At 41.8% G+C, this 57671-nt stretch carries 42 protein-coding genes, 3 rRNA genes, 2 pseudogenes and 1 other annotated feature (1 of these 48 running past the window's edge); of the genes and pseudogenes, 22 read left to right on the top strand and 25 right to left on the bottom strand.

What is annotated here, in order from left to right; all coding sequences use genetic code 11:
* The 4 genes in view from AAC852_RS09415 to AAC852_RS09400 are tightly spaced (at most 51 nt apart) and all read left to right on the top strand, a layout consistent with a single transcriptional unit that may run on beyond the window.
* Window positions 1–148 carry the 3' portion of a phosphopantetheine-binding protein gene (locus tag AAC852_RS09415; protein WP_340620809.1) on the top strand. 140 nt of this gene lie to the left of the window's left edge, so 148 of the gene's 288 nt are visible here — the last part of the coding sequence; the start codon falls outside the window, past its left edge; the stop codon is at window positions 146–148.
* A 51-nt stretch (window positions 149–199) separates the two neighbouring features.
* Window positions 200–604, top strand: coding sequence for an AvrD family protein (locus AAC852_RS09410; RefSeq protein WP_340620808.1), 405 nt, complete (start codon window positions 200–202; stop codon window positions 602–604).
* Window positions 605–611: 7 nt separating this feature from the next.
* Window positions 612–1199, top strand: coding sequence for an AvrD family protein (locus AAC852_RS09405; RefSeq protein WP_340620807.1), 588 nt, complete (start codon window positions 612–614; stop codon window positions 1197–1199).
* 10 nt (window positions 1200–1209) lie between these two features.
* Window positions 1210–1935, top strand: coding sequence for an AAA family ATPase (locus AAC852_RS09400; protein WP_340620806.1), 726 nt, complete (start codon window positions 1210–1212; stop codon window positions 1933–1935).
* A 104-nt stretch (window positions 1936–2039) separates the two neighbouring features.
* On the opposite strand, the gene AAC852_RS09395 is transcribed toward AAC852_RS09400, so the two are convergent.
* The gene (locus tag AAC852_RS09395; RefSeq protein ID WP_340620805.1) at window positions 2040–2693 is read right to left on the bottom strand and encodes a GntR family transcriptional regulator; all 654 of its coding nucleotides are present in this window, start codon (window positions 2691–2693) and stop codon (window positions 2040–2042) included.
* Window positions 2694–4950: 2257 nt separating this feature from the next.
* On the opposite strand from AAC852_RS09395, the gene AAC852_RS09390 reads away from it, so the two are divergent.
* Window positions 4951–5253: a helix-turn-helix domain-containing protein gene (locus AAC852_RS09390; protein WP_340620804.1), complete on the top strand. Its 303-nt coding sequence runs from the start codon at window positions 4951–4953 to the stop codon at window positions 5251–5253.
* 101 nt (window positions 5254–5354) lie between these two features.
* Here AAC852_RS09390 and AAC852_RS09385 read toward each other — a convergent pair whose 3' ends face one another.
* From AAC852_RS09385 to ftsY, 5 genes are all read right to left on the bottom strand, one after another.
* The gene (locus AAC852_RS09385; protein ID WP_340620803.1) at window positions 5355–6512 is read right to left on the bottom strand and encodes a glycerate kinase; all 1158 of its coding nucleotides are present in this window, start codon (window positions 6510–6512) and stop codon (window positions 5355–5357) included.
* Window positions 6513–6751: 239 nt separating this feature from the next.
* Window positions 6752–7606 (bottom strand): RNA polymerase sigma factor RpoH, encoded by an 855-nt coding sequence (gene rpoH / locus AAC852_RS09380; protein WP_099137134.1) that lies wholly within the window; start codon window positions 7604–7606, stop codon window positions 6752–6754.
* Window positions 7607–7819: 213 nt separating this feature from the next.
* A complete protein-coding gene (ftsX, locus tag AAC852_RS09375) occupies window positions 7820–8800 on the bottom strand; it encodes a permease-like cell division protein FtsX (RefSeq protein ID WP_340620802.1) in 981 nt (326 codons plus the stop codon).
* Window positions 8793–9458 (bottom strand): cell division ATP-binding protein FtsE, encoded by a 666-nt coding sequence (ftsE, locus tag AAC852_RS09370; RefSeq protein ID WP_038267344.1) that lies wholly within the window; start codon window positions 9456–9458, stop codon window positions 8793–8795. The genes ftsX and ftsE overlap by 8 nt, the downstream gene beginning before the upstream one ends.
* A 6-nt stretch (window positions 9459–9464) precedes the next feature.
* Window positions 9465–10730 (bottom strand): signal recognition particle-docking protein FtsY, encoded by a 1266-nt coding sequence (ftsY, locus tag AAC852_RS09365; RefSeq protein ID WP_340620801.1) that lies wholly within the window; start codon window positions 10728–10730, stop codon window positions 9465–9467.
* A gap of 341 nt (window positions 10731–11071) precedes the next feature.
* Between ftsY and rsmD the strand changes: the two genes are divergently transcribed.
* Together rsmD and AAC852_RS09355 are read left to right on the top strand one after the other, a co-directional pair.
* A complete protein-coding gene (rsmD, locus tag AAC852_RS09360; RefSeq protein WP_340620800.1) occupies window positions 11072–11650 on the top strand; it encodes a 16S rRNA (guanine(966)-N(2))-methyltransferase in 579 nt (192 codons plus the stop codon).
* 40 nt (window positions 11651–11690) lie between these two features.
* Entirely contained in the window at window positions 11691–11960 is a 270-nt protein-coding gene (locus tag AAC852_RS09355) for a DUF1145 family protein (protein ID WP_047679210.1), read from the top strand.
* A gap of 11 nt (window positions 11961–11971) precedes the next feature.
* Here the strand turns inward: AAC852_RS09355 and AAC852_RS09350 are convergent, their stop codons facing one another.
* Window positions 11972–12100, bottom strand: coding sequence for a hypothetical protein (locus AAC852_RS09350; protein ID WP_340620799.1), 129 nt, complete (start codon window positions 12098–12100; stop codon window positions 11972–11974).
* A 135-nt stretch (window positions 12101–12235) separates the two neighbouring features.
* Here AAC852_RS09350 and AAC852_RS09345 point away from each other — a divergent pair, with 135 nt between their 5' ends.
* Both AAC852_RS09345 and AAC852_RS09340 read left to right on the top strand, forming a co-directional pair.
* Window positions 12236–12862 (top strand): lysoplasmalogenase, encoded by a 627-nt coding sequence (locus tag AAC852_RS09345; protein ID WP_340620798.1) that lies wholly within the window; start codon window positions 12236–12238, stop codon window positions 12860–12862.
* A gap of 234 nt (window positions 12863–13096) precedes the next feature.
* A complete protein-coding gene (locus AAC852_RS09340) occupies window positions 13097–15265 on the top strand; it encodes a zinc/cadmium/mercury/lead-transporting ATPase (protein WP_340620797.1) in 2169 nt (722 codons plus the stop codon).
* A gap of 469 nt (window positions 15266–15734) precedes the next feature.
* Here the strand turns inward: AAC852_RS09340 and tusA are convergent, their stop codons facing one another.
* Window positions 15735–15989: a sulfurtransferase TusA gene (gene tusA / locus AAC852_RS09335; RefSeq protein WP_340620796.1), complete on the bottom strand. Its 255-nt coding sequence runs from the start codon at window positions 15987–15989 to the stop codon at window positions 15735–15737.
* Window positions 15990–16157: 168 nt separating this feature from the next.
* Between tusA and AAC852_RS09330 the strand changes: the two genes are divergently transcribed.
* Entirely contained in the window at window positions 16158–16841 is a 684-nt protein-coding gene (locus AAC852_RS09330; RefSeq protein ID WP_340620795.1) for a 7-cyano-7-deazaguanine/7-aminomethyl-7-deazaguanine transporter, read from the top strand.
* 222 nt (window positions 16842–17063) lie between these two features.
* On the top strand, window positions 17064–18164 hold the full coding sequence (locus AAC852_RS09325) for a glycerol dehydrogenase (RefSeq protein ID WP_340620794.1): 1101 nt from the start codon (window positions 17064–17066) through the stop codon (window positions 18162–18164).
* A gap of 280 nt (window positions 18165–18444) precedes the next feature.
* Here the strand turns inward: AAC852_RS09325 and AAC852_RS09320 are convergent, their stop codons facing one another.
* Entirely contained in the window at window positions 18445–18645 is a 201-nt protein-coding gene (locus tag AAC852_RS09320; protein WP_047679202.1) for an MbtH family NRPS accessory protein, read from the bottom strand.
* Entirely contained in the window at window positions 18633–21794 is a 3162-nt protein-coding gene (locus AAC852_RS09315; protein ID WP_340620793.1) for a thioester reductase domain-containing protein, read from the bottom strand. The genes AAC852_RS09320 and AAC852_RS09315 overlap by 13 nt, the downstream gene beginning before the upstream one ends.
* 956 nt (window positions 21795–22750) lie before the next feature.
* Between AAC852_RS09315 and glpT the strand changes: the two genes are divergently transcribed.
* Together glpT and glpQ are read left to right on the top strand one after the other, a co-directional pair.
* Window positions 22751–24100, top strand: a complete 1350-nt coding sequence (gene glpT, locus AAC852_RS09310; RefSeq protein WP_340620792.1) for a glycerol-3-phosphate transporter — start codon at window positions 22751–22753, stop codon at window positions 24098–24100.
* A gap of 549 nt (window positions 24101–24649) precedes the next feature.
* Complete coding sequence (gene glpQ, locus AAC852_RS09305) at window positions 24650–25729, top strand: glycerophosphodiester phosphodiesterase (protein ID WP_340620791.1); 1080 nt, start codon at window positions 24650–24652, stop codon at window positions 25727–25729.
* A 62-nt stretch (window positions 25730–25791) separates the two neighbouring features.
* Here glpQ and epmA read toward each other — a convergent pair whose 3' ends face one another.
* Both epmA and AAC852_RS09295 read right to left on the bottom strand, forming a co-directional pair.
* Entirely contained in the window at window positions 25792–26769 is a 978-nt protein-coding gene (epmA, locus tag AAC852_RS09300) for an elongation factor P--(R)-beta-lysine ligase (RefSeq protein WP_340620790.1), read from the bottom strand.
* Between the two features lie 361 nt (window positions 26770–27130).
* Entirely contained in the window at window positions 27131–27418 is a 288-nt protein-coding gene (locus AAC852_RS09295) for a hypothetical protein (protein WP_340620789.1), read from the bottom strand.
* An 878-nt stretch (window positions 27419–28296) separates the two neighbouring features.
* On the opposite strand from AAC852_RS09295, the gene frdA reads away from it, so the two are divergent.
* Genes frdA through frdD form a run of 4 tightly spaced genes read left to right on the top strand, consistent with a single transcriptional unit; the run spans window position 28297 to window position 31597 of the window.
* On the top strand, window positions 28297–30093 hold the full coding sequence (gene frdA, locus AAC852_RS09290; protein ID WP_340620788.1) for a fumarate reductase (quinol) flavoprotein subunit: 1797 nt from the start codon (window positions 28297–28299) through the stop codon (window positions 30091–30093).
* Window positions 30086–30817, top strand: coding sequence for a succinate dehydrogenase/fumarate reductase iron-sulfur subunit (locus tag AAC852_RS09285; RefSeq protein WP_340620787.1), 732 nt, complete (start codon window positions 30086–30088; stop codon window positions 30815–30817). The genes frdA and AAC852_RS09285 overlap by 8 nt, the downstream gene beginning before the upstream one ends.
* 17 nt (window positions 30818–30834) lie before the next feature.
* Window positions 30835–31227, top strand: coding sequence for a fumarate reductase subunit FrdC (gene frdC, locus AAC852_RS09280; RefSeq protein WP_340620786.1), 393 nt, complete (start codon window positions 30835–30837; stop codon window positions 31225–31227).
* A 16-nt stretch (window positions 31228–31243) separates the two neighbouring features.
* Window positions 31244–31597 (top strand): fumarate reductase subunit FrdD, encoded by a 354-nt coding sequence (gene frdD, locus AAC852_RS09275; protein WP_340620785.1) that lies wholly within the window; start codon window positions 31244–31246, stop codon window positions 31595–31597.
* An 82-nt stretch (window positions 31598–31679) separates the two neighbouring features.
* Here the strand turns inward: frdD and AAC852_RS09270 are convergent, their stop codons facing one another.
* From AAC852_RS09270 to AAC852_RS09255, 4 genes and pseudogenes are all read right to left on the bottom strand, one after another.
* On the bottom strand, window positions 31680–33740 hold the full coding sequence (locus AAC852_RS09270) for a TonB-dependent receptor domain-containing protein (protein WP_340620784.1): 2061 nt from the start codon (window positions 33738–33740) through the stop codon (window positions 31680–31682).
* A gap of 443 nt (window positions 33741–34183) precedes the next feature.
* Window positions 34184–35965 carry an acetyl/propionyl/methylcrotonyl-CoA carboxylase subunit alpha gene (locus AAC852_RS09265; RefSeq protein WP_340620783.1) on the bottom strand — a complete coding sequence of 594 codons (1782 nt, stop codon included), beginning with the start codon at window positions 35963–35965 and terminating at the stop codon, window positions 34184–34186.
* A gap of 5 nt (window positions 35966–35970) precedes the next feature.
* A pseudogene (locus tag AAC852_RS09260) lies at window positions 35971–37574 on the bottom strand (5-oxoprolinase subunit B/C family protein).
* 31 nt (window positions 37575–37605) lie between these two features.
* Window positions 37606–38373, bottom strand: coding sequence for a LamB/YcsF family protein (locus tag AAC852_RS09255; RefSeq protein WP_340620782.1), 768 nt, complete (start codon window positions 38371–38373; stop codon window positions 37606–37608).
* Between the two features lie 309 nt (window positions 38374–38682).
* On the opposite strand from AAC852_RS09255, the gene AAC852_RS09250 reads away from it, so the two are divergent.
* Entirely contained in the window at window positions 38683–39342 is a 660-nt protein-coding gene (locus AAC852_RS09250; RefSeq protein ID WP_340620781.1) for a GntR family transcriptional regulator, read from the top strand.
* Window positions 39343–39417: 75 nt separating this feature from the next.
* Here the strand turns inward: AAC852_RS09250 and rrf are convergent.
* The 6 genes from rrf to rluD form a co-directional block, all read right to left on the bottom strand.
* A 5S ribosomal RNA gene (gene rrf / locus AAC852_RS09245) occupies window positions 39418–39533 on the bottom strand.
* Between the two features lie 111 nt (window positions 39534–39644).
* Window positions 39645–42397: ribosomal RNA gene (locus AAC852_RS09240) — 23S ribosomal RNA — on the bottom strand.
* Between the two features lie 403 nt (window positions 42398–42800).
* A 16S ribosomal RNA gene (locus tag AAC852_RS09235) occupies window positions 42801–44343 on the bottom strand.
* The 16S, 23S and 5S rRNA genes sit together here, the layout of an rRNA operon.
* 533 nt (window positions 44344–44876) lie before the next feature.
* Window positions 44877–47450 (bottom strand): ATP-dependent chaperone ClpB, encoded by a 2574-nt coding sequence (clpB, locus tag AAC852_RS09230; RefSeq protein WP_340620780.1) that lies wholly within the window; start codon window positions 47448–47450, stop codon window positions 44877–44879.
* A 129-nt stretch (window positions 47451–47579) separates the two neighbouring features.
* Window positions 47580–48311: a purine nucleoside phosphorylase YfiH gene (gene yfiH / locus AAC852_RS09225; protein WP_340620779.1), complete on the bottom strand. Its 732-nt coding sequence runs from the start codon at window positions 48309–48311 to the stop codon at window positions 47580–47582.
* Window positions 48312–48314: 3 nt separating this feature from the next.
* Window positions 48315–49292 carry a 23S rRNA pseudouridine(1911/1915/1917) synthase RluD gene (rluD, locus tag AAC852_RS09220; protein ID WP_340620778.1) on the bottom strand — a complete coding sequence of 326 codons (978 nt, stop codon included), beginning with the start codon at window positions 49290–49292 and terminating at the stop codon, window positions 48315–48317.
* 152 nt (window positions 49293–49444) lie between these two features.
* On the opposite strand from rluD, the gene bamD reads away from it, so the two are divergent.
* The 3 genes from bamD to pheA all read left to right on the top strand — a co-directional run bounded on the left by bamD (window position 49445) and on the right by pheA (window position 52383).
* Window positions 49445–50176, top strand: a complete 732-nt coding sequence (bamD, locus tag AAC852_RS09215) for an outer membrane protein assembly factor BamD (protein ID WP_340620957.1) — start codon at window positions 49445–49447, stop codon at window positions 50174–50176.
* 315 nt (window positions 50177–50491) lie between these two features.
* Window positions 50492–50824: a ribosome-associated translation inhibitor RaiA gene (gene raiA, locus AAC852_RS09210; protein WP_340620777.1), complete on the top strand. Its 333-nt coding sequence runs from the start codon at window positions 50492–50494 to the stop codon at window positions 50822–50824.
* Between the two features lie 192 nt (window positions 50825–51016).
* Window positions 51017–51138: a sequence feature (Phe leader region), on the top strand.
* Between the two features lie 90 nt (window positions 51139–51228).
* Complete coding sequence (gene pheA / locus AAC852_RS09205) at window positions 51229–52383, top strand: bifunctional chorismate mutase/prephenate dehydratase (protein ID WP_340620776.1); 1155 nt, start codon at window positions 51229–51231, stop codon at window positions 52381–52383.
* A gap of 51 nt (window positions 52384–52434) precedes the next feature.
* Here the strand turns inward: pheA and tyrA are convergent, their stop codons facing one another.
* Both tyrA and AAC852_RS09195 read right to left on the bottom strand, forming a co-directional pair.
* Entirely contained in the window at window positions 52435–53556 is a 1122-nt protein-coding gene (tyrA, locus tag AAC852_RS09200; RefSeq protein ID WP_340620775.1) for a bifunctional chorismate mutase/prephenate dehydrogenase, read from the bottom strand.
* A gap of 5 nt (window positions 53557–53561) precedes the next feature.
* Entirely contained in the window at window positions 53562–54656 is a 1095-nt protein-coding gene (locus AAC852_RS09195) for a 3-deoxy-7-phosphoheptulonate synthase (protein WP_340620774.1), read from the bottom strand.
* Between the two features lie 500 nt (window positions 54657–55156).
* On the opposite strand from AAC852_RS09195, the gene AAC852_RS09190 reads away from it, so the two are divergent.
* Window positions 55157–56500, top strand: coding sequence for an anaerobic C4-dicarboxylate transporter (locus AAC852_RS09190; protein WP_340620773.1), 1344 nt, complete (start codon window positions 55157–55159; stop codon window positions 56498–56500).
* A gap of 125 nt (window positions 56501–56625) precedes the next feature.
* On the opposite strand, the pseudogene AAC852_RS09185 reads toward AAC852_RS09190, so the two are convergent.
* Window positions 56626–57671, bottom strand: a pseudogene (locus AAC852_RS09185) (IS4 family transposase); the annotation flags it as partial.

Genomic DNA, 57671 nt, shown 5'->3' with positions numbered 1-57671 from the left:
ATCACTTATGATTGCCCGTTTAATTATGGAGTTAAATGAAAGATTAAAGGTTGAACCGTTTGGTAATGATTATTATTTTTCAGACATAAGAAATGTGCAAGATATTATTAATGCATATATAAATACTATAGAAAGCGATAATATCTAATTAAAATAATTAACTAAACCCACATCATTTATATTAAAAAGAGAAATAGCCATGAATTCAAAATTTCTATGTCATTCAATTGATGATTATTTAGGTGATAGTAAAACACGTTTTTTTGGCATGGGATACCGACGTGTTGTATATAATATCAAGAATATTGATATACAATTTAATCATTCAGAAGATGGCTATCCAAAATTAATTTCACTCTTATCAGTCGAATATCCATTAGACTGGTCTAAGAAAAAAAATACGAACTTACCTCCACATCTCAGTAGTATTGATACACTAATCTTAAGTACTCAATTCTGTGAAATTTTCTTGAAACATAGTTTTCAATTCGACTCCTTTAATTGTAAAAAAATGTGGTTGAAAAGTTTAAAGTTGAAATCAGGAACAACTCCACAAGAAGATCTTGATAATATTTCAGCTAAAATCACTTGGAACTCCACATGATGTTACCATGATTTCCATTTTTGATTGTCAAATAGGAAAAATGGAAGCACGTTGTGAGATAGAACATCCTGTAGCAGAGATTATTTGTAAAAATGGCTTCTATACATCTCCAGCAGATATTCTTGAGCCTAGTAATTCACGTTATTATGGGGATATTTTTAAATTCCGTGGACAATCTCTCCAAAATATAAGTTACGATAGTGAAAACCACATAGCTTCAGCAAAAGTGAAATTAAATATTCCTGAATTTTGTCATTCAGTAAATGGAATTGATGGTCACTACCAACCTTCTGCCACTTATGTTGACTGTTTTGTTGTTAATCTACAGTTAGCTCAAGTATTAATGTATGAACTTGATCATATTAATAGAAAAGATAGTGAAACACTGTGGATGTTGAGAACCAAAATCGAAGCTCCAACACCTACTAGAGATTTCCAATCCAATTATGATGCTACAACACGTATTACTTCTACTTATAAACTAAAAGTTAGAGGTGAATATTGGAGATATGTAGATATTGAAGGGAATTTTTCAGGAATAAAGTTAAAGTGTTCATTAGGACATAAATTACCAACTTCTTCTAATATAGAATAGGAAATATGGTATGAAATTAGCTATCTCAGGAACTTATTCATCCGGTAAAACAAGAACAGTTATGGCGTTAGCTCACTTAACTGGTTATCCTCGTACCCTAGCAAAAACAATCCGTGAAATAATGCCTTATGCTGTTCCCGGAAAACGATTGGCACAATGTACTCCTGCTGAATTTCTGCAATTAGCTATGAGAAGGCACACCAGTAGGGCAATACATGAAGCACTACTAAAAGATAATTTCGTCTCTGATGGTTCATCGTTACAAGAATGGATTTATGCTGCTGCCCGTGTTAAGTATGGGATGAATCCCAACCAAGAAGGACATCTGGATCCAGTTCCCAGATCAAGTCTTTCTCCAGAAATGATATTTTTTGAACAGGTTACTAATCAGTATGGACATGCTTTCAAACAACATGTGAAAAGTACATTCGATGTATTCATCCATTTAAAGAACGAGCTTCCATTAAAAAAAGATGGTCATCGTCCAATGAATAAAAACTTTAGAGATTATTGTGACAGTATGTTATTAAAAACTCTAGATGAATTAGAAATTCCCTATTATATTATTAGTGGAACAATAAAAGAACGTCTATTTAAAATAACAGAAATATTTAATCTGCCTCTTATTATGAGTGTTGAGAAAGCTATTCAATTAGCTGATAAAGAATATTCTCTACAGGATTTTAGGTTTGAAACGGAAAGAAACAGATCATCCGATATCTTCATACCTTTTTAGTTTACTATATAGGAAGAAAACCTGTTATTCATGTATAAAATAGGGTGAGACATTATTGTCTCATTCTCTCTATATATTTTTTATTATGTTTGATTGAAAAACATTTAATCACTAACCAAACACAACAACTCTATATGTTTACTATTCTTTAATTTATCAAAAATCTCCATTATAATTCCTTCGCTATTCGATAAATCCCGTTTTTTTATATAAAATAATAATTCCTTGTACATATCTAGGAAATATACTGCATTTTGTTTTATGAAAGTATGCCATAGATAACTACTTCTTTCTATACAATTAATATACAATCTACTTAGTTCATTATTATTTATAGCATTGAGTATTAAGATAGTAAATTCACTGTCAACATTTTTTATTTTTTCATCATTACAATTGGTTTCTTTGCTTATCAAAACCTCAATTTTTTTTGAAAAATCGTTTAAATTTTCTTGAGATGTTTTGTTTAAATATAATTTAATTATAGATAACAAGAATATTTCGCGTAAAGTAACCAATTCTAATTGCTCTTTATAGTCCAAGCTTCGTGTATAGAACCCTCTATTATTACCTTTAATGACAAATTGTTCATGCAAAAGTCTATTCAGCGCCTCTCTAATTGGAGTAGAACTAACATTTAATTGATCAGTTAATTTAGAAACATATAGTTGTTCATTTGGTTTAAACTCATTATTAGTAATTTTGTTTTTAATTTGGAGATAAACACGATCAACATACGAAGTTTTTCTAATTCTCATTTCTTTCCCTTAAATTAATTCATTAACTTAAATCTATTTTATAGATGACAAAAGTTTAGAGACAAAACCAATGACTGTTCGTATTAATAATATACTAAGTAATATTAATTCGTAATAATTACAATAGTTTTCTCTCTGTTTTATAGTATTCTAAAAAATACCGATATCGATACTAATTTTTTTGCTGCTGAAATGAAAAACTAATAGTCTAGATTAGACAGCATCAGAGTAAAAAATTGATCTTCCACGTTCAAAATTATCGTCCAATAGAAAAATAAATAATATTCCTAATCAACACCAAATTTTTGTCAAAAATGATATTATTAAAATAAATTTAATTATTATTACCAAATATATCTTTAAGCTTACTTAATATTGATTAATTTAAGATCAGACGACTAATATAACTAACTTAAATAATTAATATTTTTATCTTTTTACTGATTTTCGATTACCATAATATGATTTAATTAAATAATTTTTCTTTAAAAATATTCTATCCTCTGAAGATCTAATTATATTACTTATACTCCAATAAAAAATCTTGGGAAAGATATTTACACTCATAACAATCACAATATAACAAGGTTTTTTCGATATTATAATATACTCATTAAAAATGATGATGCAATATAATAATTTAAATATCAAGATATCAAGATATCAAGTAGTCTATTTTAAATAAAACTAGCATAAAACTTCAAAATTATGGAAATTTCCCCATAACACAATATATTATAGTGACAAATTCAGTTTCAAAATTGAGCACTATTTTTCTAGAAGATTTCTTATTTTTATTTCAACATTTTTTCAAAAAACCAGAGTAAAGTCATTCAATGAAGATATTAAATCTATTATTTAATATTGATAATTTTATTAATATAATGTCACAACTATAACAATTCTTCATGAAGTTGACGCACTGCATTTATATTCTTTGGTTTATCTGGCTATTACATTAACCAGACAAACCAGAGAGTTTGAAAAACACTAAACCTACCAAGAAAACCATAACTCCTTTATTATTAACTAATTACCGATAAAACTCCTCACTTTGTTATAACCTAATATTTCTGTTTTATGCTAAAGGGTGAACAGTTATAAACACTTTTTCAGTTTTTTAAATCATTGCAGATATGAAAGAAATTAAGAAACTCTATCTTTAGATAAAAAATTTAATTTATTATTACAAAATATTCCCTCAGACAATCATCATGTACTGCAAACTGAAAAAAACAAATGAAAATAGATAAGGATTATCTATTATCCAGAATAATATGCAAAAACTGATAATTATCACATAACTTCACAAAAAAACCTGTTTATAGCAATAACAAATTGTTAAATAAAGAGATTAAAATCAGGATATTTTGGTTTCCTTTAATCTGTCCAATAGCAAAATCGCTAAGTAAACGAATTTTCTGAAAATAGAGATCACAAAATAAACACGTAAAATTTGATAAAAGATATACTTTTTATGTAAAAATTAATATCTAATTGTTTTTATACTGAAAAATAAAAAACGCTATAGCATTCCAGGCAAAAAAACAAGCTACCTCTCAACATTCAAAAATGCGCGTGAGTTGTTACTTTCTTGAAAGACAAAAATTATTCAGTAGGAAAAGTTTCTATAAGTAATATTTTCTAATAGAAAATAGATTATATGGCAATAGTAATACCATGAAAGATTAAAATCTGTTTACTTAACCAAAATTAATAAAATTTAACTCAAAAACGAAACATTTTATATACAAAATAATGGTGATTTTCTATAAAAAAATAATTTATTGATAATTTTAGTAATTTAACTAAAAAAATTACTTTATATTCAATATATTAAATAAAAATAAATAACAATCTTAACGTTTAAAGACCTATTCATTATTCCTCATATGAAGAGAACAGCTTGCTGTTTTACTCAATTGCGGGGGGAAAGTAGTTGCAAGATGCAAGGTTACAACAAAATAGAGAATGAGGTTTGCATCATGGAAGAGTACACCTTGCCCCAGTAAAGGTTCTGTTTTTTACAAGACGTTAATAAGAAAGGTTATTTCATTAAAAAAAACAAGGCTTATGTCGGAAAACAAAACGGCGGATCAGGTGTAACAATAGGGCGTACCGTGAATGGTATTAAACCCGTCAAGGTATGGCCTATGTTACGCACAATGGCGAAGTAAATTTAAGCCATTTTGAAGCTCTAGGGCAATTATCCTTGATAACGCCATAACTTACTGATTTTAAAATAAAAGGATAAGATATGGAAGATGCAAACCTATTAATCGGACAACGTATTCAAACTAAAAGGAAAGAGTTGGGTATCACAGCAACGGCATTAGCTAAACAAATTGGCATTAGTCAGCAACAACTTTCACGTTATGAAAGGGGAACCAATCGAATTAATGTCACTCATTTGGTTGCCATTAGTAAGAAGTTGGAGACCCGTATTTCATGGTTCTTTGAAGACTGCTTTGAAGAGGAGAATAAGGAAGGTTCTGTTAATAAACTCGATACTCAATACATTCCCATGGCTGAAACAATTATAGGGAAAAATGGTTGTTAAATGGGTCAAAATAATCCCCCCTGTCAGAAGCCTGCCATTAAGCTTGAGCCAAACCCCAAAATATGGGGGCTTCTGACTCCTCTCAAGTATTTATCCATTCTTCAATGGCCATCTACTTTCTTATCTATACCAGCCATATTCCAAACCGTCGCAATGTTACGTGCCAATACCTGTAGATTATCAACACTATTAGTCAGAGCATCAGCAAGAGTACAAACTTCGGGGATAATAGAAAATACAGCATCCAAACCGTATTGATGTACTATATGGTAGTCTTTACTCATTCCTCCCACTAAAGCAATAACAGGAATACCGAACTTCTTGGCGATACGTGCAACGCCAATAGGCGTTTTGCCATATATGGTCTGGCTATCCATACGACCTTCACCAGTAATCACCAAATCTGCACCCTGAATCATCTTTTCCAACTTCAGAGTCTCGATCACAATCTCAACACCTGATTGTAATTTTGCGCCCAGACAACCCAGTAAAGAAGCGCCCATGCCTCCCGCAGCGCCTGCCCCTTCAGCATCGATCACATTTCTGCCTGTTGCCGCTTCAATTTTCATTCCGTAATGAAATAAGGCTGAATCCAGTATCTTAACCATTTCTGCTGTTGCTCCTTTTTGTGGGCCAAACACCGCAGATGCTCCAGACTCACCGCATAATGGATTATTTACATCACAAGCTACAGTAATTTTCAGTTGCTTGAGGCGGGGATCAAGACCCGAAAGATCGATGCTTTCCAACCGTGTTAATGCTGCTCCACCAAATGGCAGAATGCGGTTATCCCCATCCCATAAATTTGCCCCAAGTGCTTGCATCATTCCTGCACCACCATCATTGGTGGCACTGCCACCGATACCTAAAATTAGATTTTGTGCTCCGTGCGCCAACGCAGCCAAGATCAGCTCTCCAGTACCATATGTTGTCGTTATCAAAGGATTGCGTTGTTCCAACGGCACTAAGTGCAAACCTGAAGCGGCTGCCATTTCTATAACTGCGGTTTTTCCATCGCCCAGCAACCCCCAAAAAGCCTCAATAGTTCTCCCCAAAGGATCAGTAACGGCACATGTGATACGTTTCCCTCCTGTCGCAGCCACCAGCGATTCTACTGTACCTTCTCCGCCATCGGCCATCGGTAGCTTGATATAATCAGCCTGCGGAAGAATTTCTCTAAATCCCTGCTCTATCGCTTCTGCTACTTGTAAGGCACTTAAGCTTTCTTTAAATGAATCCGGTGCAATCACAATTTTCATAACAATTTTCTCTCTCCTATGTACCCGGATGACAAAAATTTAGCCAGTAAAACCAAATACACCAAAGATTAAGGTTGAGGCAAAAGCAATGGTGAGACCCGCCAGCGTTTCATAAAGCAGTAATTTCAAACATAAATAGTGTGCATAAAAAAAGCGATAAATAAATTATCGCCTTTTAATCTACTAGCGTATGTATTCAGCATGAAAAAACCTTCATGCTCAGCCAATTGTTAATTACATTAGGCTTCAATTGCCATTCGTAATTTTTTCATGGCATTCTTTTCTAATTGACGTACCCGTTCAGCGGATACACCGTATTTATCAGCCAGTTCTTGCAAAGTAGATTTATTGTCATCATCCAACCAACGGGAACGGATAATGTCCTGACTACGCTCATCCAGCTTTTCCATTGCTACAGAAAGTTTATCCGCAGCATGGTTTTCCCAATTATCTTCTTCAATACCATCCGCAAAATCAGAAGCCTTATCCTGTAAAAACAGCACTGGAGCGGGTTGGTTGTCATGACTGTCATCATCCGACGACATGTCAAATGCCATATCCTGCGCTGACATACGAGATTCCATCTCCAGAACGTCCTTACTAGTCACTCCTAATTCTTTGGCAACTAACTCAACTTCATCCTGATTGAACCAGCCCAAACGTTGTTTAGCCTTACGCAAATTGAAGAATAACTTACGCTGCGCTTTTGTTGTTGCGACTTTCACAATACGCCAATTACGCAATACATATTCATGGATTTCTGCCTTAATCCAATGAACAGCAAAAGACACCAGACGCACGCCCACTTCTGGATTAAATCGACGAACCGCTTTCATCAGGCCGATATTACCTTCCTGAATTAAATCCGCTTGCGGTAAACCATAACCAGCATAACTGCGAGCGACATGAACAACGAAGCGCAAATGAGACAGAATCAGCTGTTTTGCTGCATCCAGATCTCCCTGGTAATGCAGCCTTTCCGCCAGTTCCTTCTCTTCCTCTGCGGAGAGCATGGGATAAGCGTTGGAAGCACGGATGTATCCTTCCAAACTACCTTGTGGAACTAATGCTAAAGTTTGCATTTCTTTTGTCATTCAAATTCTCTCAAACTAAGAACCAAATTGATGTTTTTTTGAACTCACACGAAGCAATCAATAAGATTTATTCAAGCCAAAGATGTGTCTATTCTACCATCGTGGAAATCATATTCAAATTGCCCGCATTGTATGAAAACGCACACAAATCAGTAACAGTTTCTTCGACCTTAATTAAGCCTAAAAGTTCATCTAATGTCCAATAAAATAGCCCTATTCTGGCCTGAAACGACGTAAGTGCTGGATAGTCGCAAACCATGCAGCAATCCAACCAATCATACCTGAAATCAGTATCAGTAATAGTGATTCATCCCAGCTCAGTCCATGCAACCTGAAGGTTGTACCAAAAACACTGGCCACTTCTGTGACGATGCTGGAAAGTTTCCAAACCAGCAAATATGAAAGAAGTAATGAAGAAATTGCTCCCAGAACTCCCAACAATGCCCCACCATTGAGGAACGGACGCAAAATAAACCCATCGGTTGCCCCAATCAGTTTCATCACATTAATGGTTTCACGACGGCTAAAGATGCTTAAACGAACGCTATTACCAATGACCAATAGCAAGGCAACTACCATCAGAATACCTATCACCGCAGCAATTCGGCCAATGAGGTTAGCCAGAGCCGTAAGGCGGTCAAACCAACTATCATCCATTCTGACTTCTTCAATGCCTTTTAACTGTGCCACACGGTCACGCAGTGTTGTTAATGCTTGTGAGTTTTGAAAGTCCAGTTTAGGGGAGACAATCGCTACCGCGGGCAACGGATTTTCTTCCAGCATATCTAATGCGCCAGCAAATCCAGACCAGGCACGAAATTCATTCACAGCTTCTTCACGGGATAAATAATTTACCGATTTCACACCGTCCATGGCTTTCAGCTCGCCAATCAATTGATTGGAATTGACATCATTCAGCGATTTATCAAGATAAACCGTAAGCTGTGGCACGGGATACCATTGCTCTACAGCCTGATTAACATTTTTCCAGACAATGTAAAACACACTTGGCAATGTCAGGGAGATAGCAATAACCATGATGGTCAACAATGTTGCCAGTGGCTGGCGTAACATATCCGACAGGGTGCTTTTCCACGCATAACGTGATTGTACACGCCACCCCCCTTTTAATGACTTGGAACGGGCTTTGGAAGTCGTTGTTCTTTTCGCAGAATGACGGACAGGCTTAACCATAATGCCCCCCTTGCATACGTCCCTGATTCAGGGTCAGGATACGGTAATTTCTTCGCTCAATAAGAGCTGTATCATGCGTTGCCATAAGAACCGTCACACCGACTCGGTTAAACTCTTCAAACAGGCGCATAATGCCCTCAGATAGTTCACCATCCAGATTTCCCGTCGGTTCATCCGCCAGCAAGACAGTCGGTTTATTTACAACAGCGCGGGCAATGCCAACGCGCTGTTGTTCTCCTCCAGAGAGTTGAATGGGAAAGTTTTTCGCTTTGTCCAACAAGCCAACCTTATCCAGCGCCGCCGATACCCGCCGGCGAATATCTTCAGCACTGGCTCCAGAGATAATCAGTGGCATTGCAATATTTTCGTATACGGTACGATCCAATAACAGATGGTGATCCTGAAAAATCATACCGATCTGACGACGCAGGAATGGGATCTCACGGGATTTCAGTCGGCTGATATCATGCCCCCCAAACCAGATATAACCTGCACTTGGGCGCTCGATACCACAGATAAGTTTCAAAAGCGTACTCTTACCCGCTCCTGAATGACCGGTTAAAAATGCCATTTCTCCTGGAAGCAGGTGAAAATTCACCCCTTGCAGCGCCTGCCGCCCTCCCAGATAAGCTTTACTGACCTGTTCAAAGCGAATCATTGATAGTTAATCCTCCCGGCTAAAAAGAGCCTCTATAAAATCGTCAGCCTTAAATGGACGGAGATCTTCAATGCCTTCCCCAACACCGATATAACGGATCGGAATTTCAAATTGGTCAGCAATAGCGAAAATAACACCACCTTTTGCTGTACCATCCAATTTGGTTAGCGAAATACCGGTCAACCCAACCGCCTCATGGAATAGTTTAGCTTGGCTGACTGCATTTTGGCCTGTGCTGGCATCCAAAGTTAGCATAATTTCATGTGGTGCCTCTTCGTCCAGTTTTTTCATTACCCGTACGATTTTTTTCAGTTCTTCCATCAAGTGAGATTTGTTCTGTAGGCGTCCTGCGGTATCCGCAATCAGAACATCAACACCTTTGGCCTTAGCAGATTGAATGGCATCAAAAATAACAGACGCAGGATCCGCACCAGTATGTTGGGCAACCACCGGGATCTTGTTGCGTTCCCCCCAAACCTGCAATTGTTCTACCGCCGCAGCACGGAAAGTATCCCCCGCAGCCAGCATGACGGATTTCCCCTGAGATTGATATTGGCGCGCCAATTTACCAATTGTCGTCGTTTTACCAACGCCATTCACGCCAACCATCAAAATGACATAAGGCGATTTGCTTTCAATTTCCAGCGGCTTATCAACTTTTGCCAGAATACCGGACATTTCTTCTTTCAGTTTTGTATATAACGCTTCCGCATCTTTCAGTTCTTTACGGCTGGCATGACTAGTCAAACTGTTGATAATTTTACGAGTTGTTTCAACACCAACATCCGCAATCAATAACTGTTCTTCCAGTTCTTCAAACAGATCATCATCAATTTTTTTGCCACGGAATAATCCGAAAAATCCGGCTCCCAAATTCTGGCGAGTTTTTACCAGACTCCGTCTCAGACGGGCAAAGAAGCCTTCTTTGGTCGGGCGTTCTTGCTCTTTAAGTAAAGAAGCAGATTCTTCAACTTGATGGGGCGCTTCTTCTGCCAGACGCTGTTGCTCTGCCTCTTCCGCTGCCTGACGGGCTGCTTCTTCTGCCAGACGTTGTTGCTCTGCCTTTTCTGCTGCTTGACGGGCCGCTTCTTCTGCCAGACGCTGCTGTTCCGCCTCTTCCGCTGCCTGACGAGCTGCTTCTTCTGCCAGACGCTGCTGTTCCGCCTCTTCCGCTACTCGCTTTTCTTTTTCAATTTGTTCTTCTTGTTGTTTCTTTTCCTGACGACCAAGTCCGAACCAAGAGAAGAAACCTTTTTTTTGCTCTTTTGCCATCGGCCACTACACTCCTCGCGGTTAATTATGGCGTTGTAACAACCTATCCCATTAAGCTGATTACTTTACCTTTTATCAGATCATGAATTCATATAGGGATAAGCCAAGAACCCAGCCCAATAAACGCTTTATATTTTAACAATTACGCCTACTGAGATAGGTTCTAATGGTGATAAAATCCAGTCTAACATTTTCATCAGACCACAACACATATTCTATTGAGGATTTCGTGGTAAATTAATCAATGGGTTTCTTGATTTTCGTTTTTTGTATCTGCCGGCTATACCCAATAGCCGGGAAGTTGCTTCACGGCGATGATAAATATTTAATTTATGTAAACTATGACTAAAAAATCACAGCGCACACCTTTGGGACAAATCCGCATTATTGGCGGGAAATGGCGCGGAAGAAAATTACCTGTTCCAGACAGTGAGGGGTTACGTCCGACCACAGATCGTGTCCGCGAGACATTGTTTAACTGGTTGATGCCAGTCATTCAAGGAGCTCGCTGTTTGGATTGTTTTTCTGGCAGTGGGGCCCTTGGATTTGAAGCTTTATCGCGCTATGCAAACAACGCGACTTTAATTGAGTACGATCGCAACGTGGCAAAACAACTGTCAAACAATTTAGCTTTATTGAAAGCAGAAAACGGCAATGTTGTGCAAGGCAATACGCTGCAATATCTCAATCAATCTGGCACGCCCTTTGATGTCGTATTCCTTGATCCTCCCTTCCGCAAAGGAATGCTGACGGAAACCATCAAGTTACTGGAAACTAACGGATGGCTGGCTAAGGAAAGTTGGGTTTATGTCGAAGCAGAATCTGAATCTGCCGCGACAGAAGTTCCTACAAACTGGCGCTTACATCGGGAAAAGATTGCCGGGCAGGTTGCATACCGATTATATATCCGCCGTGAGTAAATTTCGGCTTGACCTATTTAATACGATTCTGGAGTCAATAATGTTTATTCAATTAGGAAGAGCAATTATGGTTTGTGTTTGGGGTATCATGATCCTCAATCTGATTCACCCTTTCCCTAAGCCGTTGAAATATTTTATGGATATCGCTATGGTTTTTACGGTGGTCATGCATGCTTTCCAACTGCTATTGTTAAAACATTCCCAGCCTAAAGACCAAAAACTTTCCGGCCTGTTACAAACTAAGATCTTCTTTTTTGGCGTATTTGAATTATTGGCCTGGCAGAAAAAAATGCGTCTGAAGAAAAAATAACAAATTATATTTTATGCCCTATAGATTTCAGGTGCATCGCTATCAATAAAGAGGCAGCTTGAAAGATAAAGGGCATCAATGCTGATATCAGTACCATCCTGCCTGTATTTTTCTGCTAACCACGCAAGACGATTATTCATTGACCTTCTGTATTTTTGATAATAAAACGTTATCTTATCGTTAATATCGAATTAAAATTGGGACTCTCTCTTCACCCCATCATAAACAGCAATGCCTGATAAAACAGGCATTGAACATTTAAGGAAAGGAAAAATATGAGTTGGCCATTTCTTGCGGTGTTTTTCTCTGGATGGTTATACATTGATGCAGCCTATCGGGGCGTCAGATGGCAACAATGGGTGTTTTACCCTGTTACGATGTTACTTCTACTATTATGGGCATTTCAGGCACCAAATCTCGAAGCAACAGGCTATTTCATTATTGCCGGTCTTATCGTTTCTTTACTTTCTGATTCACTCCGAATGCTCCCCAGTAAGTATTTACTATTCTCATTTGTCGCGCTGTTCCTGAGTTATTTGCTTTATACAATCAGCTTTGCCTTACATATGGAGTTCAGTTTCTTCTTTCCATTGCCATTGATCTTGCTGGTTGTCGGTATCGTGGTCATGCTTATTGTCTGGAAACGTCTCGATACCTTACGTTGGCGGGTGTTGGATACCTGGATCATGGTACTCATCATGGTTTGGGTTGCGGGAGAACAATATTTTGCACTCGGCAATGCAAGTCGTTTCTCCGCCGTGGCCGGAGCCATTTTACTTCTCTTTGCACATAGCATTAGTATTATTGACCAATATCGTTTCCCTTTTAAATTATCAAAAGCAATCGTGGCAACCTGTCGTTTTATTGGGCATTTTTTGATTATTCGTTCACTAATTGTTTAATTCTGTACTGAGATATTATTTACTTCGCTCACCTTTGGTGAGCGAAATGTTAGCCCCAACTGTTCACAGAAAAGGAGAGAATGGATAATTTTTTCCGGCTACTCCAACCATTCCTCTCAATGTCAGATAGCACAATTCATCAAAAAAATTTCTCTTTAGGTTTGACTCTGGAGTCAACTCCAAAGTGTAGAGTTAATGGTAATCAACCTGAATCAACATCATTGAGAGGCCATTATGTTCTCTATTTTAAAAAAGTATAAACAATTACAAAGTGGCTCTATCTCCACACCAAAGAGAGTCCTTCAAGGTTCTGCCAGCCAGCGTTTCAACTGGGTTATCCATGGCATGGACTGCCCAAGCTGCGCAGGAAAAATTGAAAATGCCGTGAAAAAAATTCCTGAAGCCAAACAGGTCAAGGTGCTGTTCACAACAGAAAAGCTGGTCGTCGATGCTGATTCCGATATTCGTGCTGCTGTTGTCCAAGCGGTTAAACAAGCCGGTTTCGCCATCAAAGAAACTGACTCAACTTCTAAGCTCCCACCAGCGACGAGCTTCTGGAAAACATTTTCCCCAATCCTCACTCTTGCTGCATTAATGATGATCAGCGCAGGCATTGCGAAAATCAGCGCACCCGCCGGGCAGATTGCTTTCATTATAACGGTGTTGATTGGGTTATACCCCATTGCAACCAAAGCCATCAAATTGTTTCGATCCGGAACCCCCTTTGCTATTGAATCATTGATGAGCGTGGCGGCTATTGGTGCACTATTCATTGATGCTACTTCAGAAGCTGCAATGGTAATCTTGCTGTTCAAGCTAGGAGAAATTCTAGAATCCTATGCCGCAGGTCGTGCCCGCCGTGGTGTCAGTGCCTTGATGGAATTAGTGCCTGAGCAGGCATTACTCGTAACAAATGGCGAAAAGAAAACTGTTCCTGCCGCCGCGTTACGTCCAGGCGATATCATCGAAATTGCTCCTGGCGCCCGTTTGCCCACTGATGCTGAGCTCCTGAACTCGTTCGCCAGTTTCGATGAGAGTGCTCTGACAGGTGAGTCTATTCCTGTTGAACGTAAGCAAGGAGAAAAAGTCGCAGCAGGGTCTCTTTCTGTTGATAGCGCGGTGCAAATGAAAGTCATGTCTGAACCCGGACACAATGCCATCGACCGTATTCTGCAACTGATTGAGGAGGCAGAAGAACGCCGGGCACCGATTGAACGTTTCATTGATAAATTCAGCCGTATTTATATGCCGTTGATTATTTTGCTCGCTGCGCTGGTCATGATAATACCTCCGATGTTTTTTGCTGAACCATGGGATATCTGGATTTATCGCGGTCTGACTCTGTTGTTGATTGGTTGCCCCTGTGCACTGGTTATCTCAACCCCCGCAGCCATTACTTCTGCACTCGCAGCCGCAACCCGACGTGGAGCACTCATTAAAGGCGGTGCTGCGTTAGAGCAACTCGGTAGAGTCACCACTATTGCACTGGATAAGACAGGCACGCTGACTGAGGGGAAACCTCAGGTCACAGATATTGAACCCGTAGAAAATATGAGTGTGGAAACATTACTGGCTATGGCAGGTGCCGTAGAAAGTGGTTCCCATCACCCATTAGCCAAAGCCATTCTTAACGAGGCAGAAAGTAAAAGCGTCATTGTTATTGAAGCAGAAAATCGTAAGGCACTGGCAGGTATCGGGGTTGCAGGACAATTATCAGGGCAAAAAATATTGGTCTCGGCACCAGAACGACTCCCTGAAAATACTTTATCCCCAAAATGGAAACAGCGAGTGATTGAACTGGAAGATAGCGGAAAAACAACAGTTGCCGTGGTAAAAGATGAGCAATTTATTGGTCTGATTGCTATGCAGGATACCTTACGTCAGGATGCTATTGAAGCTATTCAGTCTCTGAAGCAACAAGGTGTTAATGCTGTGATGTTGACCGGTGATAACCCTCGTGCGGCAGCGGCGATTGCGAGTCAATTAGGTATTGATTATCGTGCAGGACTACTGCCGGAAGACAAAGTCAGAGCGGTAATGCGACTCAATGAAAAGCACAACACAATGATGGTCGGTGATGGCATCAACGATGCTCCTGCTATGAAAGCATCCAGTATTGGGGTAGCGATGGGCAGTGGTACTGACGTTGCTCTGGAAACAGCCGATGCTGCACTGACACACAATCGGTTAACGGGTTTGACAGAAATTATCACTCTGTCGCGGGCAACACACTACAATATCCGTCAGAATATCACTATTGCATTAGGTTTGAAGGCGATATTCCTGGTCACCAGTCTATTAGGGATCACGGGATTATGGATGGCGGTATTAGCGGATTCAGGTGCTACAGCATTGGTGACAGCAAATGCTATTCGGTTGCTGCGAATTAAATCCCAGAGATGAATTAAATCCCATAACATCATTAAATCCCATCAATAGTAATAAGACTTAATTTAGAAAAAGAATCCCCCGCTCATAATATGAGCGGGGGATATAAATTGAAAATTCTGATGGTGTTATAAAGATCATCAACTTAGAAGGAAAGTTATTAATGTTGTTTCAACCGATTATTATATCTTTCAAGTATTGCTAGAGATATGGGAAATTAATTTCACTGATATCCTTTATGATTTTTTTAAATTCACTCCATGTTATTTAAAAGGTTGTAGTTTATAAAATAGTTAACAACTCATAAAAAATAGTGAAGAAAACAAACTGAAAAGGTGCGGAGGAAACACCTTTTCAAAATAACACTACAGTTACATCAAGATTGCTATTAAGACAAAAGGAAATATGGCACTTAGTGAGGTGATAAACATTCCCAAGTCCCACACTAATAAGCTTAGCACGGGTTTATTTTTCTACCAGTTCATCATGCAATATTTTCATTTTTTTTGATTAGATATCTATATGGTGTTTCCGCCGTCTCCTGAGCAATCAGCGTATGTTCCATAAAACGGCAGAAACCAGGAATATCGCGAGTAGTCGCCGGATCATCAGCAATGATTAATAACGTCTGCCCTGCATCCATATGACGGACAGTCTTTCGTACCATCATTACCGGCTCTGGGCAACGCAACCCCTGTGTATCAAGGGTTTTATCAGGGTTGGCAAAAAAATCGGACATAACAATCTCTGTGAATTCATTATCTATGGCGACGGATTATATTACATAATATCGCCAATCGCTGCATTTTGCTTTTGTTGTTCAGCCAGCGTATGATCTGTTCCTCCTGATTATTTAGGGAAAATTGGTTTCTGGGTTCCCTCACCCCATTCAGTAAAAAGGTACAATATGTTCCAATTAACTACGCAGCAGGTAGTCATTCAGCAGAAAACATCGGTGTTAATCTGGCTTTCTCTTTTTCATATTCTGATCATTACTTCCAGTAATTATCTAGTACAGTTGCCAGTCTCTATTTTCGGTTTTCATACCACTTGGGGAGCATTTACATTTCCCTTTATTTTTCTGGCAACAGATTTAACAGTGCGTATTTATGGTGCTCCCTTAGCACGCCGAATTATTATGACTGTCATGCTTCCGGCCTTGCTGATCTCCTACTTTATCTCCGCGCTGTTTTTTCAGGGGACATGGCAGGGATTTTCAGCTTTAGGAACGTTTAACCTGTTTGTTGCCCGTATCGCAGCAGCAAGTTTTATGGCTTATGTTCTTGGTCAGATATTGGATGTTGGGGTTTTCAACCGGCTGCGTCAAAAACAACAGTGGTGGATAGCACCGGCTGCCGCCATGTTTTTCGGTAATATGCTTGATACACTGGCATTTTTCTTTATTGCGTTCTATCGCAGCACCGATGCATTTATGGCAACACATTGGGTAGAGATTGCATTAATAGATTACGCATTTAAGTTGTTTATTTGCATGCTCTTTTTCCTGCCCGCTTATGGTATCTTGCTGAATCTTATTCTTAAGTTCTTTTTCTCATATTCAGCAGATAAAACACTGGCTAAAACCAGTTAAAATAGCATTGCGTCCTAAGTTAATCAGGGCGCAAATTTCCTTTCAGTTTTTTCTCACAGATCCCTCATTTCCTGCTATTACACATCACCTACCAATATATTTTGTCGTATAGTGGTGGCGGACAGGCAAACATATACTTTTATCCGAAGCCACTGATAACCTGCCACACACCAACGTTGTGACAGTCTGTATCGGGTTTCCAGTGAAGAAGGAATATTTCTTATGCTGAAAGTGATCCAGTCTCCATCCAAATATATCCAAGGACCAGATGCGATATCCCACATCGGTCAATATACTAAAATTCTTGCTGACCATGTTTTCGTGATTGCTGATAATTTTGTGATGAATCTCATTGGGGATACCGTCAGCAAAAGCCTGAAAAAACACCAGGTAACCAGCCACTTTGAAGTTTTCAACGGTGAATGCAGCCGTAGTGAAATACAACGCCTGTCAGCCATTTTATCCAATAATCAGTGTCAGGCAGTGATTGGAATTGGTGGTGGAAAAACGCTTGATACCGCCAAGGCAGTAGCACACGATGCGAAATTGCCGACTATTCTTTCTCCAACTCTTGCCTCAACAGATGCACCCACCAGTGCGCTTTCCGTTTTATACACAGAATTGGGAAAATTTGATGGTTATTTGCTCTACCCCAAAAACCCCGATATTGTGTTGGTAGACACCAATATTATTGCCAAATCCCCTGTCCGCCTATTTGTATCAGGTATGGGAGATGCTCTCTCGACTTATTTTGAAGCACGTGCCAGCAGTACAGCCCATAACCTGACCATGGCTGGTGGCGGAACTTCTCTGACTGGGCTGACCTTGGCAAAACTGTGCTACGACACTTTGCTGGCAGAGGGTTATAAAGCGAAACTGGCAGTAGAGGCCGGAGTTATGACACCCGCAGTTGAAAATATTATTGAAGCCAACACCTACCATAGTGGAATTGGTTTTGAGAGCGCAGGGCTTGCCGCTGCCCATGCCATTCACAATGGTTTTACCACACTGGAAGAGTGCCACCATCTGTATCACGGTGAAAAAGTGGCATTCGGTACGTTGACACAACTGATATTGGAAAATAGCCCAAGTGAAGAGTTAGAAACAGTGCTCGACTTCTGTGTACAAGTCGGCCTCCCGGTCACACTGGAGCAACTTGGCCTACGGGAGAATGAGAATCTACACAAAAAAATAATGCAGGTTGCTATAACAAGTTGTGCCGAAGGGGAAACCATTCACAATATGCCATTTACCGTAACTCCGGAACAGGTCTACGCCGCAATTCTGGCAGTAGATCGAATGGGTAAAGATTGGTTGTATTGATGAGGCAGTACTATACCATCAGTTTTAGAACGACCATCAGTTTCAAAACGTCCATCAGTTTCAGAGCGGGGAAACCCGCTCTGATTTTATGTTGGTCAGCATAACTAAAATATGTTCAAAATCTGCAAGAATTGTTTGATAAGGAACAAAAACGAACTTAAAACGCATATTAAGAGAGGGTAAAAGAGAAGAAAAAATGAAGGAAAAATAAATGGGCATGGTCTCTTAAGACCATGCCCTGCATAAAATAATATTATCTATTCACATGCATCCATCATTCTTAATGGACATCAACGACTTGTTTTGTTGGTTCTGGCCATATACTCGCAATATGGTTAAGACACTCTTCCTTAGAACCTTTCTTACCCGTTGCCATCCAACCAATTGGGATCAGAGATTCATCAGGCCAAATCGAGTACTGTTTTTTAATGTTAATAACAACCATCCAAACCTCAGTTTCATTTCCTGTTAGTTGCTGCATGATAAAGCCCCCTGTTTGTAGTTTTCTGACAATACCCGTGGCAAGAATCCAGTACCTATTAAATAACGCAATACCTGATGGACATATTCAGATGTTATTACCGGACACTGAATATTTGTTCCTTCCAATGCTGCCATTGTCTGTTTCAACTCCAACTCTGGCTGGATTTCATGAACATAAGCAGGGTCCAATGCACGATAAGGTTTCTCTGCCATGTCCCGAATCAACGGGATCAATGGATACAGCGGATGGGAGTCATCCAAAGCAAGAATTTTCTCTTTCCCTTCATTGAATGGCACTGGATTGAGAATATAACCAAATTCCTGCACCCAATCGAAGAACTGCCGGATAGAGACTTGTACAGGGTTAAATAAGTTGAAGAATTTCCCGGCTGATTCAGGCTGCTTAGAGATATGCACCAATGACTCAGCAACATAATCAACCGGGATAATGTCAAGCAGCAACGCATGGTCAGGGTAGAATCCCATTGCCAGATAGCCTTTCAGGGATGCGACAAGATAATCATTCCCCTGTGCAGCGCCAGTACGAGTATGCCCAAGGATCAAACCGGGACGATAAATACTCACTGGCACCCCCCGATTACGGGCAATGTTAATGATCCCTTCTGATACCCACTTACTACCAGAATAACCGGAAGGATCACGTACGGTTTCACTCATTGCACGATCATCTTCCATAAATGGACGAGGTGATTCAGTCGCAAACAAGGCATTCACGGAAGAAACATAGTGGAAGTGTTTCAGGCGTGAAGTACAGGCAAATTCCAGTGCGGTTCTGGTGCCATCAACGTTAATACTTTTCAGTGCACTATAAGGATAAATGAAGTTAACCAACGCACCATTGTGATAAATCACGTCAACATCTTGCGCAAGTTTTTCCCAGGTTTCCGGCAACAGACCGAAACGAGGCTGCCCTAAATCTCCTATTACAAAATCTACGCGATCAAGCTCATTACCCACATCAATCTGGTAATTTACAAAACCAGCTTTGATCCTGTCACGCGCATGTTTTTCATCAGCAGCACGGCACAGACAGATAATTTGAGCCGAAGTCTGTTTCAGCAATTGTTCCAATAGATGCAAGCCAAGATATCCGGTAGCTCCCGTCAGCAATACAGTATCAGGCTTATACCAGTTTGCATGAGGTAAACCATCCGGGCGCACGCTCTCTTTCAGGTAAACGTCTTTTCTCAGTGTTTCTGCATGTTGCTGGATAAGCGCTTCACTGTGATAATTTTCTGCAAGTTGAGCAGGATTACTTTTATATACCTCGATCATTTCATCCAGAATAGCCGCAATTCTGGCAATAGTGGGTTCAACATAGATACCAGAAATGGGGACCCTGAGTGAGAATGCTTTTTCAATATGCTCCACCATGCGAGCAACCAAGATGGAATGCCCACCAATCTGGAAGAAATCATCCGTAATGCCAAAGCTGTCAACCGCCAACAACTCGCGCCAGATAGCATAAACCCGTTTTTCAGTTTCTGTCTGAGGCTGCACAATGTCATAGCTGGCATTTAGACGTTCTGCTACTTCTTCCAGACGCTTTCTATCCCGCTTACCGCTGCTTGTCAAAGGGATATAAGGGATACGATAATATTCAGTAGGTATCCAGGCTTCATGCAGACGTTCCCTTAATGCGACCTGAGTCTCCCGAACCCACTCATCCGGTAAAACCATATTAGGATCAAACAAGACGAATGCCTGTATTCTGGCAAGATCACCGCTTCCTGCCACACGGATGATGGCATCCTGAACACCGCTTTGTTTTCTCAATGCGATTTCTATTTCACCTAATTCGATGCGGTAACCACGTACTTTTACCTGATCATCCTGTCTTCCCATATAAATAAGAGAACCATCTTCAAGCATACGTGCCATATCACCGGTCAGATACGCCCTTCTACCCTTTTGTTTTACATCAGGAACATATCGTTTAGCGGTTTCAGTGGGATTATTGCGGTATCCTGCTGTCACCCCCAACCCACCAATCAGGATTTCTCCTACGGTTCCTTTAGGTACAGGACATAAATACTTATCCACAATTGTGATACTGGTGCCAGGGATTGGCCCACCTAATTGCACCTTATCCCCTTTTCTCATACAGAATGCTGTCGACCAGATTGTAGTTTCCGTCGGGCCATAAACATTCCATAAGGTTCCACCAGAAGCAGTCAGTTGATCTGCCAGATCCTGTGACAGAGCCTCTCCGCCACAGAGCATACTCATATCTGAGCGAGGCTTCCAGCCCGCATTCAAAGCCATTGACCAGGTGACTGGTGTTGCTTGAGCAAGTGTAAATTGAGGATCTGACAGTGTCTGAGACAACGCCATCGCATCACGTTGGGTATCGATTGATGTAATGTAGATGCTGCCGCCATGAACAACGGTCAACAGTAACTCCAGCAATGAAATGTCAAAAGAGAAAGTTGTCAGTGCAAGCATACGATCATTTTGATTGACTGACAGCAATTTCCCAAATGCACACAAACAGGCCGCCAGATTGTCATGCTGTACCTGTACAGCTTTTGGCAGCCCGGTAGAGCCGGATGTGAACATCACGTAGGCTGGATGATCACCTAACTCAGGCACATCAATACGTTCTGTTACTTTCCCAATAGTATTTGAAAGGAGTTCCAAAGGAATATGTGTTGATGCTTTCAGTCCCATGGAGACTGTATCATCAGAGACCAAAATACTTTCCGGTAAACTGGCGAGAATATCGTTCAAACGCTTTTCCGGCATCATGGTATTGAGAGGAATATATACCGCTCCAAGCTGCCAAGCCGCCAGCATAGTGATAAACCACGGAATACCTCTCTCGGCTGCAATAGCAACATTACTTCCCATTGTGACACCATGGCAACGCAAAACATTTGCTGCATTCATGACCCGTTTCTGTAATTCACCAAATGCCAGCGTTCCATGTTGATCTGAGACAGCAGTGTTATTTGGCATGGTTTTTGCCAATTTTGCTAATCGAGATGGTACATTATCAAACCATGGTTGGAGTTTATTTTCCATGTAACTGATATTATTGATATTAATATCAGGATTATTGGAGAATGAGGATTTTTGCCCAGTAAATGCTGTGTGTAATATTGCCTTGTGTGTGTAAGTATTCATAATGATGTTCTCATTCTATTCTCCATTTTATTTCATCATTTTTTATGACGAATGGAGATATTTATGCTGTTAGTCAATAAATTCCAGCTATTGTCCACATCAAGATCCTACAAATACCTTATGTTGACTTTAACTGAATTTAAAAAATAAACTTCAAAAAGTATCATAAAAATTTAATAACTAATTAATTAATATTTTTTACAATTTTTTATTAATTAAACAATCAACCCATAAATGGATAGTATTTTTATTAACGAATAGAGTGTATTACGCCTTATACACCACTTCATCGTATTGATATTATTGTGTTTTATTTATAAATAACTATTCATGTCTTCATGAAAACCCATCTCATGAATATGAATAACTATTTGTGGTAATATCTATTATTTCCAAGCAGGAATTCAAACATATTATTTGTAACTGTGTTATAAAAAACGCCAAGCATGTAAATAAAAATAACTCCCATAGCTAAACGAAGAAACACAACACAGAAACAGTGAACGACTGAAAATAATACAGACAGGAAATATTGCTATTAATTCATTTCTATATGTTTAAAAATTTTTATATTTTTGCAGATAATATCCATATGATTAAAGCGACATTTTAATTCCCTCAATAATAATAGTCCTTTATGTTCGAAAGAACATAAACGAACTAAAAGCGCTCAAAAATAACAAACAAACATCTTTAATTGTGACGTAAGTCACGATAATAAAAATAAAATATATTTCAAAAAATCCATAAATCGCTCAAAATTATAAACATTACGAAATTATATCTATATGTTAGCGATACCTCATAGAGGTATGACTCTGTTTTGGCTATCATTTCCTTCGATATAGAAAAAAATCAATTCGAATTTTCGTTTACTGCTTATCACTAGTAAGCTGTGGTGATTCGCTCATACTAGTTCATACTATTGGATATTAAATAGTCATGTGGAGACAAACATGTTAAGTATTTTCAAGCCGGCACCCCACAAGACCCGGCTACCTGCGCAAGAAATAGATCCATTCTATCGCCGCTTGCGCTGGCAAATTTTTATGGGGATTTTCTTTGGGTATGCTGCTTATTATTTGGTGAGGAAAAATTTTGCTCTGGCAATGCCGTACTTGGTAGAACAGGGCTTTTCCAGAGGTGATCTCGGTTTTGCTCTATCGGGTATTTCAATCGCATACGGTTTCTCGAAGTTCATTATGGGTTCCGTGTCCGATCGTTCCAACCCACGCGTCTTTCTACCAGCGGGTTTGATACTTGCAGCAGCCGTCATGTTATTTATGGGATTTGTGCCGTGGGCAACCTCAAGCATCACTATCATGTTTGCTCTGCTGTTCCTGTGCGGTTGGTTCCAGGGTATGGGATGGCCTCCTTGTGGTCGTACTATGGTTCACTGGTGGTCACAAAAAGAGCGTGGCAGGATTGTTTCTATCTGGAATTGTGCTCATAACGTTGGCGGTGGTTTGCCACCATTGCTATTCCTCCTAGGTATGGCATGGTTCAATGACTGGAAAGCAGCTCTCTATATGCCTGCGTTTGCAGCTATCCTGGTTGCCATGATCGTCTTCGCTCTGATGCGTGATACCCCACAATCCTGTGGTTTACCACCAATCGAAGAGTACAAAAACGACTATCCAACTGATTACACAGAAAAAGATGAAAAAGAACTGACTGCAAAAGAAATTTTCATGCAGTATGTTCTGCCTAACAAACTGCTGTGGATGATCGCAGTTGCCAACGTATTCGTTTACTTGCTGCGCTACGGTATTCTCGACTGGTCACCAACTTACCTGAAAGAAGTTAAGCACTTCGCACTGGACAAATCGTCCTGGGCTTACTTCCTGTATGAGTACGCAGGTATACCAGGTACGCTACTGTGCGGCTGGATGTCTGACAAAGTGTTCAAGGGCAATCGTGGTGCCACTGGCGTCTTCTTTATGACACTTGTTACCATCGCCACGATCATCTTCTGGACAAACCCGGCAGGTAATCCGACTGTTGATATGATCTGTATGCTGGTAATCGGCTTCCTGATTTACGGCCCTGTTATGCTGATAGGCCTGCATGCTCTTGAACTAGCTCCCAAAAAAGCAGCAGGTACTGCGGCTGGCTTTACCGGTCTGTTTGGCTATTTGGGTGGCTCGGTAGCAGCCAGCGCCATTGTCGGTTACACCGTTGACTTCACAGGCTGGGATGGCGGTTTTATGATCATGGTCGGTGGTAGCATCCTGTCCGTTATTCTATTGTTGTTTGTTATGATAAGTGAAAACAAACACAAGCAAGAAATGGCTCGCCAAGGTTAATAATATAACTGAAAGACGTTGATTAATAATCATATCATTCGCAGTACAATAAAGTTGTACTGCGATTTCATTAGCTATTAAACACTGTCTAATAGAAGAAATTACCACTATTCTATCTGCTTCCATTTTCGATATATTTGGGATTGAATAAGTTCAGAGTAAGTGGATCATAAAGATCTCATATTTTTCCTTACATTAACTAATATTAAATATTTCTTACTTTATCAGTGTCCGTTTACATAATTTAAAGTGACTATTTGATTATCATCTAAATACAAAAACACCAATTTCATCTTATGCTTCTGTTCCTTTAATAACAGATAGAACAGAGTTAGATATAAACAGAACCTGGAGAAAAATTTTTATGTCATAAAATTGTGACATACTACTGATAAAATCAATATTTAGGATTGTGTTATGTCTTTATTTTATATAAAAATTTGGCCTGAATGTTCCCTATTTCTCTGGCCTTCGACGAAAAATCAGTACAGTGGTAAGTAACATCATTTTTTATTCAAGATTTTCTATTAGAATAAATGGAGAGTTCCTATGCAAACCCCTATTAAGGCTATTATGGCTGGTATTCTGTTAGCATCATCAATGTCAGGTATTGCACATGCCGTAACAAATAAAATTGTTATCGCCCACCGTGGTGCCAGCGGTTATTTACCTGAACACACATTACCCGCCAAAGCAATGGCCTATGCGCAAGGGGCAGATTACCTTGAGCAAGATTTGGTTATGACTAAAGATGACCAACTTATTGTACTGCACGACCATTATCTTGATCGCGTAACGGATGTCGCAGAACGTTTTCCAAACCGTGCTCGTACTGACGGGCGCTATTATGCTATCGACTTTACCTTGCCAGAAATTAAGTCACTGAAATTCACTGAAGGTTTTGATATTAAAGATGGCAAAAAAGTACAAAGCTATCCTGGCCGTTTCCCAATGGGAAAATCGGATTTTCGTATTCACACTTTTCAGGAAGAACTGGAATTTATTCAAGGTCTGAACAAATCAACCGGAAAGGATATCGGTATTTATCCTGAGATCAAAGCGCCATGGTTCCATCGTCAGGAAGGAAAAGACATTACGACTAAGGTATTAGAAGTCCTGAAACAATATGGCTATACCAAAAAGAGCGATAAAGTCTATCTGCAATGTTTTGATGCCAATGAACTGAAACGCATCAAAAATGAGCTGGAACCCAAATTGGCAATGGACCTGAAACTTGTTCAGCTCATTGCTTACACTGACTGGAATGAAACCTACGAGCAAAAAACCGATGGCACGTGGCAGAACTACAGTTATGACTGGATGTTTAAACCGGGCGCAATGAAAGAAGTGGCAAAATATGCTGACGGTATTGGCCCTGATTACCATATGCTGATCGCCAGTGATTCTACACCAAACAACATTAAATTGACTGGCATGGTGAAAGAAGCTCACGCCAGCCATCTGGTAGTACATCCATACACTATCCGTATTGATCAACTGCCAAAATATGCCACCAGCGGAAATCAATTGTTTGATATCGTTTTTGACAAAGCGAATGTCGATGGGGCATTCACAGATTTCCCTGATTTAGCCGTGAAATTCCTGGAAAAACATCACGAACATAAGTAATCAATATCACAATGAACAAGGGGGACAACTTTAGTGCCCCCTTTATACTCAAAAAAACCAGGTTAAGAGATCCCTACTGGAAATGCGATCACCTCGCTAATTCTCTCTGCACCTAGTGCCAGCATAATCAGGCGATCAACTCCCAATGCAACTCCGGCACATTCCGGCATACCATGAGCCAATGCTTCAAGCAGGTACTCATCAATCGGATGTACAGGTAACCCCATTGCTTCACGTTTTCGGTTATCCTGTTCGAAACGCAGGCGCTGCTCTTTACTGTCTGTCAGTTCACAAAAACCGTTCGCTAATTCCATGCCCTTGAAATAAACTTCAAAGCGCTGGGCAACACGGTGATCTTCTTTACTAATTTCTGCCAGTGCTGCCTGGGATGCAGGGAAATGGTAGATAAATGTTGGCTTCTCAATCCCAATATGCGTTTCAACCCCCATGGTAAAAAGCAATTGCAACAAAGTATCCCGATCTTCTTCACGATCAGCGATATTGCTGAGATCAAGTTTTGCCGCGACTTCACGCAGTTTTTCCTTACTTGCAGTCAGAGGATCAACATCCAAATAACGAATAAATGCCTGCTGGTAAGAAAGAGATTCGGCACTTTCACAATCCAGAATTTGCTGCAATAGATCATCCACTTCATTCATCAAACGATACATATCGTAATGCGGACGATACCATTCCAGCATGGTAAATTCAGGATTATGGTGGCGCCCCGCTTCTTCATTACGAAAACTCTTTCCCATCTGATAAATAGAGCCGCTGCCTGCTGCTAGCAGACGTTTCATGTGATATTCAGGGCTGGACATCAGGTACATGGGCAAGCCATTCGCCGTACCAGGCCCGACAAATCGTGTCTGAAAAGGAACAAGATGGACATCAGTGACGGTCGCTTGACTCATGGTAGGTGTTTCAACCTCCAACACCCCACGATCTGCGAAAAAACGCCGTATTTCTGCCAGAATCTCTGATCTTTTCAATAGGTTGGCGATAGTGGCAGTTGGCTGCCAATCCGCGACTTCGTTCATGTTCCAATGACTCCAAGATAAAACAAAATGCGCAGTTTACCCGCATCCAGTCCGTCAGACAAATTTTCAACATTAAATTGGTGAACGATTATTCTCGGCAATACAAGTGACCAAAATCTCTCTCATCTCTGTTTAGAAGATAACAAAACATAAAAAATAAACTTTCATTTTAAATAGCTTTCCAAAATGATAAGACACCGCTTGACTCTTCGCGGCGCGAGGAGCCAGCTCTCACTAGCCTTAGTGACTCACTATTATGAAAAGGTATTTAATTTCATTGAATAATATGGACATCCATGTCCAAATGCTAGAATATTCTATTTGGATTTAAAGATAGTAGAAAGTAGAAAAATGTATCTTATCACCAAGGAGGAATTTCATCAGGTGGAGCATTCATAAAATCAGCATTAACACCTGAAATGTAACGATACCCTTCTGGGGAAATATGATTGGTAAGTTTTAATGATACAACAAATGGAGTATTTAAAGCTAACAATAATACGAAATATAATCCTACTCCTCCCATATCATGTTCAGGATATGCTAAATAATGTTTTTCAAAATAACGCCCATCGGAACCCGAAAAACAGACTTCAATATTACTAAATAAAACATTAGCCTTTAGTGCCTTAATGCTTACATTGTGCAAAACAGTTGAGTCATTATTGTTTAGTTGCCCCTATTTTTAACTGGCGATAAATTCCTATATAGAATAGAGATAAAAATATTGATCTATGATTATGCAATAATTTTCTCAGTCCTATTCAGTAGGATATATTACATTCCCTTTTTACCCTTCTAACCTTCGGATAAACATAAAATTGGGAACTTATTAAGTGTACCCCAAAGAAGATAAATTCTGATCAAAAGTTATATATAAAAGTTAGATGATGATTCTTGATATGTCAAAGAAAATATTTGAAATTGCTGATTCATGAAAAAATTACGCAATTCACATTATAAAAATAAAAAATATTTATATTTAATCCCATATTTTCATTTAAGAAACTCATATATAAAACTTACCCTAAAAATATAATTCGGACATACATTATTACTAAATGTCTTATTTGATTAGGTATTTTTTCTCAGTTAATATTCTGCCTGATAATTTTTCAAAAAAATAAAATCGTCATTAATTACAGTAATGTGTTTATATCTTACTTTTATCAAAAAATTTGATAAATTATCTTTCATCATCGCATACATCATGTCAACAAGTAAAAAACCTGTCTCAGATCACGTTTTACAGGGAAAATCACACAAAATACGCATTTATATCAAATTTACCCCCGACGCTATTCGCTATAATTAAACCATACAAAAAATAACAGATAGTGAACCTCTCTCGTTAAAATATAGAAAATCACTCATAACATCATTACGAATAATGCATTGATAAATAATAATAAATATCACTTCAGCATAGCAAAAATAAAGAAACAGATGAGTAATAACACACTGGTTCCTTTAACTGATTTTTGATTTATTTAGTTTGAACCCACACTTAAACAATGGAGAAGTACAGTGCAAACCTTCAATGCTGATCTAGTAATTATCGGAGCCGGTGGCGCAGGTCTACGGGCAGCTATCGCTGCGGCTGAAGCTAATCCCCAACTTAAAATTGCCCTGATTTCCAAAGTGTATCCTATGCGCAGCCACACCGTCGCCGCAGAAGGTGGATCAGCCGCTGTCACTCAAGCTCATGACTCTTATGATTTTCATTTCAATGACACAGTGTCTGGTGGCGATTGGCTATGTGAACAGGATGTGGTTGAGTATTTTGTCAAACATTGTCCAACGGAAATGATTCAGTTGGAGCAATGGGGCTGCCCATGGAGCCGTAAGGAAGATGGCTCTATCAATGTTCGTCGTTTTGGCGGCATGAAAATTGAACGCACATGGTTTGCTGCCGATAAAACCGGCTTTCACATGCTGCATACACTCTTTCAAACCTCGCTCAAATATCCTCAAATCCAGCGTTTTGATGAGCATTTTGTCCTCGATATTTTGGTTGATGAAGGTCAAGCACGTGGCTTAGTCGCCTTGAATATGATGGAAGGAAGCAAAGTTCAAATTCGCGCAAATGCGGTCATTATAGCTACTGGCGGTGCCGGACGTGTATACCGCTACAACACCAATGGTGGCATTGTGACAGGCGATGGTATGGGTATGGCTTTCCGCCACGGTATTCCATTGCGTGATATGGAATTTGTACAGTATCACCCAACCGGTTTACCAGGATCAGGGATCCTAATGACCGAAGGCTGCCGGGGTGAGGGCGGGATCCTGGTTAACAAAAATGGCTATCGTTATCTACAGGATTACGGTTTGGGGCCAGAAACTCCACTCGGCTATCCCGAAAACAAATATATGGAACTGGGACCACGCGACAAAGTTTCGCAGGCATTTTGGCATGAATGGCGAGCAGGCCGAACCATTGCAACACCACGTGGTGATGTTGTGCATCTGGATCTGCGTCATTTGGGTGAGAAAAAATTACTCGAACGTTTGCCATTTATCTGTGAATTAGCCAAATCCTATGTTGGTGTAGATCCTGTCAAAGAACCTATCCCCGTAAGACCAACGGCGCACTACACGATGGGCGGAATCGAAACCAATCAACAATGTGAAACCCGTATCAAGGGACTGTTTGCCATTGGGGAGTGCTCTTCTGTCGGGTTGCATGGTGCAAACCGTCTCGGCTCTAACTCACTGGCAGAATTGGTGGTCTTTGGCCGTCTGGCGGGTGAAGAGGCTATCAAACGTGCTCAAGAAGCTACACCAGCTAATGAAAAAGCACTGGATGCGCAAGCTTACGATATTGAAGCTAAACTCAATACACTGCTGAATCAGAAAGGGAACGAAAGTTGGGCAAAAATTCGCGATGAACTGGGGACTTCAATGGAAGAAGGGTGCGGTATCTATCGTACTCCTGAGTTAATGCAGAAGACGATTGATAAGATTGCTGAACTGAAAGCGCGTTTTAAACACATCCAAATCAGTGACCGCTCCAGTGTATTCAATACTGATCTGCTCTATACCATTGAACTGGGATTTGGGCTGGATGTCGCTGAATGTATGGCTCACTCAGCCATGAACCGTAAAGAGTCCCGCGGTGCTCACCAGCGCCTTGATACAGGCTGTACAGAACGTGATGATGAAAACTTCCTGAAACATACCTTGGCTTTCTATAACCCGGAAGGTGCCCCACATTTGGAATACAGTGATGTGAAGATCACTAAATCCCAACCAGCAAAACGGGTCTATGGTGGTGAAGCAGCAGCACAAGAGAAAAAACAGAAGGAGCAAGCGAATGACTGAGATGAAAAAACTGAAAATGGAAGTCATGCGCTATAACCCGGAAATCGATAATGAGCCATATTTTGCCACTTACGAAGTGCCTTACGATGAGCAGACTTCTCTGTTGGATGCCTTAGGTTATATTAAAGATAATCTGGCTCCTGATCTGTCTTACCGCTGGTCTTGCCGTATGGCAATCTGTGGTTCCTGCGGCATGATGGTGAATCGTGTACCAAAACTGGCCTGTAAGATTTTCCTGCGTGATTATCCGCAAGGTTTGAAGGTTGAAGCATTAGGGAATTTCCCGATTGAACGGGATTTAGTTGTGGATATGACGCACTTTATTGAGAGTCTGGAAGCGATCAAACCTTATATCATCGGCAATGAGCGCAAACCCTCTGATGGCCCGAATGTACAAACTCCGGCACAGATGGCGAAGTATCATCAATTCTCCGGTTGTATCAACTGTGGCCTGTGCTACGCAGCTTGCCCGCAGTTTGGCCTAAATCCTGAGTTTATCGGCCCTGCCGCAGTCACACTGGCGCACCGCTATAATCTTGATAATCGAGATCACGGCCAAAAAGAGCGTATGCCACAGATCAACAGCGATAATGGCGTCTGGTCTTGTACGTTCGTCGGTTATTGCTCTGAGGTTTGTCCAAAGCATGTTGATCCAGCGGGTGCAATTCAACAAAGCAAAGCAGAAAGTGCCAAAGATTTCATTATCTCTATGCTGAAACCATAATAAGGGAGAAAAGAATAATGGCAACAAAACGTAAACCTTATGTACGTGGCATGGAGCCTAATTGGTGGCATAAACTGGGATTCTATCGATTCTATATGTTGCGTGAAGGGACAGCTATTCCTACTGTTTGGTTCAGTCTCTTAGTGCTTTATGGCCTGTTTGCTTTGAAAAGTGGCCCCGAAAATTGGGCGGAGTTTGTCTCTTTTTTGCAGAATCCGCTGATATTACTGATTAATGTTATCACCCTGCTGGCTTCATTATTGCACACCAAAACATGGTTTGAGCTGGCTCCTAAGGCGCTCAATATCATTGTCAAAAGTGAAAAAATGCCACCAGGACCGATTGTCAAACTACTGTGGGCAACCACTATCATTGCTAGTGCCGTGGTTCTCGGTGTCGCACTGCTCTAACCCCAAGGAGGATCTGATGAATCAAGTACCAAAACGTTCCAATGAACCGATTTTCTGGGGCCTGTTTGGGGCAGGTGGTATGTGGAGTGCCACTGTTGGGCCTGCAATTATCCTGCTACTGGGTATTTTGCTGCCATTGGGACTGGCACCGGAAGCGCTTTCTTATGAACGTATTCTGACATTTTGCCAGAGTTTTATTGGCCGTATCTTTTTGCTGCTGATGATCAGCCTGCCACTATGGTGTGGTTTACACCGTATTCATCACGGTATGCACGATCTGAAAATCCATATTCCCGCCAGTCAATGGGTGTTTTATGGTACAGCCGCGATTCTGACTGTGGTTGCCTTGATTGGGATTTTTACGCTGTAAGCGCGCTAATTTTAGCAAGCTATCCTGGAAAAAGTCTGCGGATAAACCGCAGACTTTTTTACTAAAAATTAAGGCATTTTCTTTAAAACTTATAAGAAATAGTAGCTTTATAAGCGCGACCTTTCTCTTCTTGCCCTTTATAAACATTCAGATAGTAAGACTGTTCGTTGTAACGTTTATCGAAGATATTATCGATACCAAGCTGGATTTCTGTGTTTTTAAATGAGCCAGTTTTCGGAGCCCAGGAAATATACACGTCACTGACGCCATAGCCTGATTTATGTACATTTACAACCTGACCACTATCTACCCCCTTCGCGTCTACTGACCGGACAAATCGGGAATTCCAACCGAGTTCAATGTCGGTTTTATCAAACAAGTAACTTCCTCCAATGGTGAAAGAATCACCAATGGTTGGTGTGAATTCTAATCTTCTGTCAAACAACTCATTACCTTGCATAATTTTATTATTCGCTTTGGCATAAGTCGCTCTTAAGGACAAATTATCCAGTTTATATTTGGCCGCTAATTCAAACCCTTCCAATCTGGATTTTGGGATGTTGTGTAGCGCTCTTTTCGCTAAAGTCGTAGACAGGTTTTTGAAATTGGTCTGGAATACTTTACCAATTACAGTAAATGAGTCGTTTTCAGCAAAAACACTAGGATATGTTCCCGCTACGCCAGTTTCTAAGTTGTACCCTGTTGTAGTTTTCAAGTTAGCATTGTGATTGCTTGGCCCCAGACCAATCTCTTTGCCTAATGGCCCTCTGAAAAGTTCGGTATAATTGGCAAATAATGTGGTTGACGCGCCAAGTTCATATTTCAAACCAAGTGCTTTTGAGAAACGAGCGTAAGTTCTCTCAAAAGGTTCATGGTTTTTATTAACAGTGTTGTATTTGTAATGATCCCATCTGACACCTGGTATGATATGGAAATCAGCAAATTGAATATCATCTTCCAAATAAATAGATGATGACTTTCCTGTTTCTACTGCTTTTTTGTGTACATTTTCTGATACATCAGTGTATGCCATTCTGGTATCAAAATATTCATACCCATAAGTTAAAACATGGGATAATTTCTGGGTATCAAAATTAGAGACATTACGCGCCCTAATGCCTTGGGTTTCAACAATACTGTCAAATCCTTTTCCAGGCCCACCGACTTCCCTCATATGATTGAAATTTTGTTCTGTGTGATAGGCAGAAATTTTTAAATCAATGAAGTCATTATCGACTGGTACATATCTGTAAGTAAGATTATAAGCATCACGCTCTAAAGCGTACGCTCCTTTTTTCCCTTTATTGATGTCCGAGCCAAAATTCAATCTGAAATTAGTATCCGCATCATTCTGATAATGTTCTTTTGATACACTGATGTACTGATCATCAGTCAGATTGAATTTCGCTTTTAATAAGTAATTGACCAGCTTCCCATCGGTAGGGATTGAATCTCTTCCGCGGCTATCTCGGCCCGATTCAGCATCATTTATATTACGATGGTTAAAGTAGCCTAATAAATCAACGGCTCCCACTCTGCCATAAGTTGCTAAAGATTGTTGGAACTCAGAGCCATTACTGACATAACTTAATTTACCTTTTGTACCAAATAATTGGCCCGGCTCTAATAAATCACCAGCATCAACGGTTTCAAATTTTAATGCACCGCCAAGGGCTCCAGTATCATAGGTAATACTATTAGTACCAACGCTGATATCAATTTGCTTCAGCATTTCAGGGTCTATACCGTAGTTCCCCGCATGATGGAAGTGATATCCCTCTTGCCGTGCACCATCAACCGTTACGTTGATGAACTGATCATCCATGCCACGGATTTTAAAACGCTGTCCTAAAGCGCTGGGGTGACCCGCTTGAACACCCGGTACATTCTTTAAAATCTCACCGACACTTTGTGCTTGTCTGACTTTAATTTCGTTACGGTTGACTTTTCCACTCTCTTGTTCTGCATTGTTACCTGCAATAACAACGAGTGTATCGCCAGTTGCCGTTGATTTTTTGATTGGTCCTTCGGTGTTTGCTAGTGCGTTAGTAGAAATAGCCACTGTCAACATTGATGCTGACATCAAAGGAACACACAGGCCACTTTTAGCCAAGCTTGCGTAAATTTTGGTAATTTTAGACATACATTTTTCAGTTAAAACATGATTGATAATTATTATTATTTATATTTCTATAGTAAATGTAAATAACCTTAAGTGACTATCGTTTATTTTAATTATTTGAATCCGGTATCAGGTCCCAATAAATTCTACTATTCTTGGCTCTTAGCGAAGATTTGTTGACGATCTGAGTTCACAAAAGCAGGTTTATTTATTGAATAGATGAAGAAGTTGATGGCGATAAAGAGCCTGAATGAAAATTTGTCGGATACTCAGGAACAACAAGATATCAATTGAATCTCCTTCAGTTTCCTATAACACCCGATATCCTCGATTAATATCCAAGCGTTCCTAAGCAAACACGCCTAAATCTAACAAATTCACATTAAAACCATAACGCGCGGGATTTTCATCTCAAAGCTCAAAACGGGTATAAATCTATACCCGTTGGCTTGTTAGATAAAATATTAATACTCTATTCTGGCCAAAATTTTGTCTGCATCCTGATAATTCCCGGCCTGAGCGCAGAATGTGATTCTCCCTGAACAATGTGCACGGATCTGTACTTCCATTTTCATGGCTTCCATTACGGCAATTACATCACCTTCATTAACGTTCTCCCCTTCCTGCACCAACCAAGAATGCAGGATGCCGGAAATAGGTGCCTTTACCTGACGGGGATCTTGCAACGTTTTTTGCTTTGCTGCTATTGGCTGAGAAGATTGCTTCTCATTGACAGACGCTAACTTTGCTAAACCTGCCAATAGATCTGATGACAAGCCCAATTCATGCCTGCGACCATCAATTTCAATATATGTGCGGGTGATATACTTATCCTCAGCAGGGATTTGACGCAGCGAAGCTTCCAGTTCATCGGCAAAATCTGTTTCAATCCAACGGGTATGAACATTGAAATTATCTCCTGAGACAAAATCAGAATGTTCAATTACAGCTCGGTGGAAAGGTAAAACTGATGCTACTCCACTGATTTTAAATTCTTGTAATGCCCGACGGGCACGAGCAAGAGCCTGCTCACGCGTTGTTCCTGTGACAATCAGTTTCGCCATCAATGAATCAAAAGTGGCGGGGATTGTAGAACCACTCATTACACCAGAGTCCAGACGAATACCGGGACCAGAAGGTGGGAGAAACTCTGTGATAACGCCGGCTGTGGGTAAAAAACCTTTTCCTGCATCTTCCGCATTGATGCGAAATTCAAACGAATGTCCTCTTGGTGCAGGTGTTTCTTGGATGCTTAACGGATAACCTTCTGCAATCCTCAACTGTTCAATAACCAAATCAATCCCTGTTGTTTCTTCCGTAACAGGGTGCTCAACTTGTAAGCGAGTATTCACTTCTAAAAAAGAGAGCGTACCATCAGTACTAAGTAAAAATTCGACCGTCCCCGCTCCGATATAATTGGTTGCTGCACAAATCGCTTTTGCCGCTTCATGAATACGTTCTCGTTGCTGCTGAGTTAAAAAGGGAGCCGGAGCTTCTTCTACCAGTTTCTGATTCCGACGCTGCAAGGAACAATCACGGGTGCCAAGTACAACGATATTACCGTATTTATCTGCAATCACTTGCGCTTCAATATGACGCGGTTTATTCAGGAACTGTTCGATAAAACATTCCCCTCGCCCAAAAGCGGTTGTTGCTTCACGTACTGCGGCATAGTAAAGTTCTTCAACTTCATCTCGTCGCCAGGCCACTTTCAAACCACGACCTCCACCACCAAATGCGGCTTTAATGGCAATCGGTAAACCATGTTCCTCTGCAAAAGCAATAACTTCCTGCACATCTTTGACAGGCTCTGTGGTTCCTATCACCAAAGGAGCACCCACTTGCCGGGCAATTTTACGTGCCTTAACTTTATTTCCCAATTCGTCAATTGTGTCAGGATTAGGGCCAATCCAAATCAATCCTGCGTCGATCACAGCACGGGCAAATTCAGCTCGCTCAGACAAAAAACCGTATCCGGGATGGATCATCGTTGCCTGCGCTTGCTTTGCAATTTCCAGTAAGCGTGGAATATTAAGATAGGTTTCTGTGGATCTGTTTCCTGCTAAAGCGTACGCTTCATCTGCTAATTGTACGTGTTGTGCATCGATATCAGAATCCGCATAAATAGCTATCGTCTGTATGCCATAGTCACGACAAGCACGAATGATGCGAACAGCAATCTCACCACGATTGGCAATCAATACTTTATTTGTAGTCTTTTTCACATTGTTAACAGTAGGATCCATTGCTGCTATTTACTCCCCTGGATTTCGTGGAATTGATTGATAGGATTAAATTGAATTTTGCTATTGATCGGGATCTGACCTGCAAGATCAAGGTGATAATGTGCTACAGAAGCAATAACAGGATATCCACCTGTCACAGGATGATCTGCCAGAAACAATATTGGCTGCCCATTAGCCGGAATTTGTATCGCACCACTGCAAGTTCCTTCACTTGGTAACTCTTCGTGCTTAATACGTGATAGTGCGTACTCACCATTTAGCCTCAAACCAACCCTGTTGGATTGTGGAGTGATCTGCCAGATTTGGTTTCGTAACAAATCAATTGATGTCTGCTCAAACCAGTCAGTACGAGGGCCGAGGAAGATATCTAATACCACAACGTCATCTTTATTTGGCATTACGAATGCAGGTGTTTCAGAAACAGATACCGCTACACAATGAGATGTATCTCCTATGATGAGTCTATCGTCAGGTTTTAGTGGTACAGGGCCAATACCAGACAGCGTGTCAAATGAACGACTGCCCAGCACTTCAGGAACAATAAAACCACCTCTGACAGCCAGATAAGAACGCATTCCCGCATTGGGTATTTCCAATGTGATTTCATCTCCATCGTTTAAATCAATAGGTTGGTAAGTATTTACATGCAAAATTTCCCCTTGCGGGGTTTTGATCTGAATTGGACATAAAGCCCCGGTAACCCCAATAATTATTTTCCCTCGGGCGACAGCTTTAATCCCCCTTGTACTATTTCCAAGCATACTTGATCAGAAGAGTTACCAACGATACGGTTTGCACTACGCAAAGCACTTTTATCCATAGCACCAGATGCCGATATCCCCAACCCTGATTTTCCCAAACGTCCTAAATCCTGGAATAACGTTTGTAGCCCGACAGATAATATCTCCAAAGAACAAAAAATTCCCTCTGGAGACATTTCAGTAAAAGTTTCACCAGGAATAGACGATTTTTCAGGTAAACTTACCGTTACAATACCTCGTTCAACATTTCGGAAACTGACACGATTACCCGGTTGTAATAAAGCAGGTTCAGGGCGCAAAAGATCCCACATGCGTTCATTCGTAATACCAATCAGTTGCCAACCACCGGGACTTGCCTGAGGATAAATGCCACTAAACTCCCCCGCTAAGGCAACTGTACCTGCGGGAATACGTGTTCTTGGTGTTTTGCGACGTGGAATATTCCATTGTGCAATATCCGAAACCAAGTAAGCAAAACCAGGCGCAAATCCAGTAAAAGCCACCATATATTCATTTTCAGTGTGTTGGCGTATAACGTCCTGTACTGAAGTTCCCAATATTTCAGCAACAGTGGCTAAGTCTTCACCGTTATAGCACACAGGGATCTCAATCTGTTTTCCACTCACATAGCGGTATGTTTGCAGACTTCGGTTCTGAATCTCATCTACCAATTGATAAACTGAGATTGTCATTGGGTGAAAACGGATCATTAAAGTTTTCGCCGCCGGAATAATCTCTTCAATCCCGGAGAGCGGTGTCATATTCAGCGAATCAAACAACATCAGTGTTTCTGTCAATCCGCTGAGTTCAACCATAATGGAATTAAAATTAACAGGTAAAAAACGCAAGGCTATCTCCTGAAATCATTAATCTATGTGGTTATGAATGGATAAATGATCGAATGGTGATCCCTGCCTGTTGCAAGACAGTTTTTATTTGTCTGGCCATATCCAGCGCCCCTAAGCTATCACCATGTACACAAATAGAATCTGCTTCAATAGGGGTGAATTTTCCATCAATAGATTCTACTCCTCCCTCTGTCACTAACTGCAACATACGCTGTGCAACATAGTTAGCATCATGCAATACAGCACCTTCTTCACGACGGGAAACCAATTCTCCTTTCGATGTATAGGCACGATCTGCAAAGGCCTCAGAGATAGTTTTCAGACCTTTTTTTTGCGCCAGCCGGAGGATATTTGAGCCAGCCAATCCCATCAATGCAAGATTTGGGTTAATCGCCAATATGCCCTCAATAACCGCAAGCCCCTGCTGTTTATCATTAGCTATCGTGTTATAAAGCGCACCGTGTGGTTTTACATAACTGATTGTTGTTCCTATTGATGTAGCCAGTCCTTGTAAAGCACCAATCTGATAAATCACATCTGCGGTAAGTTCATTGCTGGCGAGATCCATATTACGACGGCCAAAACCAACTAAATCAGGATAAGAAACATGGGCCCCAATAACGATCTGATTTTCCTTCGCTAATTTCAGAGTCCGCAAAATTCCTGCCGGATCACCTGCGTGAAAACCACAGGCAACATTTGCACTGCTGACAATCCCCAGCATTTCTTCATCATTTCCCATCCTCCACTGACCAAAACTCTCACCGAGATCGCTATTTAAATCGATTACATTCATCATATTGTTAAATCATCATTGTAATATTGTTGAACAATAGATAATTTCTGACGAGAAAATAATCAAACAAAATTGGTATATATAGTGTAAAAATCCAACAGAGATCACTTTATTCATATTCCCGACCGAATTCTCAAGCACGTAATATTGAGGTAAACAATATTGAAATACACAATCTTAGGATTAGGATGAAAAGAATAATGTTATGTTATTTTAGGCAAATAATCGTAACTTGCTGGTTATTCAAGAATATGTGAAGATTAACTTTTGAACACCAAAGGCACTTTTCTCAGCGATACCCAATGGATAACTATGAAAAGAGAGAGTTCTCCTCAAATTTTGAGTAAGAAAATTGCAGAAATCATAAGAAATAAACTGGTTATCGGAGAATTATTACCCGGACAACGTTTATCAGAAGCAATCCTAAGTGAACAACTTGAAATTTCACGCAATACTTTACGGGAAGTATTCCGCACTCTTACTCAAGAAGGGTTATTAAAACATCAACCCAATCGTGGTGTGTTTGTAGCAACACCTGATATTGCGTCAATTATTGATATCTATCGAGTCAGGAAACTGATTGAATGCCAAGCACTTGCACAAGCATACCCTATGCATCCTGCTGTTACCAAAATGCGGGAAGCAGTAGCAAATGCCCAGCAATGTCAAAACCAGCAAGATTGGGTCAGAGTTGGTACTGCCAATATGCGTTTCCATGCTGCTATCGTAGAACTAACCGACAGTGAAAGATTAATAACATTCTACCGCAATATTTCGGCAGAACTTCGTTTAGCTTTTGGCCTTTTGAATGAACCAGAACTGTTATACGCTCCTTATGTCGATAAGAATGCATATATTCTAGAGCTTCTGGATTCAGGTCAGACAGAACTAGCAGCGCAGAAAATGGAAGTTTATCTGGATTTATCAGAAAGAACCGTACTGGCTGCTTATTCTCGCAAAAATAACGGATAAGAACTGAAAAAATAAACGATTATCCCAAACGCAAAAAAGCCATCCGGTTAAGGATGGCTTCTCTGTCAAATTGATGTCTGGCAGTGCCCTACTCTCGCATGGGGAGACCCCACACTACCATCGGCGCAACGGCGTTTCACTGCTGAGTTCGGCATGGGGTCAGGTGGGACCACCGCGCTATTGCCGCCAGACAAATCCTGTGTTCAATCCCGAACAAGCTGACGCCCCGTTTCAGGGCGCTCTTTTATCTGAAACCTGCGCTTTCTTCTCTCTCAAAACCCGCAAAACCCCTTCGGTGTTGTCAGGTTAAGCCGCACGGTACATTAGTACTGGTTAGCTCAACGTCTCGCAACGCTTACACACCCAGCCTATCCACGTCCTGGTCTCGGACGGCCCTTCAGTATCCTCAAGGGATAAGGGAAGACTCATCTCAAGGCAAGTTTCCCGCTTAGATGCTTTCAGCGGTTATCTCTTCCGCACTTAGCTACCGGGCAGTGCCATTGGCATGACAACCCGGACACCAGTGGTGCGTCCACTCCGGTCCTCTCGTACTAGGAGCAGCCCCTTTCAATCTTCCAGCGCCCACGGCAGATAGGGACCGAACTGTCTCACGACGTTCTAAACCCAGCTCGCGTACCACTTTAAATGGCGAACAGCCATACCCTTGGGACCTACTTCAGCCCCAGGATGTGATGAGCCGACATCGAGGTGCCAAACACCGCCGTCGATATGAACTCTTGGGCGGTATCAGCCTGTTATCCCCGGAGTACCTTTTATCCGTTGAGCGATGGCCCTTCCATACAGAACCACCGGATCACTAAGACCTACTTTCGTACCTGCTCGCGCCGTCACGCTCGCAGTCAAGCCAGCTTATGCCTTTGCACTAACCTCACGATGTCCGACCGTGATTAGCTGACCTTCGTGCTCCTCCGTTACGCTTTGGGAGGAGACCGCCCCAGTCAAACTACCCACCAGACACTGTCCGCAACCCGGATAACGGGCCGGCGTTAGAACATCAAACATTCAAGGGTGGTATTTCAAGGATGGCTCCGTGCAGACTGGCGTCCACACTTCACTGCCTCCCACCTATCCTACACATCAAGGCTCCATGTTCAGTGTCAAGCTATAGTAAAGGTTCACGGGGTCTTTCCGTCTTGCCGCGGGTACACTGCATCTTCACAGCGAGTTCAATTTCACTGAGTCTCGGGTGGAGACAGCCTGGCCATCATTACGCCATTCGTGCAGGTCGGAACTTACCCGACAAGGAATTTCGCTACCTTAGGACCGTTATAGTTACGGCCGCCGTTTACTGGGGCTTCGATCAAGAGCGTCTCCTTACGGATAACCCCATCAATTAACCTTCCAGCACCGGGCAGGCGTCACACCGTATACGTCCACTTTCGTGTTTGCACAGTGCTGTGTTTTTATTAAACAGTTGCAGCCAGCTGGTATCTGCGGCTGGCTTTGGCTCCGGGCGCCTGTCCCTTCACCTAATGCCAGCGTGCCTTCTCCCGAAGTTACGGCACCATTTTGCCTAGTTCCTTCACCCGAGTTCTCTCAAGCGCCTGAGTATTCTCTACCTGACCACCTGTGTCGGTTTGGGGTACGATTCACTGTTACCTGATGCTTAGAGGCTTTTCCTGGAAGCCGGGCATCTGTCACTTCAGCACCGTAGTGCCTCGTCATCACGCCTCAGTGTTACAGATAACCGGATTTGCCAGGTTATCCCACCTACACGCTTAAACCGGGACGACCGTCGCCCGGATGACATAGCCTTCTCCGTCCCCCCTTCGCAGTAACACCGAGTACAGGAATATTAACCTGTTGCCCATCGACTACGCTGTTCAGCCTCGCCTTAGGGGTCGACTCACCCTGCCCCGATTAACGTTGGACAGGAACCCTTGGTCTTCCGGCGAGCGGGTTTTTCACCCGCTTTATCGTTACTTATGTCAGCATTCGCACTTCTGATACCTCCAGCAAACCTCACGGTTCACCTTCAGCGGCTTACAGAACGCTCCCCTACCCAGCAACATTAATATGTCGCTGCCGCAGCTTCGGTGCCTGGTTTAGCCCCGTTACATCTTCCGCGCAGGCCGACTCGACCAGTGAGCTATTACGCTTTCTTTAAATGATGGCTGCTTCTAAGCCAACATCCTGGCTGTCTGAGCCTTCCCACTTCGTTTCCCACTTAACCAGGACTTGGGGACCTTAGCTGGCGGTCTGGGTTGTTTCCCTCTTCACGACGGACGTTAGCACCCGCCGTGTGTCTCCCGTGATAACATTCTCCGGTATTCGCAGTTTGCATCGGGTTGGTAAGTCGGGATGACCCCCTAGCCGAAACAGTGCTCTACCCCCGGAGATGAGTTCACGAGGCGCTACCTAAATAGCTTTCGGGGAGAACCAGCTATCTCCCGGTTTGATTGGCCTTTCACCCCCAGCCACAAGTCATCCGCTAATTTTTCAACATTAGTCGGTTCGGTCCTCCAGTTAGTGTTACCCAACCTTCAACCTGCCCATGGCTAGATCACCGGGTTTCGGGTCTATACCCTGCAACTTCGCGCCCCGTTAAGACTCGGTTTCCCTGCGGCTCCCCTAAACGGTTAACCTTGCTACAGAATATAAGTCGCTGACCCATTATACAAAAGGTACGCAGTCACACCCGAAGGTGCTCCCACTGCTTGTACGTACACGGTTTCAGGTTCTCTTTCACTCCCCTCGCCGGGGTTCTTTTCGCCTTTCCCTCACGGTACTGGTTCACTATCGGTCAGTCAGGAGTATTTAGCCTTGGAGGATGGTCCCCCCCTGTTCAGACAGGATACCACGTGTCCCGCCCTACTCGTCGAGCTCACACTGCCAGCGTCTTCGGATACGGGGCTGTCACCCTTTACTGCCGGCCTTTCCAGACCGTTCTCCTGACGCTGACACTGCTGATCGCTCTGGGCTCCTCCCCGTTCGCTCGCCGCTACTGGGGGAATCTCGGTTGATTTCTTTTCCTCGGGGTACTGAGATGTTTCAGCTGCCTAGGCATCCACCGTGTACGCTTAGTCGCTTAACCTCACAACCCGAAGAAGTCTTCGGACTGGAGTTTTGAGAGACTCCTCAATAGTTGTCATTTGACATCTACTGAGTGTTTCAAATTTTCAGCTTGTTCCAGATTGTTAAAGAGCTGGTATTGCTAAACCGGCTTTCAAGCCCGCTTTCTGAACAATACCGTTGCTGGCGCCGCGGGATCACCCGGCGCCTGAGTGCAAAGTGGCGTCCCCTAGGGGATTCTATAGCCCCATTTATCACGTTACCGGCTTGCCGCCAAAAAAAAATTGGCCTGAGTCCTAGGACTGAGGCTCTAGACGAAGGGGACTTCAGGGGTGCGCTTAACCACCTGAGCTACAAGCCTGCCGATACGTCTCTTTCATTCATCAGACAATCTGTGTGAACACTCACAGTTCACCCTCATAGGTTAAGGAGGTGATCCAACCGCAGGTTCCCCTACGGTTACCTTGTTACGACTTCACCCCAGTCATGAATCACAAAGTGGTCAGCGCCCTCCCGCAGGTTAAGCTACCGACTTCTTTTGCCACCCACTCCCATGGTGTGACGGGCGGTGTGTACAAGGCCCGGGAACGTATTCACCGTAGCATGCTGATCTACGATTACTAGCGATTCCGACTTCATGGAGTCGAGTTGCAGACTCCAATCCGGACTACGACAGACTTTATGAGGTCCGCTTGCTCTCGCGAGGTCGCTTCTCTTTGTATCCGCCATTGTAGCACGTGTGTAGCCCTACTCGTCAGGGCCATGATGACTTGACGTCATCCCCACCTTCCTCCGGTTTATCACCGGCAGTCTCCCTTGAGTTCCCACCCTAACGTGCTGGCAACAAAGGATAAGGGTTGCGCTCGTTGCGGGACTTAACCCAACATTTCACAACACGAGCTGACGACAGCCATGCAGCACCTGTCTCAGCGCTCCCGAAGGCACGCCTCTGTCTCCAAAGGCTTCGCTGGATGTCAAGAGTAGGTAAGGTTCTTCGCGTTGCATCGAATTAAACCACATGCTCCACCGCTTGTGCGGGCCCCCGTCAATTCATTTGAGTTTTAATCTTGCGACCGTACTCCCCAGGCGGTCGATTTAACGCGTTAGCTCCGGAAGCCACACCTCAGGGGCACAGCCTCCAAATCGACATCGTTTACGGCGTGGACTACCAGGGTATCTAATCCTGTTTGCTCCCCACGCTTTCGCACCTGAGCGTCAGTCTTCGTCCAGGGGGCCGCCTTCGCCACCGGTATTCCTCCACATCTCTACGCATTTCACCGCTACACGTGGAATTCTACCCCCCTCTACGAGACTCTAGCCCACCAGTCTTAGATGCCATTCCCAGGTTAAGCCCGGGGATTTCACATCTAACTTAATGGACCGCCTGCGTGCGCTTTACGCCCAGTAATTCCGATTAACGCTTGCACCCTCCGTATTACCGCGGCTGCTGGCACGGAGTTAGCCGGTGCTTCTTCTGCGGGTAACGTCAATCGCAAAGTGTATTCAACTTCACGCCTTCCTCCCCGCTGAAAGTACTTTACAACCCGAAGGCCTTCTTCATACACGCGGCATGGCTGCATCAGGCTGCCGCCCATTGTGCAATATTCCCCACTGCTGCCTCCCGTAGGAGTCTGGGCCGTGTCTCAGTCCCAGTGTGGCTGGTCATCCTCTCAGACCAGCTAGGGATCGTCGCCTAGGTGAGCCCTTACCCCACCTACTAGCTAATCCCATCTGGGTTCATCCGATGGCGTGAGGCCCGAAGGTCCCCCACTTTGCTCCCCAGAGGTTATGCGGTATTAGCCACCGTTTCCAGTGGTTATCCCCCTCCATCGGGCAGATCCCCAGACATTACTCACCCGTCCGCCGCTCGCCGGCAGGAAAGCACGCTTTCCCCCGCTGCCGCCCGACTTGCATGTGTTAGGCCTGCCGCCAGCGTTCAATCTGAGCCATGATCAAACTCTTCAATTCAAAGTTTGCTGCTCAAAGAATTAAACTGTTAGTTCGTAATGAATTAACTGTTCAGTCACTCTTCAAGACTTAATCTTTTTGCCTTTCGGCTTTCGACGGTGTCTTGCGAGTGCCCACACAGATTGTCTGATTAATTTGTTAAAGAGCATGGGCAGAAGTTATCTCTCTTCTTGCCTGAGGTGGTGTATCTTACGCCTTCCTCTCAGCGTGTCAAGCCTTTATTTTCGTGGCTTTCAGCTCTTGTCACGTTGATTCATTTGTGTGTTCATCGTGACAACGGAGGCGCATTATAGGGACTTTTATGATAGTGGCAACAGTTATTTTAAAAAAAATAACTCAATCGACCATTTATTACTCAAAACAAGCCTTTTAGATAAGTTTTTGACCTAACAAACGAAAAAAGAGGTGATTTTTTCACCTCTTTTTTCATATTTGTAAGATTTTTTATATTGCTTAACGACTTTACTACTCAACAATTGTCTATAAAAATAACTACCTATAGAACATCACAAAGCGAATTGAGTAAAAAAATATTATTGTCTTGCAATAATATGATCATTTTCCAAATCTAATGTGACCAATTTACCTGGCATCAATTTCCCTGAAAGGATCTGCTGAGCCAGCGGATTTTCAATCTCTTGCTGGATAGCCCGTTTTAATGGGCGCGCTCCATATACCGGATCAAAACCAGCGTCACTCAGTTTTTCCAAAGCTGATAGAGTCATTGTGACTTGATAGCCACGTTCTTCCAAACGTTTATATAGACGCTGTAATTGGATATTCGCAATAGATTTCAAATGTTCTTTTCCTAGTGGATGGAATACAACAACTTCATCAACTCGGTTAATGAACTCAGGTCTAAAATGGCGACCAACTATCTCCATCACCATATCTTTCATTCCTACATAATCCAGTGCACCAAAATGCTCCTGAATCATGTCTGAACCTAAGTTAGAGGTCATAATTACAACGGTATTACGAAAATCTACTGTTCTTCCTTGACCATCAGTCAAGCGACCATCATCCAAGACTTGTAACAAGATATTGAAAACATCTGGATGAGCTTTTTCAACTTCATCTAATAAAATGACAGAGTAAGGACGACGGCGCACTGCTTCTGTCAGATATCCCCCTTCTTCATACCCAACATACCCAGGAGGAGCACCCACTAATCTTGAAACGGCATGCTTTTCCATAAATTCAGACATGTCGATACGTACCATTGCATCGTCACTATCAAACAGGAAATTAGCCAACGCCTTACACAACTCAGTTTTACCAACCCCTGTTGGCCCTAAGAACATGAAAGAACCTATCGGGCGGTTTGGATCAGATAGACCAGCACGGCTACGTCGAATTGCATTCGACACAGCATCAACGGCCTCATTTTGCCCAATGACACGTTTGTGTAATTCATGTTCCATGCGCAATAACTTATCTTTTTCACTTTCCAACATCCTGGATACAGGGATTCCCGTCCAGCGAGCAAGAATTTCAGCAATTTCAGTATCAGTAACTTTATTACGCAGCAATCTCATTGGATGACTTTCTGCTGTGGTCGCAGCAGTAAGAAGTTTTTCCAATTCGGGAATTTTTCCGTACTGAATTTCTGACATTTTTGCCAAGTCACCGCTACGACGGGCTTTTTCTAACTCAATACGTGCATTTTCTAATTCAGCCTTGATGTTTTGAGTACCGGTAAGCTCGGCTTTTTCTGCTTTCCACTCTTCTTCCAGCTCAGAATATTCTCGTTCTTTTTCCGCCAGCTCTTCATTCAACATATCCAAACGCTTTCTACTGGCATCATCCGATTCTTTTTTTAAAGCCTGCTGCTCAAGTTTTAACTGAATAATTCGACGTTCCAGACGATCTAATGCCTCTGGCTTAGAATCCATCTGCATACGCAGACTGGCTCCAGCTTCATCAATTAAGTCAATCGCTTTGTCAGGTAACATACGATCAGAAATATAACGATGAGATAATGTCGCCGCAGCAACAATTGCTGGATCAGTTATTTGAACATGGTGGTGCAACTCATAACGCTCTTTAAGGCCACGTAAAATAGCAATAGTGTCCTCAACAGTAGGCTCCGCAACATAAACTTTCTGGAAGCGGCGTTCTAAAGCTGCATCTTTCTCAATGTACTGACGATATTCATCTAATGTTGTCGCACCAACACAGTGCAATTCCCCTCGTGCCAGTGCGGGTTTCAGCATGTTGCCAGCGTCCATAGCACCATCAGCTTTACCTGCACCTACCATCGTATGTAATTCATCAATGAACAGAATGACCGAACCTTCCTGTTTAGCGAGATCATTCAAAACACCTTTCAAACGCTCTTCAAATTCGCCACGATATTTAGCCCCCGCCAACAATGCTCCCATATCAAGAGACAGTACACGTTTGTTTTTCAGTCCTTCAGGAACTTCACCATTAACAATACGTTGTGCCAACCCTTCAACGATAGCTGTTTTCCCAACCCCAGGTTCACCGATCAGCACAGGATTATTCTTGGTTCGACGTTGTAATACCTGAATTGTTCGACGAATCTCTTCGTCACGTCCTATCACGGGATCTAACTTACCTTGTTCAGCCCGTTCAGTTAGATCAATTGTGTATTTTTTCAGTGCCTGACGTTGATCTTCGGCACCTTGGTCATTGACTTTTTCACCACCACGTATCTTTTCTATGGCCTTAGTGATTTTATCTTTAGTTGCTCCCGCGGCTTTCAATATGTCACTTAATGTGCCACGCTCTTCTAACGCTGCAAGAACAAAGAGTTCAGAAGAAATAAAATTATCACCTGCTTTTTGAGCAAGCTTGTCGCACAGATTTAAATAACGTCCTAACTCATTAGATAGTTGCACATCACCGCCACTACCTTCCACTTTCGGAAATTTATCCAAAGCTAGGTTAAGCCGATCATTCAAGTGACTCGTATCAATCCCTGCGGACATTAATAAAGGACGAACGGAGCCTCCCTCCTGGTTAAGCAATGTGCTCATCAAATGGACAGGTTCAATGAATTGATTATCACGCCCTAATGCGAGAGATTGGGCGTCAGCGAGAGCAAGCTGGAATTTATTAGTAAGACGATCCAGACGCATAACACCTCCAATACTGGTCAGAATTTGCTACTGGAGATTAAATAAGGTCATTCCTTAAATATTCAAGGTATTCTGAAAAGTTAATTGGAGACTTTATGCTATGCACCAAAGATCGTCCTGCGAGATAGGTTATCTCAACCAGATTAAAGTTGCCATACGTCCGGTGATACCATCACGACGATAAGAAAAAAAGTTCTTCTCCTCGGAAACCGTACAAACAGTGCCCCCAAAAACTTCATTTATTCCAATAGACTGCAACTTTAATCTAGCCAGTAAATAGATATTTGCCAAAAATTTAACACCATAAGGTGTAAAGGCTTGTTCCAGATTTGGATTGGTTGCTATAAAGGCATCCATTACCTCACGCCCGACTTCAAATTTTTCAGGGCCAATCGCTGGCCCCAACCATGCACAGATCATGTCAGGTTTTGCACTAAAGTGAGCTACTGTATTTTCCAGCACCCCGGCACATAATCCACGCCAGCCTGCATGAGCTGCTGCAACCTCATCTCCATTACTGGAACAAAAAAGCACAGGCAAGCAATCTGCTGTCATTACAGCACAAACCTGCCCTGCTCTATTTGTGTAAACAGCATCAGCCCGATTGTCTTCCACTAATTGATCATCCAATCTGATGACACGCGTTCCATGTACCTGATTCAACCAGATAGGTTGCTGTGGCAGATGAGCATATTCAACCAAGAGTTCTCTGTTCTTCTCTACACATTCAGGGTCATCCCCAACGTGGCCACCCAAATTCAGTCCATCATAAGGGGGCAGGCTGATACCTCCCGTCCGGGTTGTACTACATGCACAAACGCTTTCAGGTTGTGCCCAGTCAGGAAATATTAGTGGTGCCATTGCCTACCAATCCATCTCGTCTTTGAAAGTTTCAGCATCTACCTTCATTACATCAATAAGTCTAACCATGTCATCCGGTAACGCTGCGTGCCATTCCATTTCAATACCTGTTATTGGATGATAAAGACGTAGCATAGTGGCATGCAATGCTTGACGATCAAAGTTGCGCATCACTTCGCGAAATTCTTCAGAAGCCCCTTTCAGAGGACGAGGCCGACCGCCATATAGCGGGTCACCAACCAGTGGATGTTTAATATGGGTCATATGCACACGGATTTGGTGTGTTCTGCCTGTCTCCAGACGCAAGCGCAAACGGGTATGTGCCCGGAAATGCTCCATGATTCGGTAGTGAGTCACCGCTGGTTTGCCCATTGGATGAACAGCCATATGCGTCCGTTTTGTTGGGTGACGGGATATCGGTTCCTCCACTATTCCACCCGCAGTCATATGTCCCAAAGCGATAGCTTCGTATTCACGGGTAATTTCACGCAATTGCAGAGATTCCACTAAACGAGTCTGCGCTGGTACTGTTTTTGCGACAACCATCAGACCCGTAGTATCTTTATCAAGGCGATGCACGATGCCAGCACGGGGAACATCTGCAATTTCAGGATAACGATATAGCAGAGCATTCAATATTGTGCCATCAGGGTTCCCAGCACCAGGATGTACAACCAAGTCACGTGGTTTATTAATCACCAGAATATCGTCATCTTCATAGACAACATTCAGTTCAATATTTTGTGGCTCCCAACGAGTATCCTCTTCAATAATAGCATCAATGGAAATTTCTTCGCCGCCCAGTACTTTTTCTTTTGGCTTATTAATCAATTTGCCATTAACCTGAACTCTGTCATGCAAAATCCACTCTTTTATCCGTGATCTTGAATAATCAGGGAACAATTCAGCCAGAGCTTGATCTAAACGTTGACCAAGCTGAGATTCAGCGACTGTTGTATTAAGTCGTATTTGTTGTGCCATATATAATTTCTATATTTTACGTTGAGTTTTGACGGCGAGGCCGTTTCATTTAAAATAGTATGCTATTGTAACTCTATCTTTTGCCGGGAGCTTCACGGATAATCCTTCGCGGATAGTCTCCCAGAAAACAATCAGAGGGTAATCAACACGTGATGATTCGCATGAAATATCTGGTGGCTTCGGCCACATTGAGCCTAGTTTTATCTGGATGCTCCAGCAACAAAGAGACTGTTCCTGATATCCCGCCATCTCAAATTTATTCAAATGGGCAGGAAAAACTACAAAACGGTAACTATAAATTGGCTATTAAGCAATTGGAATCCCTTGATAACCGATATCCTTTCGGGCCGTATTCTCAACAGGTTCAGCTTGACTTGATCTATTCTTATTATAAATCAGCGGAATTTCCTCTAGCGCTTGCATCTGCTGAACGTTTCATGCGTCTGAATCCAACCCATCCTAATATCGACTACGTACTATATATGCGGGCTCTGGTGTTACAAGCGATGGATGATAATCTCTTGCAGGATTTTTTGGGGATTGACCGTTCAGACCGTGATCCTGAAAATGCGCGGGCGGCTTTCCGCGATTTCAAACAGTTAGTGCGCTACTATCCTAACAGTCAATATGCTGCAGATGCTTATAAGCGTTTAATTTTCCTCAAAGAGCGTTTAGCTAAACATGAGCTTGCAGTTGTGCAATATTATACTAAACGCGGTGCTTATGTGGCAGTTGTCAATCGTGCAGAACAAATGTTACGTGATTATCCCGATGCTCATTCAACCAGAGAATCGCTGCCTTACATGGAGAAAGCATATAAAGCATTAGGGCTGAAAACCGAAGCAGATAAAGTCGCAGCATTAATTGCAGCTAATCCGGTATAGAGTTTCAAAAAAACATCAAATAACAAAAACAGCAGTTAGCAGTTATATGTATAGCTGCTGTTTTTTAGCATCATTACCCAATGAAACCAATTTAAATTCTGGAATTGTTAACTGAGTTGATAATACCATAACTAATCGATAATGACGCATAACGCTTCTCTTAGCAACAAGTATTACCCATATCTTCACGGTGAATCACAGTTTCATCAATCCACTTCTAAATCGACTAATAAAAGTGATTTAGATCATTCTTTTTCCGCAAAAGAGCGTTATGCTGAAACTATCGAAGACGGAGTAACATAAAGAGGTAACTATATGTTAGTAAACATTACCAGCAAACAAATGGAAATTACCCCCGCAATTCGTAGCCATGTAGAAGACCGTCTAAACAAGTTGAATAAATGGCAAGTTAATCTAATCAATCCACATATTGTACTTTCAAAAGAACCCCAAGGATTCTTGGTTGATGCCACAATCGGCACACCAAATGGTACATTAGTTGCCAGTGCCAAACATGAAGATATGTATGCAGCTATTAATGAGTTGCTGACAAAATTAGAACGCCAACTTAATAAAGTTCAGCATAAAGGAGAAGCTCGACGAGCAGATCATAGTGTGAAAGAGTCCAATCTTAATTTAGAGATGTAACTACCATTTTTTCTTAGCGCGCTCAATGAGCGCGTTTTTACTGACTTTATCCCTCTTCAATGCCCAATGAGTTTCAAGATATAACTCATAAAACTGCAACTTAAAAAAACAACGGGTATGTTGACATACCTCACCAAATAGGTTAATTAAAGAACATTATTCACTTTGCAAAAATAAGATACATACAGACGATATGCTTGCTACCTTGTTCTTCTCCTTTTTCTTTTTTGCCTTCCCATAAGGAGGTTTTTCGTTTTAAAAATAAAAAGAAGACGAACAGAAAAACCTCCCTATCGATGGGAGGTTTTTTATTTTATAGGCCACAACTTATATACCCAATAGACTTAATTCTATAATTTGAAAGATAAAAATTATTTCTATAATAAAAATGTCAGGAATATACTATGGAACGAGATTTAATTTACCTTCGTCAAGAAATTAGCGATATTGATGCAAATTTACTGGATCTACTCGCAAGACGCCGACAATTGGCCAGTGACATTGCACAAACCAAACTTCTCGATCATCGCCCGATACGAGATAAAAACCGGGAACGGGAACTACTGGATGTGTTAATCAATAAAGGTAAATCTCGAGGGTTAGACGGATTTTATATTACCCGCTTGTTCCAAATGATCATTGAAGATTCTGTACTAACACAACAAGCATTGTTACAACAGCATCTGAACCAAACACCTTATGATACCGCCCGGATTACCTTTCTTGGTCCCAGAGGCTCTTATTCTCACCTTGCCGCTCGCCAATTTTCAGCACGCCATTTCAATCAATTAATTGAATGTAGCTGCCACAAATTTGCAGACATCTTTTCATTAGTGGAACTTGGTCAAGCGGATTACGGTATTCTGCCTCTCGAAAATACCAGTACCGGAGCAATCAATGATGTGTATGATCTATTACAGTACACCCCATTGTCTCTGGTCGGGGAGATCACTTTGCCTATCAACCACTGTTTACTGGTTGCCCAAAAAAGTGATACTTCGAAAATAAAAACGGTATACAGCCATTCCCAACCTTTCCAACAATGCAGCCAATACCTCAATCAATTTCCAGACTGGAATATCGTCTATTGTGAAAGTACAGCTACTGCTATGCAGAAAGTAACCGAATTGAATTCCCCAGAAGTAGCAGCATTGGGAAGTGAAGCCGGAGGAGCGCTTTATGGTCTACAGGTTTTAGAAAATAATCTGGCAAACCAACAAAACAACAGCACTCGGTTTATTGTTATCGCCCAAAAGCCTATTGAAGTATCAGATCAGGTTCCTGCTAAAACAACTTTTATCATGTACACAAGACAACAGGCAGGAGCTCTGGTCGATGCACTCATTATCTTAAAAAAACACGATATTATTATGAGTAAATTGGAGTCACGCCCAATAAGCGGTAAGCCGTGGGAAGAGATGTTTTATATTGATGTTCAGGCCAATTTGCGTTCTATGGAAATGCAACAAGCGCTTAAGGAACTATCTGAAATTACTCGCTTCTTGAAAGTATTGGGGTGCTATCCCTCAGAAAACGTGATCCCAATAAATCCATTCTAAGATAGAAAACCGGGTGGCAACATCCGGTCTCCTTTCTCTATATTCAAGCTATTATACTCGGCTATCATTGGCTTGTTGTAAAAGCGTTCTACTTTCTTTCATAAATCGAATGGCCTCATCACCAAACCATTCACTTACTTGATTAAAACTCGTAATAAATGCTGTTTTGTCCTTATTCTCCAATAATTCCAAGGCTTGCCCGAAGCTCTGGTGATAACGACGTATCACCTCAATATTTTCAGGACTGGACATAATAATATCAGCATATAATTGCGGATCTTGCGCAAATAACCGTCCAACCATGGCGAGTTCCAACCGATAAATAGGTGAAGACAGTGATAATAATTGCTGCAAGTCGATCTTTTCTTGTACAAGATGTCGGCCATAAGAAAACGTCGTGAAGTGACGTAATGCTTGAATAAAACTCATATTTTTATCATGCTGTTCCGCACTGATTTTATGTAATCGTGCACCCCACACCGATATTTGTTCCAAAAACCATTGATATGATTCTGGTTGGCATCCATCACAGTAAACAACAACCTGTTTAGCAAAACTTCCCACATCAGGCCCAAACATCGGGTGTAATCCCAAAACTGGTCCTTTATGCACATCAAGCATAGCCTGAAGGGGTTTCCGTTTAATAGAAGCCAAATCTACCAAGATACATTGTTTTGGCAAGGGTGGTAAACGGTGGATAATCGCTTCAGTTAAATGGATTGGTACGCTGATGATGACCATACCAGCATCAACTAATATATGATCAGCCTGATCCCAATCATCTGCCTCAAGGATCCGAACCTCATAACCAGACAAGGTCAGCAAGCGATTGAATAACCTTCCCATCTTCCCAGAACCACCAACAATAACGATAGGCCCCATTTGAAGGTTGAGCTTTTTAAATCCCTTATCATTTTCACTGGCATAGGATTCCCGCATAATACGGCGCAGAATATCTTCAATTAAGTCTGGAGAGATCCCCAATGTTTCTGCTTCTTGACGGCGAGAAGCCAACATGCTTGCCTCCCGTTCAGGTGCATAAATCGGCAAGCCAAGTTGACTCTTAATTTCTCCCACTTCCGCTACCAGAGCCATGCGCTTAGCCAGTAAGCTCAATAGAGCCTTATCTACCTCATCAATTTGCTCCCGCAATTGAGATAATTCTGCTGCCATATCAATTATCCTGCCTGTTGCATCATTATGTTACGTTTTGATAAGTGAGGTTTGATTTGCCGATGTAACTTTCTTAATAACTGTTCAGTCATTTGCCAACTGATACAAGCATCAGTTACTGAAACCCCATATCGCATTTCAGAACGAGGTAATTCTGAAGACTGATTCCCTTCATTAATATGGCTTTCCAACATAATACCAATAATGGATTGATTTCCAGCCATAATCTGCTCAGCAACAGAATCAACCACGACGCTTTGGCGGCGAAAATCTTTATTAGAATTCCCATGACTACAATCAATCATCAGTGATGGCACCAACCCCGCCTCAATCATCTGATTTTCACATTCACATACATGTTCAGGGCTGTAATTAGGTTCTACCCCACCACGCAAGATTACATGGCCGTTCGGATTACCCTGAGTTTGTAGCAGACAAACTTGGCCTGACTGATTTATTCCCATAAAGCGATGTGGCATAGCTGCGGCTTTCATGGCGTTAATGGCCGTATTTAAATTACCGTCAGTGCCATTTTTAAAACCTACTGATACAGATAACCCTGAGGCCATCTCACGATGAGTCTGGGATTCTGTTGTTCTTGCTCCGATTGCTGACCAGCTAAAAAGATCGCCCAAATATTGAGGGTTATTAGGATCAAGCGCTTCATTTGCCAATGGCAATCCCATTTCTACTAAGTTCAGTAATAAACGGCGGGCGATATGTAACCCGGCATCCATATCAAACGATCCATCCATATAAGGATCACTAATTAAACCTTTCCAACCAACTGTGGTGCGGGGTTTTTCAAAATAGACACGCATAACAATATACAGGCAATCACTTAGTTCGGCAGAAAGTGATTTCAAGCGATGAGCATAATCAAGGGCAGCTTCTACATCATGAATGGAACACGGGCCGCATACTACCAACAAACGGGGATCATTGTGATGGATGATATTAGCAATAGTATTACGTGCGTTTGTAATGGCATGCCTATCGCTGCTACTCAATGGATATTTTTGCTTCAGCTCTTCTGGTGTAATAAGAATCTGTTCATCAAGAATATGAATGTTATTAAGCGCATCTTTTTGCATGATCATTTTTCATACCTGTTTTTGTTTGTCTGTTTAACGTTGGTTTTAATGTTTGGCAAATAACATACCATGCTTCGTAAAGATTACAATCCAATTGTTTATATCTTTTTACGAAAATGTAAAATTAATTTTACACAATATTGATCTCGTAATTAAAATTAATAAATATATTAATAATTTCAATATATTTTAATTTTCACAATAAATATATTAGATAGCATTAATGTTAACAATGAGATCATAAAATTTTATAATATCACTTACAATGGAAATATTTTATTTACCATTCATAATTTATTTATAAGAAAGATAAATTACTTTAAAAATCATATGATAAAAATAAGATCTCAATCCCATTTTTATATTTGGATTTTCATAATATTAATATGTGTTTTTTGTGTTGGTTTGAAACTATAAAACAACACTTATAAAGAATAGTTGAATAACACTGCTTAAAGCGGCTGAATTATCAACTTTTATTTCTTACTCATTTATTAAGGACAGATATGATAACGCTGCAATTTGCCATAATAATTATATGCTTATTGATAGGTACGCGTTATGCGGGCATGGGATTGGGGCTGATCAGTGGTATCGGACTTTTTATACTAACATTTGTTTTTGGATTGGAACCAGGTAAGCCCCCAGTTGACGTGATGCTCACTATTCTTGCAGTTATCGGTTGTGCATCCGTGTTGCAAACTGCCGGTGGGCTAAACGTCATGATGCAATGTGCTGAACGTCTTCTTCGCCGCCATCCGCAGCATATTACTATCCTGGCTCCATTAACGACATGGATGTTAACGTTCCTCTGTGGTACTGGTCATGTAGTCTATACCATGTTTCCGATCATCGGTGATATTGCCTTAAAAAAAAGGATACGCCCTGAACGTCCAATGGCTGTTGCTTCTGTTGCCTCTCAGATGGCAATCACAGCTTCTCCTGTTTCTGTTGCTGTTGTTTCTTTAGTGTCAATTATTGCTGCCAGTCATGGTATTGGACGTTCTTACGGAATCTTAGAAATTCTGGCAGTTTCAATTCCTGCATCACTGACAGGAGTAATACTTGCTGCACTATGGAGTTTGCGTCGTGGCAAAAATTTGGATAAGGATGAAGAATTCCAAGAGAAAATCAAAGATCCCAAACAACGTGAGTTTATCTATGGCAGTTCAGAAACCTTATTAGATCAAGTATTTCCTAAACAAGCGTACAGAGCAACCTGGATCTTCTTCGCCGCAATTGCAGTGGTAGTATTATTTGGTGCATTTACAGAATTACGCCCTTCTTTTGAAATCAAAGGAGAATTAAAACCGCTTTCCATGAATCTGGTCATCCAGATGATGATGCTAATTGCTGGTTCTATTATTTTAATGACATGTAAGGTTAAAACCAGTGAAATCGCCAATAGCGCTGTGTTTAAAGCAGGAATGGTTGCAATCTTCTCGGTCTTTGGTGTGGCATGGATGAGTGATACGTTTTTCCACACCCATTTAGGCGAGCTGAAGCTGGTATTAGAAGATGTCGTACAAGCAAACCCCTGGACTTATGCGTTAGTATTGTTCCTGGTATCAAAGTTGGTTAACAGCCAAGCCGCAGCTTTAACTGCAATCGCGCCAATGGGATTACAACTTGGTGTTGATTCTAAACTTTTAATCGCATTCTTCCCGGCAGCCTACGGCTATTTTGTTTTACCTACCTACCCAAGTGATCTGGCATGTATTGGGTTTGACCGCTCTGGGACAACAAAGATCGGAAAATTTATCATCAATCATAGTTTCCTTGTTCCGGGCTTGATCGGTGTTTGCAGTGCTTGTGCTGTGGGGTATATTTTAGTAAGTACCTTTATGTAATCTGCTCTGTGTGCTCATAACATCAAAAAGTTCACAAAAATATCTTGTTAATTGCGGGCTATTTATTTTTCTGCAAAAAACCGGATAGTAAAAAGGCCGGAAAATTCCCTGTCTCTTGATCACATCTATAGCTCAAGAGACTGTGCAAGCAAGTAACCCTCAAGGAGGGTTTGTAATATGAACCATCCTTCCCATAGCCTTTCCCATCCTACTCAACCATTACGTTTTGAATCGTACCAACCTGCAAGCTTGCCGAGGTTAATATAGGCCCAGTAGAGGCTTGGGGCTTTCTTCGGTGGTTTCGATTTGTTTTGCTTTGACCACAGTAAGTTCCACGCTAGCGGACTCAGGATCATTTCACAGCTCTGCTTTTCTGCTTCCTCTTTATTAAGCCCCAGATAGCGCAATTGATGAAGACGGACTGCAATAAACGCGAGTATCACTACCATGCGTTCTAAATTCTCTTTGCTTTGCATGCGTAACTCTTCAACCTGAGTGCCACCGCTTTTCCACGCTTTGTGAAATTCTTCAATCAGCCACCGTTTTTCGTAGTAATCGAGAATACGCTGGGCATCTTCTTTTGTTTTCACGGGTTCTGAGGTCAGAATGTGCCAGCTCAAGCCATCATGATTTCCCGTTTCTTGACAACCGACATAGTACAGTGGGACGCCGTCACCGGTTTTATTCGCCGGGATTTTTACGGTCACCGCCGCATAACGCACTTCGCAGTGTGCATCACGCGCTTTTCGCCCGCCTTTTTGCCTCACTTGAACCGTTCTCGTATCCGCATACACCAAGGCGCCACTGTAATGATAAAGCTTGTCGCTGCTTTCTTCTATGCAACGGCTTTGCATAGAGCGAACGACAAAGCGCTGATGATTTGAGACCTTATAGGTCAGGTACTCGATAATGTCTGCTTCCCGGTCACAGACCGAGATAACTTTTCGCATGTCAGCACCGAGGCGGGCTTCCATTGCGCGTGAAGCCCGTTCCCATTTATAGCTTTCTTTGTCTTTATAAGCTCTGCTCGCATGATATTGATTTTGCCCGTAAGCCTGAAGGTCTCGGGTCCAACGTGCCTGCTCAATGAGTCCAACGACCTGTTGCTTATCAGGTGCAAAAAGCAGAACGGAATGCGCATGCATCCCTCTGGAATACTTATTGGGGTCAT

It is taken from the genome of Xenorhabdus siamensis (genome assembly GCF_037996745.1).
Classification (GTDB): domain Bacteria; phylum Pseudomonadota; class Gammaproteobacteria; order Enterobacterales; family Enterobacteriaceae; genus Xenorhabdus; species Xenorhabdus indica.
This window is presented reverse-complemented; position numbering and strand designations above follow the sequence as displayed.

Bases quoted from the DNA above. Each gene is read 5' to 3' on its own strand.
- AAC852_RS09410 (WP_340620808.1), top strand. From the start codon at position 200: ATGAATTCAAAATTTCTATGTCATTCAATTGATGATTATTTAGGTGAT.
- AAC852_RS09405 (WP_340620807.1), top strand. From the start codon at position 612: ATGATTTCCATTTTTGATTGTCAAATAGGAAAAATGGAAGCACGTTGT.
- AAC852_RS09400 (WP_340620806.1), top strand. From the start codon at position 1,210: ATGAAATTAGCTATCTCAGGAACTTATTCATCCGGTAAAACAAGAACA.
- AAC852_RS09395 (WP_340620805.1), bottom strand. From the start codon at position 2,693: ATGAGAATTAGAAAAACTTCGTATGTTGATCGTGTTTATCTCCAAATT.
- AAC852_RS09390 (WP_340620804.1), top strand. From the start codon at position 4,951: ATGGAAGATGCAAACCTATTAATCGGACAACGTATTCAAACTAAAAGG.
- AAC852_RS09385 (WP_340620803.1), bottom strand. From the start codon at position 6,512: ATGAAAATTGTGATTGCACCGGATTCATTTAAAGAAAGCTTAAGTGCC.
- rpoH (WP_099137134.1), bottom strand. From the start codon at position 7,606: ATGACAAAAGAAATGCAAACTTTAGCATTAGTTCCACAAGGTAGTTTG.
- ftsX (WP_340620802.1), bottom strand. From the start codon at position 8,800: ATGGTTAAGCCTGTCCGTCATTCTGCGAAAAGAACAACGACTTCCAAA.
- ftsE (WP_038267344.1), bottom strand. From the start codon at position 9,458: ATGATTCGCTTTGAACAGGTCAGTAAAGCTTATCTGGGAGGGCGGCAG.
- ftsY (WP_340620801.1), bottom strand. From the start codon at position 10,730: ATGGCAAAAGAGCAAAAAAAAGGTTTCTTCTCTTGGTTCGGACTTGGT.
- rsmD (WP_340620800.1), top strand. From the start codon at position 11,072: ATGACTAAAAAATCACAGCGCACACCTTTGGGACAAATCCGCATTATT.
- AAC852_RS09355 (WP_047679210.1), top strand. From the start codon at position 11,691: ATGTTTATTCAATTAGGAAGAGCAATTATGGTTTGTGTTTGGGGTATC.
- AAC852_RS09350 (WP_340620799.1), bottom strand. From the start codon at position 12,100: ATGAATAATCGTCTTGCGTGGTTAGCAGAAAAATACAGGCAGGATGGT.
- AAC852_RS09345 (WP_340620798.1), top strand. From the start codon at position 12,236: ATGAGTTGGCCATTTCTTGCGGTGTTTTTCTCTGGATGGTTATACATT.
- AAC852_RS09340 (WP_340620797.1), top strand. From the start codon at position 13,097: ATGTTCTCTATTTTAAAAAAGTATAAACAATTACAAAGTGGCTCTATC.
- tusA (WP_340620796.1), bottom strand. From the start codon at position 15,989: ATGTCCGATTTTTTTGCCAACCCTGATAAAACCCTTGATACACAGGGG.
- AAC852_RS09330 (WP_340620795.1), top strand. From the start codon at position 16,158: ATGTTCCAATTAACTACGCAGCAGGTAGTCATTCAGCAGAAAACATCG.
- AAC852_RS09325 (WP_340620794.1), top strand. From the start codon at position 17,064: ATGCTGAAAGTGATCCAGTCTCCATCCAAATATATCCAAGGACCAGAT.
- AAC852_RS09320 (WP_047679202.1), bottom strand. From the start codon at position 18,645: ATGCAGCAACTAACAGGAAATGAAACTGAGGTTTGGATGGTTGTTATT.
- AAC852_RS09315 (WP_340620793.1), bottom strand. From the start codon at position 21,794: ATGAATACTTACACACACAAGGCAATATTACACACAGCATTTACTGGG.
- glpT (WP_340620792.1), top strand. From the start codon at position 22,751: ATGTTAAGTATTTTCAAGCCGGCACCCCACAAGACCCGGCTACCTGCG.
- glpQ (WP_340620791.1), top strand. From the start codon at position 24,650: ATGCAAACCCCTATTAAGGCTATTATGGCTGGTATTCTGTTAGCATCA.
- epmA (WP_340620790.1), bottom strand. From the start codon at position 26,769: ATGAACGAAGTCGCGGATTGGCAGCCAACTGCCACTATCGCCAACCTA.
- AAC852_RS09285 (WP_340620787.1), top strand. From the start codon at position 30,086: ATGACTGAGATGAAAAAACTGAAAATGGAAGTCATGCGCTATAACCCG.
- frdC (WP_340620786.1), top strand. From the start codon at position 30,835: ATGGCAACAAAACGTAAACCTTATGTACGTGGCATGGAGCCTAATTGG.
- frdD (WP_340620785.1), top strand. From the start codon at position 31,244: ATGAATCAAGTACCAAAACGTTCCAATGAACCGATTTTCTGGGGCCTG.
- AAC852_RS09270 (WP_340620784.1), bottom strand. From the start codon at position 33,740: ATGTCTAAAATTACCAAAATTTACGCAAGCTTGGCTAAAAGTGGCCTG.
- AAC852_RS09265 (WP_340620783.1), bottom strand. From the start codon at position 35,965: ATGGATCCTACTGTTAACAATGTGAAAAAGACTACAAATAAAGTATTG.
- AAC852_RS09255 (WP_340620782.1), bottom strand. From the start codon at position 38,373: ATGATGAATGTAATCGATTTAAATAGCGATCTCGGTGAGAGTTTTGGT.
- AAC852_RS09250 (WP_340620781.1), top strand. From the start codon at position 38,683: ATGAAAAGAGAGAGTTCTCCTCAAATTTTGAGTAAGAAAATTGCAGAA.
- clpB (WP_340620780.1), bottom strand. From the start codon at position 47,450: ATGCGTCTGGATCGTCTTACTAATAAATTCCAGCTTGCTCTCGCTGAC.
- yfiH (WP_340620779.1), bottom strand. From the start codon at position 48,311: ATGGCACCACTAATATTTCCTGACTGGGCACAACCTGAAAGCGTTTGT.
- rluD (WP_340620778.1), bottom strand. From the start codon at position 49,292: ATGGCACAACAAATACGACTTAATACAACAGTCGCTGAATCTCAGCTT.
- bamD (WP_340620957.1), top strand. From the start codon at position 49,445: ATGATTCGCATGAAATATCTGGTGGCTTCGGCCACATTGAGCCTAGTT.
- raiA (WP_340620777.1), top strand. From the start codon at position 50,492: ATGTTAGTAAACATTACCAGCAAACAAATGGAAATTACCCCCGCAATT.
- pheA (WP_340620776.1), top strand. From the start codon at position 51,229: ATGGAACGAGATTTAATTTACCTTCGTCAAGAAATTAGCGATATTGAT.
- tyrA (WP_340620775.1), bottom strand. From the start codon at position 53,556: ATGGCAGCAGAATTATCTCAATTGCGGGAGCAAATTGATGAGGTAGAT.
- AAC852_RS09195 (WP_340620774.1), bottom strand. From the start codon at position 54,656: ATGATCATGCAAAAAGATGCGCTTAATAACATTCATATTCTTGATGAA.
- AAC852_RS09190 (WP_340620773.1), top strand. From the start codon at position 55,157: ATGATAACGCTGCAATTTGCCATAATAATTATATGCTTATTGATAGGT.